At 65.1% G+C, this 55,622-nt stretch carries 54 protein-coding genes (1 of these 54 running past the window's edge); 29 read left to right on the forward strand and 25 right to left on the reverse strand.

Features of this window, described 5'->3' with window-relative positions:
• Positions 1 to 276 precede the first annotated feature (276 nt).
• The 3 genes from DVS29_RS08045 to DVS29_RS08055 all read left to right on the forward strand — a co-directional run bounded on the left by DVS29_RS08045 (position 277) and on the right by DVS29_RS08055 (position 2,279).
• Positions 277 to 843 carry an acyl-CoA thioesterase gene (locus DVS29_RS08045; protein WP_118179924.1) on the forward strand — a complete coding sequence of 189 codons (567 nt, stop codon included), beginning with the start codon at positions 277 to 279 and terminating at the stop codon, positions 841 to 843.
• 85 nt (positions 844 to 928) lie between these two features.
• A complete protein-coding gene (locus DVS29_RS08050; RefSeq protein ID WP_118179925.1) occupies positions 929 to 1,621 on the forward strand; it encodes an HAD family hydrolase in 693 nt (230 codons plus the stop codon).
• Between the two features lie 193 nt (positions 1,622 to 1,814).
• Entirely contained in the window at positions 1,815 to 2,279 is a 465-nt protein-coding gene (locus DVS29_RS08055) for a hypothetical protein (RefSeq protein WP_118179926.1), read from the forward strand.
• Between the two features lie 27 nt (positions 2,280 to 2,306).
• Here the strand turns inward: DVS29_RS08055 and DVS29_RS08060 are convergent, their stop codons facing one another.
• Together DVS29_RS08060 and DVS29_RS08065 are read right to left on the reverse strand one after the other, a co-directional pair.
• Entirely contained in the window at positions 2,307 to 2,807 is a 501-nt protein-coding gene (locus tag DVS29_RS08060) for a hypothetical protein (protein WP_118179927.1), read from the reverse strand.
• Positions 2,804 to 3,988, reverse strand: coding sequence for a glutathionylspermidine synthase family protein (locus DVS29_RS08065; RefSeq protein ID WP_118179928.1), 1,185 nt, complete (start codon positions 3,986 to 3,988; stop codon positions 2,804 to 2,806). The genes DVS29_RS08060 and DVS29_RS08065 overlap by 4 nt, the downstream gene beginning before the upstream one ends.
• 125 nt (positions 3,989 to 4,113) lie before the next feature.
• Between DVS29_RS08065 and DVS29_RS08070 the strand changes: the two genes are divergently transcribed.
• Both DVS29_RS08070 and DVS29_RS08075 read left to right on the forward strand, forming a co-directional pair.
• Complete coding sequence (locus DVS29_RS08070) at positions 4,114 to 4,959, forward strand: MOSC domain-containing protein (RefSeq protein ID WP_118179929.1); 846 nt, start codon at positions 4,114 to 4,116, stop codon at positions 4,957 to 4,959.
• A 125-nt stretch (positions 4,960 to 5,084) separates the two neighbouring features.
• Positions 5,085 to 5,789, forward strand: a complete 705-nt coding sequence (locus tag DVS29_RS08075) for a glutathione S-transferase N-terminal domain-containing protein (protein WP_118179930.1) — start codon at positions 5,085 to 5,087, stop codon at positions 5,787 to 5,789.
• A gap of 61 nt (positions 5,790 to 5,850) precedes the next feature.
• On the opposite strand, the gene DVS29_RS08080 is transcribed toward DVS29_RS08075, so the two are convergent.
• Complete coding sequence (locus DVS29_RS08080; protein ID WP_118179931.1) at positions 5,851 to 7,098, reverse strand: NRAMP family divalent metal transporter; 1,248 nt, start codon at positions 7,096 to 7,098, stop codon at positions 5,851 to 5,853.
• A gap of 93 nt (positions 7,099 to 7,191) precedes the next feature.
• Between DVS29_RS08080 and DVS29_RS38110 the strand changes: the two genes are divergently transcribed.
• The gene (locus DVS29_RS38110) at positions 7,192 to 7,323 is read left to right on the forward strand and encodes a hypothetical protein (protein WP_276314289.1); all 132 of its coding nucleotides are present in this window, start codon (positions 7,192 to 7,194) and stop codon (positions 7,321 to 7,323) included.
• Between the two features lie 105 nt (positions 7,324 to 7,428).
• The gene (locus DVS29_RS08085) at positions 7,429 to 9,342 is read left to right on the forward strand and encodes a potassium transporter Kup (protein ID WP_420816082.1); all 1,914 of its coding nucleotides are present in this window, start codon (positions 7,429 to 7,431) and stop codon (positions 9,340 to 9,342) included.
• A 38-nt stretch (positions 9,343 to 9,380) separates the two neighbouring features.
• On the opposite strand, the gene DVS29_RS37250 is transcribed toward DVS29_RS08085, so the two are convergent.
• Positions 9,381 to 9,548 (reverse strand): hypothetical protein, encoded by a 168-nt coding sequence (locus tag DVS29_RS37250; RefSeq protein ID WP_164707864.1) that lies wholly within the window; start codon positions 9,546 to 9,548, stop codon positions 9,381 to 9,383.
• Between the two features lie 466 nt (positions 9,549 to 10,014).
• Between DVS29_RS37250 and DVS29_RS08095 the strand changes: the two genes are divergently transcribed.
• Positions 10,015 to 12,207 (forward strand): prolyl oligopeptidase family serine peptidase, encoded by a 2,193-nt coding sequence (locus DVS29_RS08095; protein WP_164707865.1) that lies wholly within the window; start codon positions 10,015 to 10,017, stop codon positions 12,205 to 12,207.
• A gap of 26 nt (positions 12,208 to 12,233) precedes the next feature.
• Here DVS29_RS08095 and DVS29_RS08100 read toward each other — a convergent pair whose 3' ends face one another.
• The 5 genes from DVS29_RS08100 to DVS29_RS08120 form a co-directional block, all read right to left on the reverse strand.
• A complete protein-coding gene (locus DVS29_RS08100) occupies positions 12,234 to 14,588 on the reverse strand; it encodes a putative bifunctional diguanylate cyclase/phosphodiesterase (RefSeq protein ID WP_118179935.1) in 2,355 nt (784 codons plus the stop codon).
• Positions 14,589 to 14,810: 222 nt separating this feature from the next.
• Positions 14,811 to 15,377, reverse strand: coding sequence for a helix-turn-helix domain-containing protein (locus DVS29_RS08105; RefSeq protein WP_118179936.1), 567 nt, complete (start codon positions 15,375 to 15,377; stop codon positions 14,811 to 14,813).
• 76 nt (positions 15,378 to 15,453) lie between these two features.
• Complete coding sequence (locus DVS29_RS08110) at positions 15,454 to 15,768, reverse strand: transposase (protein WP_240655513.1); 315 nt, start codon at positions 15,766 to 15,768, stop codon at positions 15,454 to 15,456.
• Between the two features lie 404 nt (positions 15,769 to 16,172).
• The gene (locus DVS29_RS08115; RefSeq protein ID WP_118179937.1) at positions 16,173 to 16,361 is read right to left on the reverse strand and encodes a hypothetical protein; all 189 of its coding nucleotides are present in this window, start codon (positions 16,359 to 16,361) and stop codon (positions 16,173 to 16,175) included.
• 216 nt (positions 16,362 to 16,577) lie between these two features.
• The gene (locus DVS29_RS08120) at positions 16,578 to 17,969 is read right to left on the reverse strand and encodes an aminotransferase-like domain-containing protein (protein ID WP_118180136.1); all 1,392 of its coding nucleotides are present in this window, start codon (positions 17,967 to 17,969) and stop codon (positions 16,578 to 16,580) included.
• A gap of 414 nt (positions 17,970 to 18,383) precedes the next feature.
• Between DVS29_RS08120 and DVS29_RS08125 the strand changes: the two genes are divergently transcribed.
• From DVS29_RS08125 to DVS29_RS08160, 8 genes are read left to right on the forward strand one after another with little or no spacing between them, the layout of a single operon-like run.
• The gene (locus DVS29_RS08125) at positions 18,384 to 18,866 is read left to right on the forward strand and encodes an MSMEG_0572/Sll0783 family nitrogen starvation response protein (protein ID WP_118179938.1); all 483 of its coding nucleotides are present in this window, start codon (positions 18,384 to 18,386) and stop codon (positions 18,864 to 18,866) included.
• Between the two features lie 14 nt (positions 18,867 to 18,880).
• Positions 18,881 to 19,945: a Nit6803 family nitrilase gene (locus DVS29_RS08130; protein ID WP_118180138.1), complete on the forward strand. Its 1,065-nt coding sequence runs from the start codon at positions 18,881 to 18,883 to the stop codon at positions 19,943 to 19,945.
• On the forward strand, positions 19,914 to 21,026 hold the full coding sequence (locus DVS29_RS08135) for an MSMEG_0568 family radical SAM protein (RefSeq protein ID WP_240655514.1): 1,113 nt from the start codon (positions 19,914 to 19,916) through the stop codon (positions 21,024 to 21,026). Before DVS29_RS08130 ends, DVS29_RS08135 begins: the two co-directional genes overlap by 32 nt.
• A 2-nt stretch (positions 21,027 to 21,028) precedes the next feature.
• Positions 21,029 to 21,589 (forward strand): MSMEG_0567/Sll0786 family nitrogen starvation N-acetyltransferase, encoded by a 561-nt coding sequence (locus tag DVS29_RS08140; protein ID WP_118179939.1) that lies wholly within the window; start codon positions 21,029 to 21,031, stop codon positions 21,587 to 21,589.
• Positions 21,586 to 22,584, forward strand: coding sequence for a sll0787 family AIR synthase-like protein (locus DVS29_RS08145; RefSeq protein ID WP_118179940.1), 999 nt, complete (start codon positions 21,586 to 21,588; stop codon positions 22,582 to 22,584). The genes DVS29_RS08140 and DVS29_RS08145 overlap by 4 nt, the downstream gene beginning before the upstream one ends.
• Entirely contained in the window at positions 22,581 to 23,837 is a 1,257-nt protein-coding gene (locus DVS29_RS08150) for an MSMEG_0565 family glycosyltransferase (RefSeq protein WP_118179941.1), read from the forward strand. The genes DVS29_RS08145 and DVS29_RS08150 overlap by 4 nt, the downstream gene beginning before the upstream one ends.
• Positions 23,828 to 24,112: an MSMEG_0570 family nitrogen starvation response protein gene (locus tag DVS29_RS08155; protein ID WP_118179942.1), complete on the forward strand. Its 285-nt coding sequence runs from the start codon at positions 23,828 to 23,830 to the stop codon at positions 24,110 to 24,112. The genes DVS29_RS08150 and DVS29_RS08155 overlap by 10 nt, the downstream gene beginning before the upstream one ends.
• A 45-nt stretch (positions 24,113 to 24,157) precedes the next feature.
• Entirely contained in the window at positions 24,158 to 25,453 is a 1,296-nt protein-coding gene (locus tag DVS29_RS08160; RefSeq protein ID WP_118179943.1) for an MSMEG_0569 family flavin-dependent oxidoreductase, read from the forward strand.
• A gap of 36 nt (positions 25,454 to 25,489) precedes the next feature.
• On the opposite strand, the gene DVS29_RS08165 is transcribed toward DVS29_RS08160, so the two are convergent.
• A complete protein-coding gene (locus DVS29_RS08165; protein ID WP_118179944.1) occupies positions 25,490 to 26,419 on the reverse strand; it encodes a DMT family transporter in 930 nt (309 codons plus the stop codon).
• 319 nt (positions 26,420 to 26,738) lie between these two features.
• Complete coding sequence (locus DVS29_RS08170; protein WP_118179945.1) at positions 26,739 to 27,266, reverse strand: Lrp/AsnC family transcriptional regulator; 528 nt, start codon at positions 27,264 to 27,266, stop codon at positions 26,739 to 26,741.
• A gap of 149 nt (positions 27,267 to 27,415) precedes the next feature.
• Between DVS29_RS08170 and mdeB the strand changes: the two genes are divergently transcribed.
• Positions 27,416 to 30,148 (forward strand): alpha-ketoglutarate dehydrogenase, encoded by a 2,733-nt coding sequence (gene mdeB / locus DVS29_RS08175; RefSeq protein ID WP_118179946.1) that lies wholly within the window; start codon positions 27,416 to 27,418, stop codon positions 30,146 to 30,148.
• A gap of 136 nt (positions 30,149 to 30,284) precedes the next feature.
• Complete coding sequence (locus DVS29_RS08180; RefSeq protein ID WP_118179947.1) at positions 30,285 to 30,641, forward strand: hypothetical protein; 357 nt, start codon at positions 30,285 to 30,287, stop codon at positions 30,639 to 30,641.
• Positions 30,642 to 30,785: 144 nt separating this feature from the next.
• Here the strand turns inward: DVS29_RS08180 and DVS29_RS08185 are convergent, their stop codons facing one another.
• Together DVS29_RS08185 and DVS29_RS08190 are read right to left on the reverse strand one after the other, a co-directional pair.
• Entirely contained in the window at positions 30,786 to 31,895 is a 1,110-nt protein-coding gene (locus tag DVS29_RS08185; RefSeq protein WP_118180139.1) for a porin, read from the reverse strand.
• Positions 31,896 to 32,224: 329 nt separating this feature from the next.
• A complete protein-coding gene (locus DVS29_RS08190) occupies positions 32,225 to 33,685 on the reverse strand; it encodes an amino acid permease (RefSeq protein ID WP_118179948.1) in 1,461 nt (486 codons plus the stop codon).
• Positions 33,686 to 34,056: 371 nt separating this feature from the next.
• Between DVS29_RS08190 and DVS29_RS08195 the strand changes: the two genes are divergently transcribed.
• From DVS29_RS08195 to DVS29_RS08215, 3 genes are all read left to right on the forward strand, one after another.
• Positions 34,057 to 34,719 (forward strand): glutathione S-transferase family protein, encoded by a 663-nt coding sequence (locus tag DVS29_RS08195; RefSeq protein ID WP_118179949.1) that lies wholly within the window; start codon positions 34,057 to 34,059, stop codon positions 34,717 to 34,719.
• 148 nt (positions 34,720 to 34,867) lie between these two features.
• A complete protein-coding gene (locus DVS29_RS08205; protein ID WP_164707866.1) occupies positions 34,868 to 36,163 on the forward strand; it encodes a hypothetical protein in 1,296 nt (431 codons plus the stop codon).
• A gap of 1,278 nt (positions 36,164 to 37,441) precedes the next feature.
• Positions 37,442 to 38,056 carry a biliverdin-producing heme oxygenase gene (locus DVS29_RS08215; protein WP_118179951.1) on the forward strand — a complete coding sequence of 205 codons (615 nt, stop codon included), beginning with the start codon at positions 37,442 to 37,444 and terminating at the stop codon, positions 38,054 to 38,056.
• Positions 38,057 to 38,206: 150 nt separating this feature from the next.
• On the opposite strand, the gene DVS29_RS08220 is transcribed toward DVS29_RS08215, so the two are convergent.
• Positions 38,207 to 38,596 (reverse strand): response regulator transcription factor, encoded by a 390-nt coding sequence (locus tag DVS29_RS08220; RefSeq protein WP_118179952.1) that lies wholly within the window; start codon positions 38,594 to 38,596, stop codon positions 38,207 to 38,209.
• A gap of 234 nt (positions 38,597 to 38,830) precedes the next feature.
• Between DVS29_RS08220 and DVS29_RS08225 the strand changes: the two genes are divergently transcribed.
• A complete protein-coding gene (locus tag DVS29_RS08225) occupies positions 38,831 to 40,480 on the forward strand; it encodes a sensor histidine kinase (RefSeq protein WP_118179953.1) in 1,650 nt (549 codons plus the stop codon).
• 44 nt (positions 40,481 to 40,524) lie between these two features.
• Here the strand turns inward: DVS29_RS08225 and DVS29_RS08230 are convergent, their stop codons facing one another.
• Together DVS29_RS08230 and DVS29_RS08235 are read right to left on the reverse strand one after the other, a co-directional pair.
• Entirely contained in the window at positions 40,525 to 40,962 is a 438-nt protein-coding gene (locus DVS29_RS08230) for a response regulator (protein ID WP_118179954.1), read from the reverse strand.
• An 11-nt stretch (positions 40,963 to 40,973) separates the two neighbouring features.
• Complete coding sequence (locus tag DVS29_RS08235) at positions 40,974 to 43,358, reverse strand: ATP-binding protein (protein WP_118179955.1); 2,385 nt, start codon at positions 43,356 to 43,358, stop codon at positions 40,974 to 40,976.
• A 204-nt stretch (positions 43,359 to 43,562) separates the two neighbouring features.
• On the opposite strand from DVS29_RS08235, the gene DVS29_RS08240 reads away from it, so the two are divergent.
• The 4 genes from DVS29_RS08240 to DVS29_RS08255 all read left to right on the forward strand — a co-directional run bounded on the left by DVS29_RS08240 (position 43,563) and on the right by DVS29_RS08255 (position 46,594).
• Entirely contained in the window at positions 43,563 to 45,032 is a 1,470-nt protein-coding gene (locus tag DVS29_RS08240) for an ATPase domain-containing protein (protein WP_118179956.1), read from the forward strand.
• Positions 45,033 to 45,038: 6 nt separating this feature from the next.
• Positions 45,039 to 45,404: a response regulator gene (locus DVS29_RS08245; RefSeq protein WP_118179957.1), complete on the forward strand. Its 366-nt coding sequence runs from the start codon at positions 45,039 to 45,041 to the stop codon at positions 45,402 to 45,404.
• Between the two features lie 277 nt (positions 45,405 to 45,681).
• Positions 45,682 to 45,864, forward strand: coding sequence for a CsbD family protein (locus tag DVS29_RS08250; RefSeq protein ID WP_118179958.1), 183 nt, complete (start codon positions 45,682 to 45,684; stop codon positions 45,862 to 45,864).
• A 139-nt stretch (positions 45,865 to 46,003) separates the two neighbouring features.
• The gene (locus tag DVS29_RS08255) at positions 46,004 to 46,594 is read left to right on the forward strand and encodes a BPSL1445 family SYLF domain-containing lipoprotein (protein WP_118179959.1); all 591 of its coding nucleotides are present in this window, start codon (positions 46,004 to 46,006) and stop codon (positions 46,592 to 46,594) included.
• 107 nt (positions 46,595 to 46,701) lie between these two features.
• Here DVS29_RS08255 and DVS29_RS08260 read toward each other — a convergent pair whose 3' ends face one another.
• From DVS29_RS08260 to tauA, 3 genes are read right to left on the reverse strand one after another with little or no spacing between them, the layout of a single operon-like run.
• Positions 46,702 to 47,580: an ABC transporter permease subunit gene (locus DVS29_RS08260; protein ID WP_118179960.1), complete on the reverse strand. Its 879-nt coding sequence runs from the start codon at positions 47,578 to 47,580 to the stop codon at positions 46,702 to 46,704.
• The gene (locus tag DVS29_RS08265) at positions 47,577 to 48,359 is read right to left on the reverse strand and encodes a taurine ABC transporter ATP-binding protein (protein WP_118179961.1); all 783 of its coding nucleotides are present in this window, start codon (positions 48,357 to 48,359) and stop codon (positions 47,577 to 47,579) included. The genes DVS29_RS08260 and DVS29_RS08265 overlap by 4 nt, the downstream gene beginning before the upstream one ends.
• A complete protein-coding gene (gene tauA, locus DVS29_RS08270) occupies positions 48,356 to 49,387 on the reverse strand; it encodes a taurine ABC transporter substrate-binding protein (RefSeq protein WP_118179962.1) in 1,032 nt (343 codons plus the stop codon). The genes DVS29_RS08265 and tauA overlap by 4 nt, the downstream gene beginning before the upstream one ends.
• A 638-nt stretch (positions 49,388 to 50,025) precedes the next feature.
• Between tauA and DVS29_RS08275 the strand changes: the two genes are divergently transcribed.
• Together DVS29_RS08275 and DVS29_RS08280 are read left to right on the forward strand one after the other, a co-directional pair.
• Positions 50,026 to 50,499 (forward strand): hypothetical protein, encoded by a 474-nt coding sequence (locus tag DVS29_RS08275; RefSeq protein ID WP_118179963.1) that lies wholly within the window; start codon positions 50,026 to 50,028, stop codon positions 50,497 to 50,499.
• Positions 50,481 to 50,666, forward strand: a complete 186-nt coding sequence (locus DVS29_RS08280) for a hypothetical protein (RefSeq protein ID WP_118179964.1) — start codon at positions 50,481 to 50,483, stop codon at positions 50,664 to 50,666. Before DVS29_RS08275 ends, DVS29_RS08280 begins: the two co-directional genes overlap by 19 nt.
• A 36-nt stretch (positions 50,667 to 50,702) precedes the next feature.
• Here DVS29_RS08280 and DVS29_RS08285 read toward each other — a convergent pair whose 3' ends face one another.
• The 4 genes from DVS29_RS08285 to DVS29_RS08300 form a co-directional block, all read right to left on the reverse strand.
• Positions 50,703 to 51,506, reverse strand: coding sequence for a class I SAM-dependent methyltransferase (locus DVS29_RS08285; RefSeq protein ID WP_164707880.1), 804 nt, complete (start codon positions 51,504 to 51,506; stop codon positions 50,703 to 50,705).
• Between the two features lie 191 nt (positions 51,507 to 51,697).
• Entirely contained in the window at positions 51,698 to 52,420 is a 723-nt protein-coding gene (locus DVS29_RS08290; protein WP_118179966.1) for a sulfite exporter TauE/SafE family protein, read from the reverse strand.
• Between the two features lie 130 nt (positions 52,421 to 52,550).
• Entirely contained in the window at positions 52,551 to 52,826 is a 276-nt protein-coding gene (locus tag DVS29_RS08295; RefSeq protein ID WP_118179967.1) for a DUF6723 family protein, read from the reverse strand.
• A gap of 214 nt (positions 52,827 to 53,040) precedes the next feature.
• Positions 53,041 to 53,196 (reverse strand): DUF3309 family protein, encoded by a 156-nt coding sequence (locus DVS29_RS08300; protein ID WP_118179968.1) that lies wholly within the window; start codon positions 53,194 to 53,196, stop codon positions 53,041 to 53,043.
• Positions 53,197 to 53,423: 227 nt separating this feature from the next.
• On the opposite strand from DVS29_RS08300, the gene DVS29_RS37255 reads away from it, so the two are divergent.
• Positions 53,424 to 53,585 (forward strand): hypothetical protein, encoded by a 162-nt coding sequence (locus DVS29_RS37255; RefSeq protein ID WP_164707867.1) that lies wholly within the window; start codon positions 53,424 to 53,426, stop codon positions 53,583 to 53,585.
• A 70-nt stretch (positions 53,586 to 53,655) separates the two neighbouring features.
• Here DVS29_RS37255 and DVS29_RS08305 read toward each other — a convergent pair whose 3' ends face one another.
• Entirely contained in the window at positions 53,656 to 53,883 is a 228-nt protein-coding gene (locus DVS29_RS08305) for a hypothetical protein (RefSeq protein ID WP_118179969.1), read from the reverse strand.
• A gap of 294 nt (positions 53,884 to 54,177) precedes the next feature.
• Positions 54,178 to 55,622, reverse strand: the 3' portion of a protein-coding gene (locus DVS29_RS08310) for a hypothetical protein (RefSeq protein WP_118179970.1). The gene runs 256 nt beyond the window's last position; 1,445 of the gene's 1,701 nt are visible here — the last part of the coding sequence; the start codon falls outside the window, past its right edge; its stop codon occupies positions 54,178 to 54,180.

Genomic DNA, 55,622 nt, shown 5'->3' on the forward strand with positions numbered 1-55,622 from the left:
GCGGCGTGAAGGAGTCGGGCTACGGGCGTGAAGGCTCGAAGTACGGCCTCGACGACTATCTGTCGATCAAGTACCTGTGCCAGGGAGGGTTGGAATGACGCGTCGTGTGCGACTCCATGTGACACGTTGAACGGCATCTGACAACAAGCAGACGAGAAGAGGTGTTCTACCCCTGGCAGCACGCATTCGCGAGACAGCTTCACGCAAGGCGTCTACCATGCAGACTCGCGCGCGCCCGATGATGCGGCGTGCGGTTTCCATGTTTCTGCTATCGCCATGAGTCTGCTGCTACGTCTGTTTCTCACGATCCTGTTCGCCCGCCGTCGAGGGCCGCTGCATGTGCTCGATACCTGCGTCACGCCGTATCGCGTGTTGCTGAACGACCTCGACGTGCTGCGTCACATGACGAACAGCCGCTATTTCTCGATCATGGATCTCGCGCGCGTCGATCTGATGATCCGCAGCGGACTATGGAAGCGGCTCAATGCGCGCGGCTGGTATCCGGTCGTCACGCTTGAGACGATGCGCTTTCATCGCTCGCTCGAACTGAACGACCGCTACCAGGTGACCACGCGTGTGATCGGCTGGGACGACCGGCAGATCTTCCTCGAACAGGGCTTCGTACGCGATGGCATGCAGGTTGCGCTCGGCGTGGTTCGCACGCGTTTTCTGAAGCGCGCGGGCGGCACCGTATCGGTCGCGGAGCTGATGGAACTCGCGCAGGTGTCACAGCCTTCGCCGATGTTGCCCGAGTGGGTGGTGCGATGGAGCGAGGCCGATGGCGGCATGCAGACGTCGTCGCGTGCTTCACAGCCGGTGGAAGAAACGACCACGTCGAGCTAGGCGCGCCGCAGAGACGACCCGGAGACCACCGTGGCGCACTTCGGCTATCCTTCACGTTTCGCCCTCCGTACCGAGACGTCCGCCCATGTCCGCTTTCCCGTTTGACGCCGTGCTGTTCGATTGCGACGGCGTGCTCGTCGATTCCGAAACCATCACGAACACCGTGCTCGCGACGATGCTGGGCGAGCTCGGCTGGCATCTGAGTGTCGACGAGACGATGCGGCTTTTCGTCGGCAAGACGGTGATGGACGAAGCGCCGACGATCCATGCGCACACCGGCGTCACCATCGACGCCGAGTGGATCGAGCAGTTTCGCGCGCGCCGTAATACTGAACTGGAACGCAGCGTCGCGCCGATTCCCGGCATCGTCGAGGCGGTGCATGAATTGTCCGCGCGGCTGGATGGGCGCGTCGCGGTGGCGTCGGGCGCGGACCGCTTCAAGGTGCGGCTGCAGCTGCAGAAGGCGGGTCTGCTCGACTGCTTCGAGGGCAAGATTTTCAGCGGCCACGAACTGGGTCGCAACAAGCCGCATCCCGATGTCTACCTCGCCGCCGCGGATGGTCTCGGCGTCGAACCCGCCCGTTGCGCGGTGATCGAAGACTCGGCCACGGGCGCTACCGCCGGCGTGGCGGCGGGCGCCACGGTGTTCGGCTACAGCCCGAGCAACCACGGCCACAGTTCGCACGATGCGTTGCGCGCCGTCGGCGTCGCGCAGATCTTCGTTGACATGCAGTCGCTGCCGGCGCTGCTGGGCGCGTGGCGTAACGGCCGGCGCTGAAGCTGGCCTGCGTGGAGCCGAAGCGGGACCGCGCCAATCCCAGGTACTGGCGGCCGTTTACCCCGCTATTGGACCGATTGCCTGGACTTTCGACCCGTTAGATTGTCGTCTGTGCCCGTGCATCCGCGCGGGCGGAAGACTATATCGAAGCGCCGACGGCTCCATCTGCGTCGGCCGGTGCCGGGAGGATGCGATGGTCAGGAAAGTGTCGCTGTCGAGCGGAAATGGCCGCCGGCATCTGAAGCAGCCGCTCAGCCGCCAGGATGCGGACGCGATCATCGTGCGTTTTCGCGTCGCGCTCGAAGCGGTCCGCCAGGGCCGTACCGACGATGCCTGCATCAAGGCGCTCGTGCACGTGTTCCTGCTGGTCGCGTTCCTGAAGGACGCCGGCCATAGCCGCATCTCCGCGGACATCCTGCGCACCACCGGCGATGCGCTATTCGCGCACATCAACGGCGTTCGCGATCTGGCTGGCAAGCCGCTGCCGGTTGCGCAACTCGCGCAGATCGTCAACGAATACGACCAGCAGCTGCGCGAAACGCGCTTCGAGGTGTTGCTGAAGGCCAGCCAGCAGCTGGCGGGCGCTTACCGCAACATGAAGATGCGGCGCGACGCGCAGACGCTCACGGCGGTGGAAGAACTGGAAGTCTGCGCGTAATAGCGTTCTCGTAGCAGGAGCACGGCGTTACCCGCCGTGTCCGCCCTCGCCGCCGCCCGAATGGGCTGATTCGCCAAAGCCGCCGCGCGAAATCCCTTCCGATCCGCCGTGGCCCGATTTGCCCGACAGCGAGCGCGATGAGACGTTGGATTCGGTGACGCCCGTCGAATGACTCGTCGACACGCGCTCGGTCGTTTCGTTGCCATCGCTGTGATAGACGGTGCCGCCGCGGGTGTAGTACGGCCCGTACCAGTGGCCGCCGTAGTAGCCGCCGCCGTGCGCTCCGCCACCGGACGATCCTGACGCGCCCGATGCCCCCGAAGCACCGGAAGCCGGCTGCGCGCCATCAGCAACGAACACGCAATCGCCCGCGCGCGACCAGTCCGCTTCGCAATCCGCCTGCGACGCATAGCGCGCACGCTGGACGTCCACTTTCGAATCGTTGTCGCACGCCGTGACGAGCGATGCACCGGCCAGCACGCCGAGCGTGCCGATCAAGGTCAGCTTCGGACGCTTTTGAACCTTCATGTCGGGTCGTTCTTGATGAAGTAGTGCGGCAGGAAATAGCTGGTGTTGCGCGTGATCGGCTGCAGCTCTTCGCGCACGCAGAGTCCGACCGCTTCGTCGCCCACCACCCACGATCCGAGCGTCACGTAGCGTCCGCCGAAGCGCGGCAACGGGGCGTACGCCTGATAGATGAAGCCTTCTTCGCCGTAGCGACCGGCTTCGTCGATAACGCGCCCATCGGGCAGCGTCAGCGAGATGTTCGCACCTTCGCGCGAGAAGAACGGCTTCTTCGCATGCGGCTTGTCGGCGAAATCGCTCACGGAAAAGGAGGCGGGCAGCAGGTTTGGATGATCGGGGAAGAGTTGCCAGAGGATCGGCAGGATCGCCTTGTTCGACAGGATCATCTTCCACGGCGGTTCGACCCAGCGCGTGGGGCTCGCGATCAGGCTCGCGCCGAAGCGTTCGCGCAGCATCCATTCCCACGGATAGAGCTTGAAGATCAGCTCGATGGGCTCGTCTTCCTCGTCGTAGAACTGGTCGGTGCGATCGACGCCGATCCGGCGCACGTCGAGAATCTTGACCTTCCAGCCGGCCTGCACGGCGGTGTCCATCATGTACTCGACGTTGCCGACGTCTTCCATGCTGTCGTAGATGCAAGCGAAATGCAGCGTATCGACGCCGGCATAGTGCTGCCGCAGCATGCCCCAGCGCTCGATCAGCGCTTCGTGGATGCTGTTGAACTGGTCGTGCGCGGGCTGCACGTCGGTCTTCCAGAACCACTGCGCGATGCTCGATTCGATCAGTGAAGTGGGCGTATCCGCGTTGTACTCGTAGAGCTTCGGCGCGCCGCGTTCGTCGAGCGTCAGATCGAAGCGGCCGTACACGTTCGGGTCACGCCGCTCCCACGATGCGCGGATCAAGCCCTCGAATTCCGTGGGAATCGCCATGCGCGACAGGAGCCGTGCGCGGATCACGTAGTCGACGGCTTCGAGACAGCGGATATGCAGTTCGCGTGTGGCGGCCCACAGCGTTTCGATCTCGTCTTCGGTGAATACGTAGGCCGCGTCTTCGACCCAGTACGGAAAACGTTGCGCGTCCGGCGGCTGCATCGCGCCGTGTTCGTCGATCGAATGGAAACGGAAGCCGGCGTCGTCGAGCCGTTGCGGCCAGTCAGGGCGCGGATGCTGTCTCGTTCTTTGCATGCGTGGAGGAACGCCGATGCGGGTTTTGTCGGGTTTTGTCGATCCGGCGGTATCGTACACCGCGTTTCAGGCGGTGTCGTAAAATTGTCCGGCAACCCCTGCCCACAACTCGCCGTGATCCCATCATGCCCTTCATCAGCGCGCTGTTCGTCTACCCTGTGAAATCCTGCCGCGGCATCGCGCTCGACGAAGCGCAGCTCGAATCGCACGGCCTGCGTTGGGATCGCCACTGGATGGTGGTCGACGCAACGGGCCGTTTCGTGTCGCAACGCGAGTACCCGGCGATGGCGCTGATCGCGACCGAACTCGCAGCCGACGCGCTGCATCTGCGCACGCCCAATGGCGCGGAACTGGTACTGTCATACGCGGCGCCTGCGCATCTGACTCGCGTGCCGGTGAGCGTGTGGCGCGATTGCTTCGATGCGCTCGACGAAGGCGACGCCGCCGCGCGCTGGATCTCGGCTGCGATCGGCGCGCCATTGCGGCTCGTGCGTTTCGCCGACGACGTCACGCGTCTCGCAAGTCGCGACTGGACGCGCGACACCGATGCCCCGACGCGCTTCGCCGATGGATTTCCGCTGCTGGTCGCAAGCGACGCATCGCTCGCGGAACTGAACGGCCGGCTGGGCGACAAGGGTGTCGATGCGCTGCCGATGAACCGCTTCCGCCCGAACGTCGTGATCGGCGACATCGAAGCGTTCGACGAAGATTACGTGGATACGTTGACGGTGGACGGCGTGGTGCTGCGTCTCGTGAAGCCGTGCGCGCGCTGCCCGATCACGACCGTCGATCAGGCTGCAGGTGACTTCGATGCACGCTGGCCGTACGAACCGCTCGACACGCTGGCGACGTACCGCGCGGACCCTCGCGTGGATGGCGGCCTGACCTTCGGTCAGAACGCGATCGTGGTGGAAGGCGCGGGGCAGCGCTTACGCGTCGGCGCACCGGTGGACGTCGAGCTGAGCTTCTGACGCTTCCGACGCGAAAACCGCTACGCAGGTAGAATGCGCCGGATCAGCATGGTCCGCTGCAAGTCGATGCGCGAGGCCGCGCACCATGCGCCATCTTCGCTACCTTGCCTTCACGAGGACCGCGTATGACCGCTCTCTCCGCTTTCCCGATCCACGACAAATGGCCCGCTGAGCATCCGGACCGCATCCAGCTCTATTCGCTGCCCACGCCGAACGGCGTCAAGGTCTCGATCATGCTGGAAGAAACGGGCCTGCGTTACGAGCCGCATCTGGTGCGCTTCGACCTGAACGACCAGATGACGCCCGAGTTTCTGTCGGTGAGCCCGAACAACAAGATTCCCGCGATCATCGACCCGAACGGCCCCGGCGGCAAACCGCTGCCGCTGTTCGAATCCGGCGCGATCCTGATCTACCTCGCCGACAAGAGCGGCAAGTTTATTCCGGCGGATGTCGCGGCGCGCTACGAAACCATCCAGTGGGTGATGTTCCAGATGGGCGGCATCGGCCCGATGTTCGGCCAGGTCGGCTTTTTCCACAAATTCGCCGGCAAGGAGTACGAAGACAAGCGTCCGCGCGATCGCTATATCGCGGAGTCGCGGCGTCTGTTGACCGTGCTCGAAAAGCGGCTCACGGGCCGGCAGTGGATCATGGGCGACGAGTACACGATCGCGGACATTGCGACGTTCCCGTGGGTACGCAATCTGGTCGGCTTCTACGAGGCGGGCGAACTGGTCGGCTTCAAGGATTTCGTGCAGGTGAAACGCGTGCTCGATGCGTTCCTCGCGCGGCCTGCTGTCGTGAGAGGCCTGGACATCCCAAAGCGCGTCTGAGCTGGTTTCGCCGCGGCGCGCGGCGTGCGCTTCGCGTGTTGACGCGCATGGCAACCGCGCTTCAAGCGACGAAATAAAACACCGCGCCCGCCACCGCCGCCAGCGACACCGCCGTACCCATCGCAACCAGCACCCACAGATACACGCCGCGCGGCCGCCGTTCGCGCGGCAGCGTGGTCGCGCCGAGCGCAATCAGCGTGCCGAGCGCGAGCGGCAGCATCAGCGCATTGACCACCTGCGCCGCGACATTCAGCGACACGAGATTCGGCGTGAGCCACACGAGCGCCGCGCTGAACGCCACCGTGACGACATAGACCGCATAGAACCACGGCGCGCGACGCGTATCCGTATCGAGCGAGCGCTGATAGCCAGCCACTTCACCGAGTCCCCACGCAAGCGACATTGAGCAGACGATCGCGGCGACCATCGATGCACCCAGCACGCCGACGCCGAACAGCACGCGTCCCACGCGCGGCCCGAGCACCGCGGAGAGCGCGGCGCTGATTTCGCCGACGCTTTCCAGTGCATGACGCGCGCCGCTCGACGACAGCGTGGCGGCCGCGGCGACCAGCACGGCCGCGGTCAGCAGTTGCGTGAGCACCGCGCCGGCCGCGGTTTCCACTCGCGCCGCCGTGTAATCGTGCGGACCGAGCCGGCGGTCCACCACCGCGGCCTGCTGGTAGAAAATCATCCACGGATTGAAGGTCGCGCCGATCAGCGCCGCGATCAGGTACGCGAAGCCGGGGTCGTGGAATGGCTGATCCGCAACGGCACGGCTGAGCTGCGCGAGCTCCGGATGCGCGCGCCATGCGACGACGAAGAACGTGAGTTCGAACGCGCCGATCACCATCGCGATGCGATCGATGCGTCGATGCGAGCCCGTGAACACCACACCGACCAGCACGGCGAGCGCGAGCGGCAGCGACACCGAACGCGAGACGCCGATCATTTCGCCGACACCCGCGATGCCGGTGAATTCGGTGACGAGCGAGCCGAGCACCGCGATCGACAGACCGAACGCCGAGATCCATGCCCAGCCGGGGCCGAGTTTTGCGCGTACCAGTTCACCGTGCCCGCAGCCGGTGAAGATGCCGAGCCGCACGGTCAGTTCCTGCACCATGTACAGCAGCGGAATCAGCGCAAGCAGCATCGGCAGCAGACGGTAGCCCCACTGCACGCCGCTTTGCGCAGCGGTTACGACGTTGCCCGCGTCGCAGTCCGCGAGCATCACGAGAAGCCCGGGCCCGCAGGCGGCCAGCCATCGCAGATGCGAGGCAGCGCTCGAGTACGACGGCGGCGAACCTGCCATGAATTCTGAAAGGAAGGGTAGGTAGTATCCGGACTCGGATTGTAGCGCGCGCCTTCGAGCCCTTCGCGCCGCAATGAATCAGTAAGGATCGAAATGAGTACGTATCTGTTGGTTGCCGCTGGTATCGGTCTTGGCCTGTTGATCGCGCTGCGCGGTATCTGGAATCTCGCACAGCCAGGTTCGTCAGACGATCAGGACGACGGCCGTAACGGCAAGCAGGAGTAAGGAATCCGCAAGGCTGGGTCCGCACCCAGCGCGGCTTCGATTGCGATGCAGATCGACCGATACATCGGCGGACACATCGCCGGTGTATCCATGTTGTTTCCCCCAATCCACGACCGGTCCATGTCTTCATCCGCTACCCAGACCCTGCAGAAAAACTCCAGCGCCGCGACGGGCCTCGTGCTCGGCGCGATCGGCGTCGTGTTCGGCGACATCGGCACGAGTCCGCTCTACACGCTGCGTGAATGCCTGAAAGCCGCGGGCGGCGTGAGCCAGATCAACGTGTTCGGCATCGTGTCGTTGATCCTGTGGTCGATCGTCGTCGTCGTCACGCTGAAGTACGTGAGCTTCGTGATGCGCGCGGACAACGAGGGCGAAGGCGGCATTCTCGCGCTGACCGCGCTCGCGTCCGGCGTCGCGCCCGCCAGATTGCGCAACGTGCTGCTCACGCTCGGCGTGTTCGGCGCGGCGATGTTCTACGGCGACTCGATGATCACGCCGGCGATCTCGGTGATCTCCGCGGTGGAAGGCGTGACGCTCGTCGACGCGAAACTCACTGCGTGGATCGTGCCGATTTCGCTCGTGATCCTGACGGGTCTCTTCAAGCTGCAGAAGCGCGGTACCGCGGCAGTCGGCAAGCTGTTCGGTCCGATCATGGTGCTGTGGTTCGCGACGCTCGCGGTGCTCGGCCTGCTGCATATCGCGTCGCATCCGGCCATCGTCGCCGCGGTGTCGCCGCTCTATGCGATCGGCTTCGTCGCGCACGCGCCGGGCACGGCGTTCGTCGTGCTGGGTTCGGTGTTTCTCGCGCTGACGGGCGGCGAGGCGCTGTACGCGGACATGGGTCACTTCGGCAAGCGGCCGATCCGCGCCGCGTGGCTGATCCTCGTGCTGCCGAGCCTGCTGCTCAATTACTTCGGCCAGGGCGCGCTGGTGCTCGAGCGGCCCAAGGCCATCGCGCAGCCGTTCTTCGAATCGGCGCCGGACTGGGCGCTCGTGCCGCTCGTCGTGCTCGCGACGGCGGCCACGATCATCGCGTCGCAGGCGGTGATTTCGGGCGCGTTCTCGATGACGAAGCAGGCGGTGCAGCTGGGCTTTCTGCCGCGCATTCCGGTGGTCCACACGTCGACCGAAGAGATGGGGCAGATCTACGTGCCGTTCATCAACATCTCGCTGTATGCGGCGGTGGTGTTCCTCGTCGTGTTCTTCAAGTCGTCCGATAATCTCGCGGCCGCGTACGGCATCGCGGTCGCGTCGACGATGCTGCTGACCACGCTGCTGATGTACTTCATCACGCATTGTCTGTGGCACTGGAAGCCGATCGCGACGTTCGTCGTGATCGGGCCGCTCGCGCTCGTCGACGCGGTGTTCGTGTCGAGCAACGTCGGCAAGGTGATGGACGGCGGCTGGTTCCCGCTGCTCGCGGGCGGCGCGCTCTTCACGATCATGACCACGTGGCACCGCGGCCGCGAACTGATGGTGGACATGATGAAGTCGGGGAACATTCCGCTCGCCGATCTGATCCGTTCGCTCTGCGGCGGCTCGCATCCGCCGCCGCGCATCGACGGCACCGCGGTGTTTCCGGGCGGCGTGGAAGGCATGACGCCTTCCGCGTTCATGCACAACCTGAAGCACAACCGCGTGATGCACCGGACCAACATTTTCCTCGCGGGTTCGACGGAGAACGTGCCGCATGTGCCTGACGATCACAAGACGGTCGTCGAGGATCTCGGCCACGGCTGCTATTCGGTGTCGGTGAAGCACGGCTTCATGGAGATTCCGAACATCCCGACGATCCTGCAGCTCGTCGCGAAGCAGATCCCGGAGTGGGAGTACGAACCCGCGGACACGTCGTTCTTCCTCGCGCGCGACACGGTGATCGCCACCGGACAGAGCGGCGCGATGTCGCTATGGCGCGAGAAGCTGTTCGCTTTCCTCGGACGCAACGCGGCGCAGGCTGCGGAGTATTACAGCCTGCCGGCAAACCGCGTGGTGGAGATGGGTGGGCAGATCAACCTGTAGCGGTCGATCTGCTTGGGACGGTTGAGCTGCGGGTGGGGTCAGTGGATACGGAAATTGCCGACCACGCCGACCCCGACAGCGGGCGCCGCGTAGTATGCCGGCGCGGGGTAGTAGCCATAGCCGTACGCGGGATAGCCGTACGGCGCGACGACGCAACCGGCAAGGCCCGCCACGGCCAGTGCAACGACGACAAGCAGTCTGATCACAACGTTCTCCAGCGTCGTGGTGCTTCGGTCGAAGCCACGCACAAAAGCGACGGACAAAAAGCGGCCCATCTCGAAGGATGGGCCAGATACAGGGGATCTAACAAGCGCCTCGGGGGAGAGGCGATTCGAGTGTAGAAGGTATTCCCCGGCAATCGGTTTCAGCCGCATTTACACGTGTTACCTGGTGTGACCAGGGCGCGGCATGCTGACCGTCGCGGCGCCCTTCGCCGCGCCTTGAAATCCCGCGCAACGCACCGCCCGGCGCGGCTCTTCGCGCGGGCCCGCGCTTCATGTGCCGGCCGGACGCGCTTTGCGCCTCTGTAATCCGTTACACCGGTGAAATCTTTGGAACGATTCGCAGCGCATGACTACGTGTATTCGTGGTCCGGCCGCGGTTTTTGATCGCTATTGTTGCGTGCGATCACTCGCGGTAATCTTGCCGCGCCTCGTTACCCGAAGAGCTCAGATGAAAGCAATCACAACCGTTCTTGCCGTGACGCTCGCCACCAGCCTCGCCGCCGCGGCCATCACCACATTCGCGGCCGATGGGCCGCCGGTCGCGCCGGTGCGGCCGGTCACGACGACCTATTTCGGCACCGCAGTCGTCGACAACTACCGGTACATGGAGAACCTGAAGGACCCCGAGGTGCAGGCGTGGATGAAGGCGCAGGCGGGCTACACGCGCAAGGTGCTCGACCGCATTCCCGGCCGTAACGCGCTCGCGAAGCAGATCCAGAACCTGATGGCGGGCGACCTGACGCGCGACGAATTCACGCGCCGCGGCAATCGTCTGTTCTACCGGCTGATGGACCCGGGCAGCAATCTGCCGAAGCTCGCGTGGCGCGACGGCATGAACGGCGAAGAGCACGTCGTGGTCGATCCGGCGAAGCTCGCGACGGACAGCGCGCACCACTACGCGCTCGACTGGTACTCGCCGTCGTGGGATGGACGCTACGTCGCGTACGGCGTGTCCGAGGGCGGCTCGGAAAAGAGCGTGCTGCATGTGATGGACCTGCAGACCGGCACGCAGCTCGCCGAATCGATTGACCGCACGAGCGACTGCATCGTGTCGTGGCGCAGCGACAACCGTTCGTTCTTCTACCTGCGCTATCCGAAGGCGGGCCCCGACACGCCGCCCGCGTTGAGCGAGTACAACGCGGTGACGTTCGTGCACACGCTCGGCGAGCATACCGATGGCGAAGGCGACGAAGCGGTGTTCGGCCGCGGCGTCTCCGCGAAGGTCGACGTGCCGGAAGGCCAGGGCGCGTACGTGCTGCTGTCGCCGGACTCGCAGTACGCGGTCGCGGTGCTCAACCACAACATGGACAACAACCCGAACACGTTCTACGTGGCGCCGCTCGATCGCATTCATGGCGCCGATACGCCGTGGCAGAAGATCGCGGACCCGCAGGACGGCGTGACCGACGTGCAGCTGCGCGGCGACCGTCTGTACTTGCTCACGGAGAAGGGCGCGTCGCGCTTCCAGATCCTGTCTACTTCGGCCGCGCATCCGGACATCGCGCATGCGGATGCGATCGTGCCGGAAGGGCCGAACGTGATCGACGCGTTCACGCTCGCGAAAGATTCGATCTACGTGGGCGAACGCGCGGGCGCGAGCTTCCAGCTGCTACGCGTGTCGTTCGACGGCAAGACGAGCACCAACGTCGCGCTGCCGTTCTCGGGCACCGTGCGCGATCTGAGCGCCGATCCGCGCGATACCGGCGTGATGTTCAATCTGCAGGGCTGGGTGAAGGCGCCGCGTGAAGTCGCGTTCGATCCGGCGGTGAACGAGAACGCGGCGATCGATACCGGCCTCGTGCCGCCGTCGAAGCTGGAATCCGATGCCTACGAAGCGCACGACGAATACGCGGTGAGTTACGACGGCACGCGCATCCCGGTGTCGGTGATTTCGAAGAAGGGCATTGCGCATGATGGCTCGCATGCGACCATCGTGTTCGGCTACGGCAGCTACGGGCTTTCGATGGATCCGGTGTACCGGCCGCAGTGGCAGGCATGGCTCGACCAGGGCGGCATCGTCGCGGTGTCGCACATGCGCGGCGGCGGCGAGTACGGCGACGCATGGCATCGCGCCGGACAGAAGCGGTGGAAGATCAACACGATGCTCGATTTCGTCGCGTCGGCGCAGTACATGATCGATCAGCACTACACGCAATCGAAGTATCTCGCGGCGAACAGCGCGAGCGCGGGCGGCATCGTGATGGGCGGCGCGATGAGCATCGACCCGGGCCTCTTCCGCGTGGTGCTCGACGACGTCGGGCTATCCGATGCGCTGCGTTTCGAGACTGAACCGAACGGTCCGCCGAACGTGCCGGAGATGGGCTCGAGTTCCGACGAAGCGGGTTTTCACGGGCTCTATGCGATGAGCGCGTACGCGCATATCCATGACGGCACGCCGTATCCGGCGATCATGTTCACGACCGGCGCGAACGATCCGCGCGTGTCGCCGTGGCACATGCTGAAGATGGCGGCGCGCGTGCAGGCCGCGACCAGCAGCAAGCGTCCGGTGCTGTTGCGGATCGATTACGACGCCGGTCACGGCATCGGTTCGAGCGTGTCGCAGCGCGCCAATCTGCTGGCGGACGAGTGGGCGTTCGCGCTGTGGCAGATGGGCAAGCCGGGCTTCCAGCCGAAGCACTGAGCGTTGCAGGGACCTTAACAGGGACCTCAGCGGGACGTCGGCGTGATCGCCGCGTCCTGTTCGTCCTCAAAAAGCCACAGGCGCTCGCGATCCGGCAGCGCGTGCAGCCGCGCCGCGAATTCCGCCGCGCCGACGGGCCGCCCGAACAGATAACCCTGCATGCGGTCGCAGCCGATGCCGCGCAGAAACACGGCTTGTTCGGCCGTTTCCACGCCTTCCGCGGTGACGCTCATCCCCAGCGAATGCGCCATCGCGACGACGGCCTGAGTGATCCCGACCGAATCGCGATGCGTCGGCAGACCGGCGACGAACGAGCGGTCCACCTTCAGGTTGCGCAGCGGAAAGCGGTGCAGATACGACAGCGACGAATAGCCGGTGCCGAAGTCGTCGAGCGACACGCGCACGCCCATTGCGGTGAGCGCGGTGAGGGTGGGCAGCACGGCGCGCGGCTCGCCCATCAGCAGGCCTTCGGTGATCTCGAGTTCGAGCCCGGTGGGTTCCAGGCTGTAACGTGCAAGACAGTTGGCGATGTGGTCGACGAGCCCGCCATCGAACTGGCGCGGCGACAGGTTCACTGAAATGGCCAGGTTGGGCGCGAGCGAACGGCGCCATTCGGCGATCTGCTCGCACGCGCGCTCCAGCACCCATGAGCCGATCTCGACGATCATGCCGGTGTCTTCCGCGACCGGAATGAATTCGGCGGGCGACACGGTGCCGTGCTCTTCGCTGCGCCAGCGCAGCAGCGCTTCGGCGCCGATGATGCGGCCGCTCGCGCCTTCGACGATCGGCTGCCATGCGAGCGACAGCTCGCGGTTCGGCAGCGCGCGGCGCAGCGACTGCTCGATCGCGAAACGCCGCTGCAGATGCCGGTTCAGCTCGGCGCTGAAGAACTGGTAGTCGTTGCGGCCGCACTGCTTCGCGTAGTACATCGCGGAGTCGGCGTGGCGCATCAGCGTGAGCGCGTCGGTGCCGTCGTCGGGATAGAGGCTGATGCCGATCGACGCGCTCAGATAGTATTCATTGCCCGCCACCGCGAGCGGTTTCGCGATCGTGTCGAGCACCTGCTGCGCGAGCTTGATGAGGCTCGCCGCATCCGGGTAATCGCTCACCGCGATCACGAACTCGTCGCCGCCCACGCGCGCGAGCGTGTCGTGTGTGCCGACGCATGACGTGAGGCGCTGCGCGATATTGCGCAGCAACGCATCGCCGGCTTCGTGGCCCGCGGTGTCGTTGACCTTCTTGAAGCCGTCGAGATCGATGAAGAGCACCGCCATCCGTTCGGTCGGACGGCTCGCGTTGCCGTTCGCCGCCGGCTCCAGCAACGCGCGCATGCGGTCCGCAAGATAGGCGCGATTGAAGAGCCCAGTCAGCGAATCGTGCGTCGCGAGCCAGGTGAGCTGGCGCTGCGCTTCGCGCACGGGGCCGATATCGGTGAACGAGATCAGCAGCGCGGTGGCGCCGGCGTCGCCCGGCTTCACGATCGGCACGGCGTTTTCGACGATCCACAGCATGTCGCCGCTGACGAGCTCGATGCCGAGCGTCACGCCGAGCTGCGGCTGGCCGCTCGCGAGCGCGCGCTTCGACGGGCGTTCCTCGGGGCGCATCGGCGTGCCGTCTTCGTACACCGCACGGCGCAGCACCGTTTCGATCGGCTGGCCGACGATGTTGGCCGGCGCGCGCAGGATGCGCTGCGCACTGGGATTGCACGCGAGCACGATGCCGTCGTGCGACTGCACGACGATGCCTTCATTCAGGTTGTCGACGACGAGCCGGTGATGTTCCTCGCTCTGCGCGAGCCGCTGCACCATCGCGTTGCGCTGGACCGCGAGGCCGACGCTGCGGCCGATGTCGCGCAGGATCGCTTCTTCGGCAGGGCTGGGACGGCGCGGCCGGCCGTGATAGACGGCGAACGCGCCCGCGACGATGCCGGCGTCGCTCTCGAACGGCACCGACCAGCACGCGCGCAGGCCGAACGGCAGCGCGATCGCGCAGTAATCGGCCCACAGCGGATCGGTCTCGATGTCTTCGACGACGACGAGGCGCCGCTCGTAGATTGCGGTGCCGCACGAGCCGGCGCGCGGCCCGATCGCGAGGCCATCGAGCGCGCGGCTGTATTCCTTCGGCAACGAAGGCGCGCTGCCGACGTGCACGTGCACCCCGTCTGCGTCGAGCAGCAGGATCGAACAGTGCACGCCATCGCCGAGCAGCGTCTCGGCGCGGCTGCATACCTCCGTGAGCAGGTCGTGAAGCGGCGCATTTGCGGCCAGCAGCCGCCACATGCTGCGCTCCGAGGCGAGCACCTGCTCCGCCAGCCCGGACGGATACGGCATTCCCTCGGATGCGGCGATCACGGCCTTATCGGCTCTGTGTTCATCCGTCATGTGCGTTCTCCCAACGGCACAAACGGCAGATTTCTCTCGGAACCTTACTGGTGTTTACCCCGAGCACCCGTCCGTCAACGCGCGTGACGCATTCGCCAGACGCAGCAAACGGCGAACCCGCTCGGGGGGAGACCATTGTGCACCCGCGATGGGACGAAAAAAAGAAACCTGTGAGGTGCGGCGTACGGTGCCGTGGAACGACGCGCGGCGCCGTGCTGCCGGTCAGAAGAGCCGCGGCGTGCCGACCCAGACGACGAGCGCTTCCGTGTCCGCGACGTTGGCCCAGCTGTGCGGCAGCATCGAGCTGAAATGCGCGCTGTCGCCGGATTTCAGCGTGAAGGTCTCGCCTTCGATCGTCAGCGAGACCTCGCCGGTCAGGACGTAGATGAATTCCTCGTCGGCGTCGGTCGCGACGTCGGTGTGCGGTTGGCCTGGGGCCATCCGCACGAGCAGTGTTTCGAGCTGGCGGCCGGCGGTTTCGCTGGTGAGGCGCGCAAAGCGCGTCGGGGAATCGGTAAAGCCGAAAAAGCTCAGCTGCTCACCGCGCCGCACGGACTGCGCCTCGCTCGGCGTGCCGACGAAGTACGGCAGACTCGCGCCGAGCGCCGACGCGATACCGCGCAGCGAATTCAGCGATGGCGTGGCGTGACCGCGCTCCACCTGCGACAGAAAGCCTTTCGAAATACCGGCCGCGCTCGCGGTGGCGTCGAGCGTGAGCTTCAGGCGCTGACGCAGCGCGCGGATCTTGCTGCCGATCGTGAGGTTGGACGCTTCGCTGTGGGCTTGCATGGACTCCAGTGTGGCAGCAGCGTGCATCGCGGCCGCTTGCGGCGCGCGTAGGTTGCCAGGCGATGCGGATGCGGACTTACGGGCGAGGGCTGTCACTGTCGGGCACGACGCCGAGCAGCGCGAAGGCTTCGCCAAGCTGACCGCTCTTTCGCCATTTCAGCGAACGGATATAGCAGGTCTGAATCGGCGGAAATGTGGCCGGTAAATGATTCCAGCTCTCGTGGCGCGAGGTAATCCAGAGAATCGCATTCAGAATGGCGCGAGGATTGGCTTTCGGACGACCGCCTCGCGATCTGGAATCTTCGCGAAAAAGATGTTCGACTTTCGCCCAGTCCTCATCCGGCAATGGAATGGGAATGGCGTCAGGCGCCCCGTCCTCTCGATGACTCATGGCGTACCTCGACCCGTCCGAAAGCAGGCAGATAGCGCGGCTGGTGCAGCCGGCTAGCCGGTCAATCAATACAGGAAGCTCTCTGCGACATCGCCTGCGGATCGGCACAACCGGTCGCAATGGAAGACCATTGAACGCAATTCGCGATCGGGCGGAATGTCATTAATTGGGTGCTTTTGCTATTTGCGAAGATTTACGCTGCGCATTTACTTGATCCAATGCGATGCGCGACGAAGAAAATCGCAAGCCATCTATTTACGCGATTCCGCAAATGGCAGCCATGCAGGAAATCCCTCTGTTTTTACGGCGAGGGAAGGTGAGGCGGGGAGTGGAGTGACGGAGGCGGGTTCAGGCGCGCAGGCGCCGCACCAGCATCATTGCGCGCGCAATCAGGAACGCCATGGTCAGAGCTCGCCCGCGCCGCCCGATTCGTCGCTGGTCGCGAGTTCGAGCTTCATCGTTTCGCGCACGGCGTCGGCGAATTTCTGCAGCGAGTTCAGCGAGCCGCAGACGCTGTGATAGCTCTGCCTGCCGATCTGTGCGTCGAGCAAAACCTGCATGCCAGCGTCCCGGGCCATTGCGATGAGATCCATGAACGAATTCCCTGCGTTGCGTTGTCGGTTACACCGGGTCGGTGGCGATCCGGGGAAGTGGCCGTTGCCGGTCATGTCCGGTGTAACGGCAATGCTGTGTATGAACCTTAGATTAAGGGGGAGTCGTTTAGAGCGATTCGTCGAACAGTGACCATTCATGGCGGGACTTCCTGCGTTGGCCGCGATGCGGCTGGATCAGGGTTTGCCCGGGCGTCGTCACAGCATCGGCATGTGAAGGTGATGCGGATCGTCGAGCTTGTCGGCGATGCGACGCAGCGCGTCGCGACAGTCGTTCCGGTCCTGCGGACCGCCTAGGCATACGCGAATCGCGTTCGGCGCGTTGCCGTCGGTCGAAAACGCGGCGCCCGCGACTGCGCCGATGCCCTGGTTGCGCAGTTGCAGCGCGAGTTCCGGCGCGCTCCAGTCGCAATGCGGCGGAATCGGCAGCCACAGATGGAAGGCGGCCGGATGCGCGTCGTGAGGCCACGCGGACAATTCCTGCGCGGCGATCGCCTGGCGTGCGGCAGACTCCGCGCGAATCGCTCCGAGCATGTCGTGCGCGGTGCCGTCGTTGATCCATTGCGTGGCGAGCAGCACGGTAAACGGGCTCGGCATCACGGTCGTCGCGCGCAGCGCGCCGGCAATCCGCTGCGCGTGCCGCGCGCCGGGCGCGCTCAGATACGCGACGCGCAGGCCGGCACCGAGGGTCTTCGCGAGACCGGTCACGTAGCACGTGAGTTCGGGCGCGAGCGTCGCCATCGCGACGGGCGCATCCGGTTGTAGCAGGCCGTATGCATCGTCTTCGATGATCGGCACGCTGTAGCGGAGCGCGACATCGGCGAGCGCCTCGCGCCGTTGCGTCGACAACGTCAGCGTGCTCGGATTCTGCAGCGTCGGGTTGCAGTAGAACGCGCCGGGCAGCGCTGTCCTGCATAGCGCTTCGAATGCATGCGGCAACGGTCCCTCGTCGTCGCGCGGCAACGCCTGCAGACGCACGCCGAGTTGCGACGCGATCGCCTTGATGCCGGGGTACGCGAGCGCATCGAGACAGATCGTGTCGCCGGGCCGCGCATACTGCGACACGAGCGCAACGAGCGCGCTGTGAATGCCGGGACACACCAGCATCGTGTCGTCGTCGCGATCGGGCAGACGAGTCTTGAGCCAGTTGCGTCCCGCCGCGCGATCGGCGGCCGTCCCGCCAAAATCCTGATAGCGCAGCAGGCGATACGGATCGGTCGCGGCAAGCACGCGCGCGGCCGATTCGGCGAGTCGTGCCGCGAACTCTGGCGGCTCGGGCGGCATGTTCATCGACATCTCGACACTGCTGCCGCCCGCGAGCGGCAAGGTCTGCGTCTTGCCGCGCACGAATGTGCCGCTGCCAGCGCGCGAATCGAGCAGGCCGCGCTTGCGCGCTTCGGCGTAGGCACGCGCGACGGTGGTGTAGTTCAGCTGCAGCGCGTCCGCCAGATCGCGCAGCCCGGGCAGACGGTCTCTGGGGCGCAGGCGGCCGCTCGCGAGGTCCTCTTCGATCAGATCGGGGATCGTCATGTAGGCTGGCTTGCGGCTTTCCGACAGACGCTTGAGCCAGTGATGCGTGAGGCTGTCCATGATGTCGCGCGCGGCACGTGAAGGCGGATTGGGTGAGAAAACCTTAGCACGCGATAAAGCCGAAAAATAAAGCTGATCGGATTGCGCGCAACACTTGATCGCATTGATTGCATCGATGCACGGTTCCGGTGTGCACCGCACCTGCGCTGCACATGTGGCGGCCGGTTCCTGCGCAATCGCGGTGCAGTGCGATGCGTCGCAACGCATCCCGGATACGCTATGCGGAGCACATCCAGTGTGCGCGCGAAAATTTTTTCGGATTCCTTCGACTTCCGCGTTTTGAATGATTGCAACTTGATCGCATCGCCGGTGCGATCGATTGGCATAGCCGTTGCGTTGAAGGGAGCGCCTCGCGGCAATGCGCCACCGGGCGCGAGCCGTTCCTTCAACCGATCCGATTCATGGAGCACTGCCATGCCTGCCGTTACGCAACCGCATCACAAGAGCGGAGATTTTCTGGTCGACTTCGAAGAGAAGGTGTTCGAGGACGTGAAGGCGGAGCCCGGCGAGAAAGCGCTTGTCACGTTCCACACGGTCGCGTTCGAAGGGTCGATCGGCTTCGTCAATCTGCTGCAGGCCACGCGCCTGCAACGCAAGGGCTTCGCGACGTCGGTGCTGCTCTATGGACCGGGCGTCACGCTGGGTTTGCAGCGCGGCTTTCCGACGCTCGGCGACGAAGCGTTTCCCGGCCATCTGAACTTCAACAAGCAGCTGATGAAGTTCATGGAAGAGGGCGGCAACGTGTACGCGTGCCGCTTCGCGCTGCAGGCGCTGTATGGTCACGGCGAGGCGTCGCTGATCGAAGGGATCAAGCCGATCAATCCGCTCGACGTGCTGGATCTGCAACTCCTGCATCGCAAGGAAAACGCACTGATCATCCACACGTGGACCGTCTGAGCGCGAGTCGCATCATGTCCGATCCACACATCGTTCGAGCGGCCGCCGCGCAGATCGCGCCCGATCTCGAGCGCGCCGCCGGCACGCTCGACAAGGTGTGCGCGGCGATCGACGAAGCCGCCGGCAAGGGCGTGCAGCTGATCGTCTTTCCCGAGACGTTCGTGCCGTACTACCCATATTTCTCGTTCGTGCGTCCGCCCGTCGTGTCCGGCGCGGACCACATGCGGCTCTACGAGGAGGCGGTCGTCGTGCCGGGGCCGGTTACGCAGGCGGTGGCCGAGCGCGCGCGAACCCATGGCATGGTAGTCGTGCTCGGCGTGAACGAGCGCGATCACGGCAGCCTCTACAACGCGCAGCTGATTTTCGACGTCGACGGCCGGCTCGCGCTGAAGCGCCGCAAGCTCACCCCGACCTTCCACGAACGCATGATCTGGGGGCAGGGCGACGCGGCGGGTCTGAAGGTCGTGCAGACAGGGGTGGGCCGCGTCGGCGCGCTCGCGTGCTGGGAGCACTACAACCCGCTCGCGCGCTATGCGCTGATGACGCAGCACGAAGCGATCCACTGCAGTCAGTTTCCCGGCTCGCTCGTCGGGCCGGTTTTCGCCGAGCAGATCGATGTGACGATCCGTCATCACGCGCTGGAATCGGGCTGCTTCGTCGTCAACGCGACCGGCTGGCTCACCGACGCGCAGATCGAGTCCGTCACGAGCGACCCGAAGCTGCAGAACGCGCTGCGCGGCGGCTGCCATACGGCGATCGTGTCGCCCGAAGGACAGCATCTTGCCGAGCCGCTGCGAGAGGGCGAGGGCATGGTGATCGCCGATCTCGACATGACGCTGATCACGAAACGCAAACGGATGATGGATTCGGTCGGGCACTACGCGCGCCCCGAACTGCTGAGCCTCGCGATCAACGACCGCCCGGCGGTGCCGGTCACGGCAATGCACGAGATGCGCCGCGATATGCCGCCCGCGGATGCGCTGTCACTGCGCGACGCGCTTCCGGACCACGGCGAAGCGGAATGGGGCGCCAATGGAGAACGCTTTCATGAACGCACGCGAGAATCTGTCGGCCGCTAGCCGGCAACTGATGACCGAACTGCAGTCCGCGGGTTTGCGTCTCGAGAGTCCGCATGCGGGCGTCGCGAGCCGGCGCGGCGGCGCGGGGCCGTCCGATCACAAGGCCGTGACGGTGGACGGCGTGACGATCATGGTGCCGGTGCATACGAACACCGCGTGGCACTCGCCGTTCGTCGCCGGGGAACCGGATGCGAGCGGCACGAGCGCGCTGATGCGCGGTGCGATTCCGATCGCGAGCATCGGCTTTCCGCGGGCGCCGCGGTTCTACGGCATGCAGACGCTCGATGGCGTGCCGTATTCGCAGATCGCGACGCTGCACGGTTCGGACGTGCTCGCGACGACCGTGCTGCAGACCTGCGTCCGTTACGAGAGCCGGCGCAAGGCGTGCCGGTTCTGCGCGATCGGCCAGTCGCTCGCGGCGGGGCGCACGATTGCGCGCAAGACGCCGCAGCAGCTTGCGGAAGTGGCGCGTGCCGCGGTGTTGCTGGACGGCGTGAAACATATGGTGCTGACCACCGGCACGCCGCCGACGAGCGACCGCGGCGCGCAGATCCTCTGCGAAAGCGCATTCGCGATCAAGGCTGCTGTCAACCTGCCGATCCAGGCGCAATGCGAGCCGCCGGACCACGACCTGTGGTTCGAGCGGATGAAGGCGAGCGGTATCGACACGCTCGGCATGCATCTGGAAGCTGTCACGCCCGAGGTGCGCGAGCGGATCATGCCGGGCAAGGCAAGCGTGCCGCTCGCGCGCTACATGGAGGCGTTCGAGGCGGCGGTCGCGGTGTTCGGCCGCGGCCAGGTCGGCACCTACATCCTCGCGGGGCTCGGCGACACCGCGGAGGCGATTCTGGAGACGTCGCGCGAACTGATCGGGCGCGGCGTGTATCCGTTCGTCGTGCCGTTCGTGCCGATCAGCGGCACGCCGCTCGAAGACCACCCCGCGCCCACGCCCGCTTTCATGCGCTCGGTGCTCGAACCGCTCGGCGCGATGCTGCGCGCAGCGAACCTGCGGTCCGCCGACATCAAGGCAGGCTGCGGCAAGTGCGGCGCGTGTTCGTCGCTGTCTTCGTACGAGGTGTGACGATGTTCATCGATACCTTCGAGTTCGAGGCACTCGCGCATACGTTCGCGCCCACCGAGTTCCGCATCAAGTGGACCACGCTGCCGTGGGAAGCCGACGAGGCGTTCCGGCTGCGCCGCGCGGTGTTCTGCGCCGAACAGGGCATCTTCGCGCGCGACGATCGCGACGACGTCGACGAGCGCGCGCAGCAGATCGTCGCGGTGAGCTGCATCGCGGGCATGACGGAGCAGGTGGTGGGCACGGTGCGCATTCACCGCATTGCGCCGGGCGAATGGCTCGGCTCGCGGCTGGCGGTGCATCCGGCGTTTCGCCGGCATGGGCGCATCGGCACCACGCTGATCGAACTCGCCGTGCGAAGCGCGCATGCATGCGGCTGCGACACGTTCTTCGCGCACGTGCAGCAACAGAACGTCGCGCTGTTCCAGCGCCTGCACTGGGACGCGCTCGGCGAAGAGCTGCTGTTCGGCCGGCCGCATCAGCGCATGCGCGCGCAGCTCGAACACTACCCGCCGTGCGCGACGCCGCATGCGGGGCTCGTGGTGCGCGCGGAGCCGCCGCGATGAGCGTCGCCGCTCTCGTCGAGCGGCTGCGCGCGAGTCGCGGCTTTCGTCACAAGCACGACATCGCGGGTGTCGTCGACGCGCTTGCGCGCGGCCTGCCGCGGCGCGGCGCGGGCGATGCCGGCGAACTCGCGCAGGCGGTCGGCCTCGGCGACGACTGCGCCGCGATACGCGACGGCGACGGCTATCTGCTGTTCGCGATCGAAGGGCTGGTCGGCGATTTCGTCGACGCGATGCCGTGGTTCGCGGGCTATAGCAGCGTGATGGTCAACGTTAGCGACATCTACGCGATGGGCGGCCGGCCGCTCGCTGTCGTCGATGCGTTGTGGAGCGATGGCCTCGCCCGCGCGGAGCCGGTGCTGGCCGGTATGGCGGCAGCGTCGGCCGCGTACGGCGTGCCGGTCGTAGGTGGCCACAGCAATACGCGCAGCGCGCAGTCGCAGCTTGCCGTGTCGATCGTCGGCCGGGCGAACGCGTTGCTGTCGAGCTTCAACGCGCGTCCCGGCGACCGGCTGGTGATGGCGGTCGATCTGCGAGGGCGCTTCGAAGAGCCGTATCCGTTCTGGAATGCGTCGGTCGGCGCGCCGCCCGCGCGGCTGCGCGACGACCTGGAACTGCTGCCCGTGCTGGCGGAACACGGTCTGTGCGATGCGGCCAAGGACATCAGCATGGCGGGCGCGCTGGGCACGGCACTGATGTTGTTCGACTGCTCGGCGGTGGGGGCGCGGATCGATCTGGACGCGATACCTCGTCCCGAGGCCGTCGATTTCGAGCGCTGGCTGACCGCGTTTCCGAGCTTCGGCTTCGTGATGGCGGTGCGGCCTCGTCACGTCGACGAAGTGATCGCGCGTTTCGGCGCGCGCTCGATTGCCTGCGCGGACATTGGCGTGCTCGATGCGGGCCGCGAGGTCGTCGTGCATCGAGGCGACGAGCGCGCGCGTCTATGGGATTTCCGCGAGTCGACGTTCATCGGCGCGCCGCAGGGAGCGGTGCGATGAGCGGACCCAAGCTGCGGATCGCGCTGTTCACGCACTCGGTGAATCCGCGCGGCGGCGTCGTGCATACCGTCGAACTGGCGGCGGCGCTGCACCGGCGCGGCTGCGACGTGACGATCTTCGCACCCGCCTCGGATCGCGAAGCGATGTTTCGCGGGTCGCCGTGTCCGGTCGTACTGGCTCGCATCGCAGACGCACCGCGCGACATGGTGGCGATGGTGCGGGCGCGCATCGACGCGTTGAAGCACGCGCTGTCCGCCTGCGCGGCCGACGCATTCGACGTGCTGCATGCGCAGGACAGCATCAGCGGCAACGCGCTTGCCGAGCTGAAGGCGGCAGGTGCGATACGCGGCTTCGTGCGGACCGTGCACCACCTCGATCGTTTCGCCGAGCCGCAGCTCGCGCGCTGGCAACAGCGCGCGTGGCAGGACGCGGACACGCTGCTCTGTGTGAGCGACGGCTGGACCCGCGCGATGCGTGACGAGCACGGTGTCGATGCATGGACGGTGCCCAATGGCGTCGATACGGAGCGCTATCGTAGCGCTCCCCACGGCGATGACGTTCATGCGGCAGATTGCGCATTGCGCGAGCGCCTCGGTATCGGCGCCGGCGGCCCGGTCATTCTCGCGGTGGGCGGCATCGAGGCGCGCAAGAACACGCTGCGGTTGCTCGAAGCATTCGCGCTGTTGCGCGCGCGGCCGACCGCGGCACAACTCGTGATCGCAGGAGGTGCGAGCCTGCTGGATCACGACCGCCATACGCGGCGCTTCATCGAACGCATGGGCGAACTCGGTGTCGCGAGCGGGCCGTTCGAACCTGTCGTGCTGACGGGGCCGCTTGACGATGCGGCGATGCCGGGGCTGTTCCGTATCGCGGATGTCGTCGCAATGGTGTCGCTGCGCGAAGGCTTCGGACTCGTCGTGCTCGAAGCGCTCGCGAGCGGTAAGCCGGTCGTCGTGTCGCAACGGGCCCCGTTCGACGAGTACCTCGATGAGCGGACCTGCTGCTGGGCGCAGCCGGACGATCCGGAGTCGATTGCGGCCGCGTTGCGACGCGCGCTTGCCGATCGCGGTGGCATCGATTTCGAGCAGGCTGTGCCCGCGTTGCTGCGGCGCTTCAGCTGGGACTCGAGCGCCAGCCGGCATCTCGAACTGTATCGGCAGCATGTGGCGCGTGTGCCGCATGCGCCGCGTGCACCGCGTGCGACAGGCACGACCGCCGAAACGCTATTGACGGAGTCCACACCATGCCCGTGATGCACTTTTGCGTGCGATGGCCGGACGGCAGCGAAACCGACTGCTATTCGCCTTCGACCGTGGTCCAGGAATTCTTCACGCCCGGCGAGCGTTACCGGCTCGGCGATTTCGTCGAGCGTTCGCGCAAGGCGCTGCATATCGGCTCGGAGCGGGTGCGCGAGAAGTACGGCTTCGCCTGCTCGGCAGCGATGGACCAGCTCGCGCGCATCGAACTCGAAGCCGAACGATTCACGGACGCGCCCGACGCGGCCGTGACCGTGCTCGCGTTGCGATGAGCGTTGGGGCTCATCGCCGGAACTGATTAAGGAGAAGGATTCGCCATGTCGAACGAAGCCATTTCATCGGCCAGCGCGGCCGGTCGCCATGTCGGCGTGATCGTGGTCGGCGCGGGCCAGGCGGGGCTGTCGGTCAGCTACTACCTGAAGCAGGCGGGCATCGATCATCTCGTGTTCGAGAAGCATACGATGACGCACACGTGGCGTACGCAGCGCTGGGACGCGTTCTGCCTGGTCACACCGAACTGGCAGTGCGCGTTGCCCGGCTATCCGTATCGCGGCAACGATCCACACGGCTTCATGGTGAAAGGCGAAATCGTCGCATATCTGGACGGCTTCATCGCAACGCTCGAGGCGCCGGTGCTGGAGCATACCGAGGTGCGGCGCGTGAAGCGCGGCGCGGACGGCATCTATGCGGTCGACACGTCGCGCGGCGAGTTCACGGCGGACCATGTGGTGGTCGCGTCCGGCGGATATCACACGCCGATCGTGCCGCGCATGGCGGAACGGCTGCCGGCTTCGATCGCGCAGGTGCAGTCGTCGGAATACCGCAATCCTCAGGCGTTGCCGGAAGGGCGGGTACTGGTGGTTGGATCGGGGCAGTCGGGCGCGCAGATTGCCGAAGACCTGCACCTGGCGGGCCGTGAAGTGGTGCTCGCGGTGGGCGACGCACCGCGTTGCGCGCGCTTCTATCGCGGCCGCGACGTGGTGGACTGGCTCGCGGACATGCGCTATTACGACATGCCGGTCGAGCAGCATCCGCTGCGCGAAGGCGTGCGCGACAACACCAATCACTACGTGACGGGCCGCGACGGCGGCCGCGACATCGATCTGCGCCGCTTTGCAGCAGAAGGGATGGAACTGTACGGCCGGCTCGAGGATCTGCGGGCCGGGCAACTGTCCTTCAGGCCGAACCTCGCGGAAGTGCTGGATGCCGCGGACGCCACCTACAACAGCATCAACGCGAGCATCGATCGCCATATCGCGAAGCTCGGTCTCGATGCGCCGCCGGGTGTTCCGTACGAGCCGCTCTGGCGGCCGGTGCGGGAACGCGACACGCTCGATCTCGCGGCGAGCGGCATCACGTCGATCGTGTGGTGTATTGGCTTCACACCGAATTTTGGCTGGCTCGACGCGCCGGTCTTCAATGGCCGCGGTTACCCGGCACATGCGCGCGGCGTGACGCCGCAGCCGGGTCTCTATTTCGTCGGACTGCCGTGGTTGCACACATGGGGCTCGGGCCGCTTCTCGGGCATCGCGCGCGACGCGTCGTACATCGTCGATGCGATCGTCGCGGCGCGCGCGTCTGCCGACTCGATGACGGCCGGCATGGCAGCTTGATGCGGTTCAATCCTCCGCGGTTCGAACCTCTGCCGTTCAAGCTTCGCGTTGCCGCCGCGAGCCGGTGAACGGCAGCCGCTTCACGACACCCGTTGCGAGCGCAGTGCCGACGAGGATTGTCGCGCAGGCCTTCACCATCCACAGCGTGACGGGTTCGCCGAGGAACAGCGCGCCCCACAGGATGCCGAAGATCGGGATCACGAAGGTGACGGTGATCGCGCGAGCCGGGCCGGCCACCGCGAGCAGGTGGAAGAACAGCATGTACGCGATGCCGGTGCACGCGATACCGAGCGCGATCACCGAGCCCCACGACTGCCACGAGATCGCGACCGTCGGCCACGATGCAATCGCGAACGGCACCAGCGCGATGGTCGCGCCGGTCATCGTGCCGGCGGCGACCATCAGCGAGTCCACGCCCATCAGATGACGCTTCGTGTAACTTGCCGCGATGCCGTACAGCAGCGTGGCCGCGAGCGCGGCGCCGGCGGCGAGCGCGGTGGTCGTGGCCGATGTGCTCGCGCCCTGCGATGCGGCGACCTGATCCCATACGAGCGCCAGCACGCCGGCAAAACCGATCGCGAGGCCCACCACGCGCAGCGTGCTCAGCCGGTCTTTCAGCCACAGGAATGCGACCACGGCGCCCCACAGCGGCGTCGTCGCGTTGATCACCGACGTGACGCCCGCGGACAGCGTCAGCTCCGCATACGCGAACAGGCAGAACGGCGCCGCCGAATTCAGGATGCCGACGACGAACAACGGCCACGCGCGTGCGCGCAGCGTGGCGAGCGTTTCGCGCGGCGGACGCCGCAGCGCGAGCACGCTCAGCAGGAACAGCGCGCCGATGCCGACGCGCAGCGCCATCAGCGGCGCAACGCCGAAGTCGGCGACGCCGATGCGGATGAACAGGAATGAACCGCCCCACAGGGCGGCGAGAATCAGCAACTGGATGACGTTGATCGGGTTCATGGCAACTATCGCGCGGGTTAAGAGTCGAGGTACGGACCCATCGTAACGGCGCTTCGTGGGCGGACGGTTCAGGCCGTCGTGAAACGATGCCGTGCGTCGCCGGAACGGATCCGACCGTGCTCGACGGCCCACATCGTAATCGCGTGCGGCAGGCCCATCAAACGATCGTTTCTCACGGGTATGTGAGAAATATTGCGGTTGCGATGGAGGCTGCTGCACGCTCTATGACATGAGCGCGATTCATCTTCCCACGGCGCCGCATCCGCGCCTTGCCGTTTCTTGCGGTTCCATTCGCGGTGGCGTGCGCAGTGTTCAGCGTTCAGCCCCAGTCGTTCGAGGTCTCGTCTGGATCGACGAGCGCGAGTCCCGACGCCGGCAGCGGCAGCGCGGTCTTGTAGCGCACCTGCTTCAGCGCGAAGCTCGAACGGATGTTCGACACGCCGGGAATGGTGGTCAGCCGTTCGATGATGAAGCGCTCGAGCGTGCGCATGTCGGGCATCACTACGCGCAGCAGATAGTCGGCATCGCCCGACATCAGGTAGCACTCCATCACCTCGGGCCGCTGCGAGATCGCTTCCTCGAAGCGTCGCAGCGCGTCTTCGACCTGCTTTTCCAGACTGACCTGGATGAACACGTTGATGCGCAGCCCGAGCGGTTCGGGGTCGAGCAGCGTGACCTGCTGGCGGAACAGACCAAGCTTTTCGAGCGCGCGAACGCGGTTGAAGCACGGCGTGGTGGACAGGTTGACCGCGGCCGCGAGTTCCGCGTTCGTGATCCGCGCGTTCTGCTGCAGCTGGTTCAGGATGCCGATGTCGATGCGGTCGAGTCGCCGGGCGGTCGTGCTCATGGTCGAAATATTCCGTGGATGGGCGGATATCCGGAATATTTACACTATCCAGCAGAAATTGACCAATGAAATCAGACGCATATTTTGCGGATCGCCGCGTAGCATGACTCCCTGAGATGCACGCACTGTGCAGCGTGCGGGAGACTGCAATGACGGACCTGTCGAACGGAATGGAACCGGCGAAGCGCGCCGATGCCACCGCTGATGCCACGCGCGCGGACCAAGATCCGCAGGAAACGGCCGAGTGGCTCGACGCGCTCGACGGCATCGTCGCGCATGTGGGCAAGGCGCGCGCGCAGTACCTGTTCGACCGGCTCGCCGAGCATGCGCACGCGCGCGGTCTGTCGCTCGCCCGCGCGCTCGTGACGCCCTACGTCAACACGATTCCGGCCAGCGAGCAGCCCGTGTATCCGGGCGACCTCGAACTCGAAGAGCGGCTCTCCGCGGCGCTGCGCTGGAACGCGCTCGCGATGGTGGTGCGCGCGAATCGCGCGTATGGCGAGCTGGGCGGTCACATCGCGAGCTATGCGTCGGCGTCCGACCTGTTCGAGACCGGCTTCAATCACTTCTTTCGCGCGGCGGCATCGGATGGCGGCGCGACAGCTGGCGGCGATCTCGTCTACTTCCAGCCGCATTCGTCGCCGGGTGTCTATGCGCGCGCGTTTCTCGAAGGCTTTCTCGACGAGGAACACCTGAAGCATTACCGCCGTGAGATCGCGGGGCCGGGGCTCTGCTCGTATCCGCATCCGTGGCTGATGCCGGATTTCTGGCAGTTTCCGACCGGATCGATGGGCATCGGTCCGATCAACTCGATCTACCAGGCGCGCTTCATGCGCTACCTGCAGCACCGCGGGCTCGCACAGACTGAAGGCCGTACCGTGTGGGGTTTCTTCGGCGACGGCGAGATGGACGAACCCGAATCGCTCGGCGCGCTTTCGCTCGCCGCGCGCGAGGGGCTCGACAACCTGGTGTTCGTGATCAACTGCAATCTGCAGCGCCTCGACGGTCCGGTGCGTGGCAACGGCCGCGTGATCGACGAGCTCGAAGCGTTGTTCGCGGGCGCGGGCTGGAACGTGATCAAGGTGCTGTGGGGCTCCGACTGGGACCCGCTGTTCGCGCGCGATCATGCCGGCGCACTGGCGCGCGCGTTCGCCGAAACCGTCGACGGCCAGTTCCAGACCTTCTCGGCCAACGACGGCGCGTACAACCGCGCGCGCTTCTTCAGCCAGAACCCGATGCTCGAAGCGCTTGCCGCGCAGCTCACCGATGCGGAGATCGACCGTCTGCGCCGCGGCGGCCACGACGCGCGCAAGCTGCACGCCGCGTATGCGCGCGCGCTCGCGCATCGCGGCCAGCCGACCGTGATCCTCGCGAAGACGATGAAAGGCTTCGGCATGGGCGCGGCGGGGCAGGGGCGGATGACGACGCACCAGCAGAAGAAGCTCGAAATCGACGACCTGAAAGCGTTCCGTGACCGTTTCAGGTTGCCGCTTTCGGATAGCGATGTCGAGCGTCTCGAGTTTTACAAGCCAGCGGAAGACAGCCCGGAGATGCGCTACCTGCATGCTCGCCGGGCTGCCCTGGGAGGCTGTCTGCCCAGAAGGCGGAGAGCGGCGTCGAAGGGGCTGACCGTCCCTTCGACGCGCACCTGGGGCGCGTTCGCGCTGGAAACGAACGGCCGCGAGATGTCGACGACGATGGCGCTCGTGCGCATGCTCGGCGCGCTGCTGAAGGACGCCGACGTCGGTGCGCGCGTCGTGCCGATCGTCGCGGACGAAGCGCGCACGTTCGGCATGGCGAACCTGTTCCGGCAGGTCGGCATCTACTCGCCGCATGGCCAGCGTTACGAGCCGGAAGATCTCGGCTCGATGCTGTATTACCGCGAGGACACGCGCGGGCAGATTCTCGAAGAAGGCATCTCGGAAGCGGGCGCGATTTCGTCGTGGATCGCGGCGGCGACGTCGTATAGCGTGCACGATTTCCCGATGCTGCCGTTTTATCTGTACTACTCGATGTTCGGCTTCCAGCGCATCGGCGACCTGATCTGGGCCGCGGCCGATCAACGGGCGCGCGGTTTTCTCGTCGGCGCGACGTCGGGGCGCACGACGCTCGGTGGCGAAGGGTTGCAGCATCAGGACGGCACCAGCCATCTCGCCGCGTCGACGATCCCGAACTGCCGCGCGTACGATCCCGCGTTCGCGTACGAAGTGGCGGCCATCGTCGATGCGGGCATGCGCGAGATGGTCGAAGCGCAGCGCGACGTTTTCTACTACGTGACGGTGACGAACGAGAACTACGCGCAGCCGTCGATGTCTGAAGACCAGGACCACGCATTGCGCGATGCGATCCTGAAGGGCCTCTATCGTTTGCCGTTCGCGTCGGACGAGTCGGCGCGCGTGCAACTGCTTGGCGCCGGCGCGATTCTCGGCGAAGTACTGGCCGCGCAACGGATGCTGAAGGACGACTGGAACGTTAGTGCAGCGGTGTGGAGCGCCACGAGCTTTACGGAGCTGCACCGAGATGGTATGGATGCCGAACGAAAAACGCGGCTTGGCGAAACGGACGTTACGCCTTTCGTGACGGCGGCGCTCGCATCATCGAATGGTCCGGTGATCGCCGCGACCGATTACGTGCGCGCGGTGCCCGAGTTGATTCGCGCGTACGTACCGCGCCGTTACGTCACGCTCGGCACCGATGGTTTTGGCCGCAGCGACACGCGGCAGGCGTTGCGCGAGTTCTTCGAAGTGGATCGCGCGAGCATCGTGATTGCCGCATTGAAGGCGCTTGCGGACGATCGCGAGATCGACGCGGCAATCGTTGCTGCCGCGCGCGAGCGTTATGGAAAAACCGCGCATACCGATGATGCGCCGTGGCTGCGTTGAACTGCATGACGAGTCGGTGAGAGTCACGCAACGTGCATCGATTTCCCGAGGCGGCACACCGCTTGCAAATCTCCTCCCATGCAGACGCGGCAATCGTCGCGATGCAACGGACATCACTGGAAACGGGAGAACGTTCATGCGCAAGCAAACGAAGCAATGGCTGGCACTCGCGTTCGCGGCTGCGATTTCAGGCAGCGCGTTCGCACAGGCCGCAGGTGGTAACGGCGGCGGCAATTCGAGCGGTAACGGCGTAGGTGCCGGCGGCGGCAACGCCGGTGGTGCAGCAGGCGTCACCGTCCCGGGTGCGGGCGGCGCCAATCAGGGTTGGAACCGGTCGAGCGCGGACACGGGCTATGGCTCGCCGGGCGTAACCGGCGTGGGCGGCGGCCAGGGTACCGGCACTGGTGCGACGCCGAGTCCGGCGAACCGCTCGATGAGCGGCAACATGCAGATGTCCCCGCAGAACGGCACGATGCAGAACAACGGGCAGTGATTGCGGACGCACATATGTGTGGCGCGTCACGTCACATCGTGACGCGTCATGTGTCGATCCGGAATGCGACTTGAGCGCGCGACGGCCCGGCTCTAGACGGCCGGCCCACCTTCGTGCGCGCGTGTCGTCGATCGTCGCTAAACCTTAAAACAGATGCTGGATGCCGGCATAGACGCCGGTCTGACTGTGACCGGGAAACGGATTGCCGGTCGCGGTCGTATCGCCTTCGTCATTCGCATTGAGGCCGAAATTCGCGGCCTTGCTGTTCTGCACGGTGGCGATCTGCAGATCGAACAGCGTGCGCTTCGTCAGGTTGTACGAGCCGCCCACCGTGTAAATCGTCGCATTGCCGGCACCGTTGTTGCCGTTCACGTGGTACACGGCGGCGATCAGCGATGCGGCGGTGGTGGGTTGCCACGTAATGCCGCCCCACTCATGGTCGAGCGTGGTCGGGCTGCCCAGCGCCGCGGCGGTTTCTCCCGACGTGCGGATTGCCTGGTACACGCCCTGCAGCTTGAACTGGCCGATGAACACGTTGACCGCTGCGGTGTATTCGCGCGAAGCCGTAAAGGCGTCGTCGAGCGTGCCGTTCTGCGCGTTGCGCATCTCGTCGTAGATGCCGCGCACCTGGAAGAGCTGCGACGTGTAGGTAACCTGAATGCCGTCCCAGCGCCCTTGCGGCGTCGTGCCGTTGCCGTTCCAGCTGGTCGCGTTCGAGAGTGCGTACTGGCCTTGCACGTCGAAGCCGTGGATGGTCGGCGACTGGTACGAGATGTTGTTGCTCGAATGCAGCCAGTTGCGGCCGCGCACGAGCGATGCCGACGACCAGTTCGATTGCCCGAACGGATCGAAGTCCCACACGCCGTTCGAAATGAACAGCTCCTTGCCGAGCAGCAACGTGCCGTACTGATCGTTCGAAATGCCGACCGTCGCATAGCGGTCGAAGAGCGTATTGCTCGCGCCTAGCGAGCCGTTCATCGTGTTGAAGGCGCCTTCGAGGTGGAACACCGCGTGGTTGCCTCCGCCCAGATCTTCGGAGCCCTTCAAACCCCACAGGCTCGTGCCCCAGTCGCCGCTTTCCGCGCGGAAGCTGTGGGTGCTGCCGGTGGCCTGGCCGTTCGCGCCGACGCCCGTCGGCACGCCCGACATGTATTCGAGCCCTGCATCGATACGTCCATACAGCGTGACGCTGCTTTGCGCATACGCGCCTGCGCTGGCTGCGAATAGTGATACTGCGAGCAACGAGTTACGCATCATCATCCATCTCCTCCGGTTCAACAATCGACTGCTGCGCCCGGCATCGCTTGCCTGATTTTCTGGGCGCGAGTCGCACCAGGGCCGGTCTTGCGACCGTCCATATCGTTCTCCAGACCGTTGGATCAAGTGTTGTTGTCGGCGGCGGCATGACGCGCATGCCGCCGCGCGCGTTTCAAACGCGAGGCAGGCCGCCGGGACCGTGACGCATGGCGGCCAGAGCGCAATCTAGCAAGAATTTCCGCGGCTTGCTGACCAGCCCGCAAACCGCGTCAGGCGACGATCAACATGTGGTTTTTCGCGCGTCGTTCAACGCGGTGGCGGCTACGTCAATGACGGTCCGGATGCCTCAGGCGCGAGTGATTCCGGCCATACGACAGATAGATGATCATGCCGATGATGAGCCACACGACGAGCCGCAGCCACGTGACGAGCGGCAGTCCGACCATCAGCAGCAGGCAGAACAGGATGCCGAGCACGGGGATGACGGGCACGCCCGGCGCGCGGAACGGACGGTGCGCGTCGGAGTCGCTGCGGCGCAGATAGACGACTGCTCCGCAGACGAGAATGAACGCGAACAGCGTGCCGATGCTCACCATTTCGCCGAGCACCTCGATGGGCGTGAGCGCGCTCACGATCGCGACGATCGTGCCGATCATGATCTGGCTCAGATACGGTGTTTGCAGGCGCGGATGCACGCTCGCGAAGACGCGCGGAAGCAGTCCGTCCTGCGACATCGTGAAGAAGATCCGGCTTTGTCCGTAGAGCAGCACGAGAATCACGGTGGTGAGGCCGGTCAGCGCGCCAAGCTTGATCACGACGGAGAACCAGGTCACGCCGATCACGTCGACGCCCTTCGCGATCGGGTCTGGCACGTTCAGTTCGGTGTACGGCACGAGGCCGGTCAGCACGCTCGCCACCGCGATATACAGCACCGTGCAGATGATCAGCGAACCGAGAATGCCGATCGGCATGTCGCGCTGCGGCTGTCGTGCTTCCTGGGCGGCCGTGGACACCGCATCGAAACCGATGAACGCGAAGAACACCACCGCCGAGCCGCGCAGAATGCCGCTCCAGCCGAAGTTACCGAAGCTGCCCGTGTTTGCGGGAATGAACGGATGCCAGTTGGCGGGATGCACGAAGAACGCGCCGATGACGATGAACGCAACGACGACGGTCAGCTTGATCGCGACCATCACGTTGTTCAGACGCGCGGATTCTTTCGTGCCGAGCGCGAGCATCGTCGTGAGGATCGCGATGATCACGATCGCGGGAATGTTGACGATGCCCATCGCGGCGGTGCCGTCCGCGAGTTTGACGGCCGTGCCGGGCGCGGCCGCGAGCTGCGCGGGAATGTCGATGCCGACGTTGCGCAGGAGGCTCACGATGTAGCCGGACCAGCCGACGGCGACGGTTGCGGCGCCCATCGCGTACTCGAGAATCAGGTCCCAGCCGATGACCCACGCGAAGATCTCGCCGAGCGTCGCATACGTGTACGTGTAGCTGCTGCCGCATACCGGCAGCATCGCGGCGAGCTCCGAATAGCAGAGCCCGACGAATGCGCACGCAATGCCGCCGAGCACGAACGACAGCACGATGCTCGGCCCCGCGTAATGCGCGGCGGCCGTGCCGGTGAGCACGAAGATCCCGGCGCCGATGATCGCGCCGATGCCCATCGCGGTGATGCTGATCGCGTTCAGCGATTTCGAAAGATGATGTCCGCCTTCGGTGTCCGCGCTTGCGACGATGTCTGCGACAGACTTCCGTGCCATGACGCTCGTATCGGCCATGATGGTTGTCCTTGTTCGGAAGTGAAGGGACGCGAATCGACCCGGTGCGCTTCGATTCGCGCGACGCGTCGACCGATGGCTGGAGCCGGCTGTCCGGTTGACGCAAGCGAAGCAAAGGGGTGATTTCAGTCTAGACCCAATTCTTCACACAGGGAAACCGGGTTGCGGCAGCGGCGCGCATCGATGCAAAGCGGATGCGCGCCAGCCGGCGCTGGTCGGGGTGTTCGCGATGCGGTGCAGCAACGGATGGACCATCGGATTGCCGCGGGTCATGTCATGTCGTGTCGATTGCGGCGGGCGTCGATCGTCGTCGGTAAAAGTGCTCCTGCTATGCTCGCCCACGCGGCAATAACCCGGTAAAGGTGATCCCGATGACCACACTGAAGCTTTACGCGCACCCGTTCTCGTCGTATTGCCAGAAGGCGCTGATCGCGCTGTACGAAAACGCGATTCCGTTCGAATGGCGCCTGTTGTCGCATGACGATCCACAGGTGCTGGAGGAATTCGCGAGCCTGTGGCCGCTGAAGAAGTTTCCGCTGCTGGTGGACGGAGATCGCGTTGTGACCGAAGCGACGTCGATCATCGAGTATCTGGCAGTGCGTCATCCGGGACCCGTCGCGCTCTTGCCGGCCGATCCGATGGCAGCGTTCGAGGTGCGCAACCTGGACCGGTTCTTCGACAACTATGTATCGACGCCGCAGCAGCGGATCGTGTACGACAGCCTGCGTGCCGAAGGAGAAAAGGATCCGCGCGGCGTCGCCGATGCGCGCGCGATGCTCGAGCGGGCCTATGCGTGGCTCGATGTGCGCATGGCCGATCGCGAATGGGCGGCTGGTGAGCGCTTCAGTCTGGCCGATTGCGCGGCGGCGCCGTCGCTCTTCTATGCCGACTGGACCCATCGGATCGACGCGTCGTTCAAGAACGTGATCGCTTACCGGAAGCGGTTGCTCGCGCGACCGTCGTTTGCACGCGCTGTCGATGAAGCGCGACAGTATCGGCCGCTGTTTCCGTTGGGGGCGCCGGATCGGGATTGAACGTTTGGCGGTTTGGGCTGGATGAGCGGGGGTGGTTGCGCGCTCATGCGGTTCGCTGCTTCACGCTGAAAAATAAAAAACGCGCGGACGGCATGGCGTGCCGTCGCGCGCGTTCGAGGCGGGTGGTGCATCTTCCCGCCTGCGATGCGTGTCCTCGAATCCGGACACGCATCGCGAGGGCTGGCTGGTGTCAGTGCGATCCGCCGCCGCCGTGGCCGCCACCGCCGCAGCCGCCGCCATAACCGCCGCCGTGGCCGCCGAAGCCTCCATGGCCGAAGCCACCAAAGCCGCCGTGGCCGAAGCCGCCCTTGCCACCTTCGCCATGGCCGTCGCCGCTATGGCCGCTTTCGCCGTGACCGTCGCCGCTGTGGCCTTCACCGCCATCGCCGCTGTGGCCCTTGCCATCACCGCTATGGCCCTTGCCACTGTCGCCGCTGTGGCCATTGCCGTCGCCGCTGTGGCCATTGCCGTCGCCGCTGTGGCCATTGCCGTCGCCGCTGTGGCCCTTGCCACTGTCACCGCTGTGGCCATTGCCGTCACCGCTGTGGCCGTTGCCGTCACCGCTGTGGCCATTGCCATCGCCGCTGTGGCCGTTGCCATCACCGCTGTGGCCGTTGCCGTCGCCGCTGTGGCCCTTGCCACTGTCACCGCTATGGCCATTGCCATCACCGCTGTGGCCGTTGCCATCACCGCTGTGGCCATTGCCATCACCGCTGTGGCCATTGCCATCACCGCTGTGGCCATTGCCATCACCGCTGTGGCCATTGCCATCACCGCTGTGGCCATTGCCATCACCACTGTGGCCGTTGCCATCACCACTGTGGCCGTTGCCGTCGCCGCTGTGGCCCTTGCCACTGTCACCGCTGTGGCCATTGCCGTCGCCGCTGTGGCCGTTGCCATCACCGCTGTGGCCGTTGCCATCACCGCTGTGGCCATTGCCATCACCGCTGTGGCCGTTGCCGTCACCGCTGTGGCCATTGCCATCACCGCTGTGGCCATTGCCATCACCGCTATGGCCGTTGCCATCGCCGCTATGGCCGTTGCCATCACCGCTGTGGCCGTTGCCATCACCGCTATGGCCGTTGCCATCGCCGCTATGGCCGTTGCCATCACCGCTGTGGCCGTTGCCATCACCGCTGTGGCCGTTGCCATCACCGCTGTGGCCGTTGCCGTCGCCACTGTGACCCTTGCCGTCGCCGCTGTGACCGTCGCCACCGTCACCGCTATGACCGTTGCCGTCACCACTGTGATGACCGCCATCATCGCCATGATGACCGCCATCATCGCCGTGGTGACCACCGTCATCGCCATGATGACCGCCGTCGCCATGATGACTGCCGTCACCATTGCCGCCTTCTCCGTGACCGCCGTCGCCGCCGTCACCGTAGCCACCGCTACCGTGATGACCGCCATCACCGTGACCGTCACCGCATCCTGGGCCTGATCCGGTGCCAGTGCCGGTGCCGGTACCCGTGCCGGTGCCAGTACCCGTGCCGGTGCCAGTACCCGTGCCGGTGCCAGTACCCGTGCCGGTGCCAGTACCCGTGCCGGTGCCAGTACCCGTGCCGGTGCCGGTGCCAGTACCCGTGCCGGTGCCAGTACCTGTGCCGGTGCCAGTACCCGTGCCGGTGCCAGTACCCGTGCCGGTGCCAGTACCCGTGCCGGTGCCAGTACCCGTGCCGGTGCCAGTACCCGTGCCGGTGCCAGTACCCGTGCCCGAGCCGCTACCCGAACCGGTACTGCCCGACGAACCCGTCCCGCTGCCACTACCACCGCCGCTACCCTTCCCACCCGCGGCACCCGAACCCGAACCCGTGCCATCGCTCGAGCCGCCGTAGCCGAGTCCGTTCGAACTACTCGAACCGAGCTGCGACGAGCCGTCCGACACGCCGCCGTTGTCAAGGCCCGTAGCGTCCGTTTCGACCTTGCAGCCAGGCGCTGCCTTGTCCGGACAGCCACCGCCGACAGTGTTCTGGGCCAGGTCGATGTGAGCCTGGGTCGCGAGTCGCACGTGTGACGAAGGGGCGCCGGTCACGCCCCCGCTGCTGCCGGTGTCGGTTTGCGCGCAGGCTGCTGCCGCGTACAGTCCAACTGCCAAAGCCAGAATCGCCTTGACCGGCATGCGCTGTTCGTCCCTCCGATTTCGTCTAATCATTTCGTTTTCCTAATGGTTATATCTGGAAGTGCGCTTCACAAAACGTGAACGCCCCGACGTTCAAATGGCGGTCTCGGACAATCGCGCCGCCTCGATCGACATGGCGCACACGTTATTCGGCCAGAGTCGTCGTAACCGTTCGCTAACCCACGCACAACAAAGGCTGTTGTTTAACGATCGAAAAATGTGGTGTACCCAACGAAGCGCAAAATCGGTATCGAATAATAGAAATTCCGTAGTGCGAATAAATTCGCACAGCCGAAAATTACCGGCGTCGCGGGCCAGCTGGCTCCCCGGAAAGGCACGCCAGACATAGCGCAAACGTTTGCGCAATCGCTCGGGCGAAAGAAGCGGATCCAGATGAAATCCTCTCGGTGGCATTGCCCGCTTTGGTCTGTTTAAATGCCGGGCCTCTCTGAATGGCTTTGCGATGTGACGTGGGAAAACAACGAAACAGGGTTGCTGCTTAAAATCGGCGGAATGTGATCTCGCCCACACTGCGCGCACCGCGCGGATTATCATGGGCGCCGCGTTCACATCCTGCCATGCGTTCAATCCAGGAACTTCATGACCCTCATCCCGACGGGAACCGACTCACCCGAGGCCGCTGCCGACGTGCTCGCCGCGCTGCGCGTCGCCACCGGCAGCCGGCATGCGGTGCTCGATCAATCGATGCCACTGTCCACTGAGACACCGTCGCTCGTCGACTATCGCAACCATCTGCTGTTGCTGCGCGCGTGGCTCGCGCCGCTCGAAGCGTGGCTAGCACTCTTCGACGATGGTCCTCAGGATGCGTCGGTGCTCGATCGCATCGAGCGCACTTCGCTGATCGACGCGGATCTCGGCGATTCCGCGATGCCGGCCGTCACGCAGGATGTCGAAACGATCGAATGGCCGCGCGACGAGCGCAGCCGTGCATATCGCTGGGGTGTCGGTTATGTGATCGAGGGTTCGCAGCTGGGCGGCGCGGTGTTGTACCGGCGTCTTCACGAGCGGCTGGCGCCGCATCCGCTACGCTATCTCGGGCAGGACGGTATGCCGGTTGGTCCACACTGGCAGCGTTTCATTCGTGCGATGCGCAATGACGTGACGACGGACGCGCAGATCGCGGACGCATGCGCGGGCGCCGTCGATGCATTCGATACCCTGCTCGCGCTGGTCTCTCGCGAGCCGGCACTCTGATAACGGTCGCCCCGTTGTCTACTTGCGCGATCCGAAGTAAAGCAAAGCGAACCGCAACACACACGCATCGTAATCACCACGCCGCGCACGACACCGCGCATCCCCACGGCGCATCCCCACGGCGCCAAATCGAATTCCATCGGGCATGAATCATGCGCCATGTACCCGCAGCAATGCGCGGATGTGACGCAACATCGCGTCGCGTGCAACGGGTTTGTGCAACACGCGGTCGCATGACGTACCCGCGGGAATGTCGATGGACGCGGTCCACAGAATCACGGGCACTGCGTTCAGCTGTGGGTCGGCGCGCACGGCGCGGCACACCTGAACGCCGTCCATGCCTGGCATCATCAGGTCCGTGACGATCAGCGCGGGCCGTATCTGCTGCGCGGTGTCGAGACCTTCCCTGCCGTTCGTTGCCGTCACGACGTGAAATCCCTCGAGTTCGAGCAGCAACGCCCACGCGATCAACAGATCGGGTTCGTCGTCGATGAGCAGGATGGTCGGCAGACGGCTGCCGGAGACGGACTGGGCATTCATTGCAGTGTCGGCGGGAGACGCGCGCTCGACGGGGCGACGTTGTAAAAGGGGGCAATCCAGGCAGATGCGGTCGACATATTCGAACACCGCGCAGCACGATTCGTGCCTCCACGTACCGCCGACAGCACGCAGCACGAGACGCAGCGACCGCCAGCGACCGCCAGCGGGCGCGCTGGCCGTGACGTTGCACGTGCATCCAATGTAGGTCGGACCTTTTTGGTGAAATGCCTCGCTATGGACGAACTTGCGCGCGATTCAGCCATCGCATCCGGGATCGAGTCGGCCTCGATCTTCGATCTGCTGCCCGATGCCTGGCTCATCCTGAACGAGCGGGCCGAGGTCGTGATGGCGAACGCTGCGTACCTGCAATCCTTGCAAGCGGTACTCCCCAATATTCAGGGGCGCTCCGTGTACGAGATCAACCAGGCCGGTTCCGCGGAGCAGCGCGATGCGCGCCGCGTCTGGATCGACGATGCGTTGACGGGGCTCGTCAGCGGCGAAATGCGCATATCGCCGATTCTTCGCTATGACATGCGTTCGCGAAACCCTGCCGCGAACGGGACATCGGAAATGCGTTTCTGGCAGATCAACACCACGCGCATCGAGCCGGGCGACGGGCGCGAGCCGCTGATCGCGTTGCGCGTGAACGACGTCACGGATACCGTCGAAGCAGCCGAGCGCAGTCAGCGCGAACGCGCGAAGCTGCGTTCGCAGGCGCGTTTGCGTCAGGTGCTGATGGAAGAGGCGAATGCGCTGCTGCGCGACAACCAGGAGCAGCTGCGCCTGGCATTAGCGTTCGCGCAGATCGGCGCGTGGGAATTCGACGCGTCGACGGGGCGCGTCGACTGCACCGAGCAATGTCGCGCGTGTCTTGGCCTGCCGGTCGCATCGGAACTGTCCCTTGCGCGTTTTTTCAATGAACTGATCGACGATGCCGACCGCGCGCGCGTTCGCTCGGTCGTCGTGCGCGCGCTCAAACGACGCGAGCACTTCGAGATCGACTTTCGCGTCGTGTGGCCCGACGGCACGACGCATTGGGCGCTCGTGCGCGGCGTGGGCCGTTATCAGCCGGACGGCGGCGTCAAGTCGGTGCTCGGCTTCACGCTCGACATCACGCCGCGCAAGGAGGCCGAACTCGAGCAGCGCGCGATCGCGCAATCGGAAAAGCGCGCGCGGGTGGAGAGCGAGCAGATCGCGCGCGCGATGGACCACTTCGTCACGGCCGTCAGCCACGAACTGCGCTCGCCGCTCGGTGCGATCCTGTCGTGGTGCACGCTGTTGCAGCGCGCCGGCGACATGTCGCATGTCGAACGCGCGAGCGGCGTGATCGAACGCAACGCGCGCCAGCTCGCGCATATGGTCGACGATCTGCTCGACAGCGGCGCGATCGCGACCGGCAAGCTGTCCGTCGATCGCCGTCCGGTGGATCTCGCCGCGCTCGCCGGCATCGTGGCCGAAGACACGCGGATCGGCGCGCAGGCCAAGGGCGTGCAGCTGATCACGGACGATCTTTCGCCATGCGCGGTGCTCGCCGACGAGAGCCGCATGAAGCAGATCGTGTGGAATCTTCTGTCGAATGCGGTGAAGTTCTGCGTGGAAGGCACGGTCGAACTGACCGTCGCGCAGCGTGGCGACATGCATGCGGAACTGACGGTGCGTGACACCGGCTGCGGCATCGAGCCGGATGCGCTCGGCAGGATTTTCGACCGGTTCGAACAGCAGGTGAAAGCGGTCAGCAGTGGCCGCGTTGCGGGGCTAGGCCTCGGCCTGTGGCTCGTCAAGCATCTGGTCGAACTGCACGATGGGACGATCGTCGCGGAAAGCGCGGGGCGCGGGCAGGGCGCGACGTTCCGCGTGACGTTGCCGCTCTATCGCCGCGCGTGATGTCGAGTCGCACATGCGGCGCATGGCGATATCGCGTCGCGAGGTTACGTTGTATAAGGCGGCGGCTCGTTCAACACCGCCCAGAACATGCCGAGATCGTTGATCGCGGCCATGAAGTCGTCGAACTCCACCGGTTTCACCACGTACGCGTTCACGCCGAGATCGTAGCTGCGCAGCAAGTCTTTCTCTTCGCGCGACGACGTCAGCATCACAACCGGTATTCTTTTCAGCTTGTCGTCGGTGCGTACGGCCTTCAGCACTTCGTGGCCATCGATCTTCGGCAGCTTCTTGTCGAGCAGGATCACCGCCGGATTGTCGTTCGAGCGTGTCGCGTACTGGCCTTCGCGGCGCAGGAATTCGAGCGCTTCCGCCCCGTCGCGCACCGACACCACCGGGTTGGCGATACGGCTCTTTTCGAGCGCGATCAACGTGAGTTCGACGTCGTTGGGGTTGTCTTCGACAAGCAGAATCGGTCTTAGCACGCGTGGTTCCTTTATCTTGAGTCTTTTGGCACTGGCTTGAACGGCTGGCCCTGAGACAGCGCGGCAAGGCGCGCCACCGCGTCCGCGGCGGTTTCCTTGTCCTCGACGATCTGCGGATTGAAAACGCGCGGCAATGAAAAGTAGATCGTCGCGCCGCGATCTGGTTCACCGAACGCCCACGCCTTGCCGCCATGACGCTCGACGACGCGCCGCACCGTGGCGAGCCCGATGCCCGTGCCTTCGAAGTCCTCGAAACGATGCAGCCGCTGGAAGACGCCGAACAGCTTGTCCACGTAGCGCATGTCGAAACCGGTGCCGTTGTCGCGCACGAACAGCACGTCCTGGTCGACGAGTTCGCCCCGGCCGTTCTCGCAGCCGATTTCGATCACCGGATGCTCGCCCACGCCGTTGCGATGGCGCGTGAATTTTACGGCGTTGCCGATCAGGTTCTGGAACACGACGTTCATCAGCACCGGGTCGGCGACTACCTTGCACAGCGCACCCACCTTCCATTCGATCGTCTGCGAATTCTCGTCCTTGCGCTCTTCGTCGACGATCGCGTCGACGATGGGACGCAGCTCCAGGGTCTGCGGACGCAATGCGGAGCGCCCCATCTGCGAGAACGCGAGCAGGTCGTCGACGAGCCGGCCGCCGAAGCGGGCCGAACTCATGATGCGCTCGACGAAATGCTTGCCGCGCTCGGACAGCCGTTTGTCTTCCATCTGGTTCAGCAGATCGGCAAAGCCGACGATATGCCGCAGCGGCGCGCGCAGATCGTGCGACACGGTGTACGAAAAACCTTCGAGTTCCTGATTCGCGCGGCCGAGCTGCATCGCGAGTTGCGCGAGTTCTTCCGCGCGACGCAACACGATGCCGAGCATCGCGGTGCGGAATTCGGCCGCGATCTCGAGTTCCGCGGGGCGCCAGGGCCGCGAGCGCCCACGTGCGACTTCCGTCCACGTGTCGAAGCTTTCGCGCGGCGACAGCGAAGCCGACAGCGATGCGAGCTTCGCGCGCGGGTCGCCCGCCCACTTGACGGTGCGCACGACTTCCGCGCGGAACCAGATCACGTAGTTGCGAAACAGCTTCGAGATCGACAGCACGAGAATGCCCGCATTGTCGGGATCGACCGGCCGGTTCCAGGCGGATGCGAGATCGTCGGTGGAAAACACGTCGTCGTTTTTCGCATCGAGCCACGCGACGAGATCGTCCACGGTCGCTTCGGGCGGCGTGCTGCCGATCAGCACCGTGCGGCCGTCGAACACGATCGCGGCGCCGGTGGCGTCCGTAAGACCGAGCAGTCCCGATGGTTCGTCGGCGAGCGCGCCGATGAAGTTGTCGGTGTTCGCCATCGAAGCGAGCAGTCTCGACAGACGTTGCCGCAGCGCGAGCCGCAGTTGCGCTTCGGCGTGATCTTCCTTCGCTTCGATCTGCAGCGACAGCACCTGCGCGACGTGCTCGCACGCGGTCCGCACTTCGAACGGCGGCACGCGCGGCGTTTCATGGTGGCACGAGATCAAGCCCCACAGCTTGCCCCGCACGACGATCGACATCGACATGGACGACCACGTCCCCATGTTTTTCATGTACTGGATGTGGACCGGCGACACGCTGCGCAGCGACGCGTGCGTGAGATCGGTGGGCTTGCCGGAGTGCGGATGCAGTGGCGGCACGAGGCGCGCCGGCGTGTAGTTCGCGTCGGCGATCAGGCGGATGCGGTTGCGCAGATACAGCGCGCGCGCCTGCTCGGGAATGTCGGATGCGGGGAAGCGCTGGTCGAGATACGAAGGATAGCCGGGTTCGATCGCCTCCGCGAGCACGTGGCCGTTGCCGTCCGCATCGAAGTTGTAGACGAGCGTGCGGCCATAGCCCGTGATGCGCTGGATTTCCTGCGCGGCGAGGCGCGCGAGATCGTCGACGCTCTGCACGTTCTGCAGGCTGTTGATGAAGGTGCGCACGAGCGGGTACATCGACGAGAACACGTCCGTCGTGCCGCGCGCGGGTTCGAGCTCGACGATCGCGATACCGCCGAGCCGGTGCGCGACGATCGCGAGCGGGGAACGTGGAGCGCTGAATTCACCGCTGTCGTTTTTCAGGGCGCGCGGATCGTCGATCGAACCGACGTAGAGCGGCACGCCTTCGGTATCGAGCGTATCGAGCGCGCGCGCGATCATCGTCGCGGCGCTGCCGAGCACTGCGGAGAGCGGCGTGCCGAGCAGTTGCTGAGCGGTGGTGCCCGTCAGGGCTTCGACGTTTTCGCTGGCTTGCAGGATCGCGCCGTCGTGGTCGACGCTGAACAGGAATCCGTGTGGCTGGATGCCGCCGGGAATGTGGATCGGCTCGCTTGCGCAATCAGGGGCGGGGTCATGAACGCTTGCGCGTGTCGCGATGGTCATGCGTGCTCCGTGCGGGTCTGGTCGCATTGTCGCATAGCAACACGCGCGCCGTCGCGCGGGAAATCGCGGCTTTTCAAGGGTTTTTCGCAGTGGACGCTCGCGCATCGGCACTGCGAAGTAGAATGTCGCAGAGCGCGCGTGCCCTTTCGGTCGCGTTTCCCGATGCACGCGCGACGCCCTTGAACACCGAACTTCATTTCTACGATGACAAGCGACTCAACTTCGGCAGCGGTGCGCTCCACAGTGGAAACGGGCGTGCCGGGTCTCGATGTGATCCTGGGCGGCGGTCTCGTCAGCGGCGGGTTGTACCTGATCGAAGGCATGGCGGGCGCCGGCAAGACGATCCTGTCGAGCCAGATCGGCTTTCACCGCGTCAAACAGGGTGACCGGGTGCTGTACATGACCTTGATCGCCGAATCGCACGACAAGCTGCTCGGGCATCTGAGCGGCCTGCGCTTTTTCGACGAGACCGCGGTCGCGCAACACATGCTGTTCGTGTCCGGCTATCACGAGTTGATGCAGGACGGGCTCGACGGCTTTCTGCGGCTCATCGCGGCGAGCCTGCATCAGCATCGCCCGAAACTGCTGATCATCGACGGCTTTCGCAGCGCGCGCGAGTTCAGCGAAACGGACCTCGCGCTATCGCGTTTCATCCACGAGCTGAACGCGCTCGTTGCCGCGATGAACTGCACGACGCTGCTGCTCGCTCCGTTGTCCGGTAACGAACCGCACCCCGAGCACACGCTCGTCGACGGTCTGATCGAACTGAACCGCCACAGCGACGGCATGCGCCGTGCGCGAGAAATCGAAGTGCACAAGATGCGCGCCCGCGACCATCTGCTCGGCAGGCATTTCTTCCGTATCACCGACAACGGCCACGTGATGTTCCCGCGGCTCGAAGCGAATTCCGCGGTGCGTCCGGGTGTGGCGGACCTGTCGACGCGGCTCGCGTTCGGCATCCCGAATCTCGACGCGCTGCTCGACGGCGGCGTCGTGAAGGGCTCGACGACCACGCTGATGGGGCCATCCGGTGTCGGCAAGACGCTGCTGGGCCTGCAGTTCCTCGCGACCGGTCTGGCGCGTGGCGAAACCTGCATTTACATGGGCTTCCACGAGTCGCCGCAGCGTCTGCTCGCGAAGGCGGACGCGGTATCGATCCATCTCAGCCAGGCGGCCGAGGAAGGCCGCCTGATCGTGCAATGGCAGCCCGCCATCGAACTCGCGATCGACGAGCTCGCAGCCATCGCGATCGACACGGTGAAACGCTCTGGCGCGACACGGCTGGTGCTGGACGGCATCGAAGGCTTCCACGATTCGGCGATGCGTCCCGAACGCTCGCGCCTCTTCCTCAACGCGTTCACGAACCAGCTGCGCGATGCCGACGTCACGGCGGTGCTGACCGAAGAGCTGCCGCTCAACGCGGACCCCGCGCCATCGCACGGCGTGCGGATGTCGGCGCTGACCGAGAACCTGATCCTGCTGCGCTACGCGGAAACCGATACGCGGCTGCGGCGCATGATCTCGGTGTTGAAGCAGCGCGAGAGTGCGCACGACCCGTCCCTGCGCGAACTGCTGATCTCGTCGCAGGGCCTCGACATCTCGGCAAGCTTCGAAGGCGCGGCGGGCCTGCTGTTGGGCCGCATGGCACTGTCTTCAACCGGACGACCGGGCTAGCCTTCGATGAAAACCATCCTGGTCGTCGACGACGAGTTCGACCTGCTGACGGTGTGGCAACTGCTGCTGGAAGCGGTGGGCTATCGCGTCGTCACGGCGCCGAACGGCGCGAGAGCGCTCGAACTCGTGCGCGCGACCCGCCCGGATCTCATACTCACCGACTGCATGATGCCGGTGATGTCCGGTCCCGAACTCTGCGAAGCGCTCTACGCAGATCCGGACCTGCGCGAGATCCCGATTATTCTGTGCAGCGCGGCCTCGGACATTCCAAAGCAGAAGAATCCGCAGATCGCGTATTGCCGCAAGCCGCTGTCGCTCGATTCGCTGACGCCGCTGCTTCGCGAGATGGCGCCGCTCGACAGCGATGCCTGACCCGCTTTCGGTCAATCCTGCTGGTTGAGCCCGCATCTTTTGCGGCGCGACGAAAAAACTTTCCGATTGCCACGTAAAAGATGCCCGGCTTGTGTCATCTTTTCCAACGATGCGCGAGATTACCGGTCGCGATCGTCATCCACGCGTCACGTCGCCCGCTGGGAAATCGCTGATCCGCCGAGCGTTTAGCACGCGCGCCAGCCGCTGCGACGGAGATGGCCCGTAATTTGCAGTACCACGTCATCATCGTTCGAGATGTTCAGCGGAGGTGTATGTCATGAACAGAGACCAGGTCAAAGGCATGACCGACAAGGTCAAGGGCAAGGTGAACGAAACCGTGGGCCGCGCGACTGGCGATCGCGTGCAGGAGCTCAAGGGCGGTCTGCAGCAGGCGCGTGGCGAGATCCGCCAGTCCTGGGGCAACGCGAAGGCGCGCATCCGGCGCCAGTTGGGACGCTGACGCGTCATTGCCAGCAAGGAGCCGGTGGCCGCTGCATCGTTGAACCAGATTCGCAGACTAACGACAACAGCAACGCTCAGGGAAATCGCCGCGCCACGGCTCATTCGATCTACTTATCCAACGAAAAGGACAACAAATCATGCGTCGACGTCAGTTCATCATCACAACCGGGGCAGCGCTCGCATCCAGCGGGCTTGCATTGACCGGTTGCACCACCACGCCTCCGTCGTCCGGTTCGACCGCCGCGGACAACGCCAGCGAGCGCCAGTCGATCAACTCCGATGTCGAATCGACGCTCACGCGTCTCTATTCGACCGTGCACGGCTCGCACGAACTCGTCGCGAAAGCGCAGGGCGTGCTCGTGTTCCCGAGCGTGATTTCGGCGGGTTTCTGGGTAGGCGGACAGTACGGCCGCGGCGCGTTGCGCGTGGGCGGCGAGACATCCGGCTACTACAGCATCGCGGCGGGATCGTTCGGACTGCAGATCGGTGCGCAGTCGAAAGCGATCATCTTCCTTTTCATGACGCAGGATGCGCTCGCCAAATTCCGCAACAGCCAGGGCTGGGCCGCGGGTGCCGATGCGACGGTCGCGGTGCTGAAGATCGGCGCGAACGGCAACGTCGACACGTCCACCGCGACGGGTCCGGTCGAAGCGTTCGTGCTGACCAACGCGGGCCTGATGGCCGGTGTGTCGCTGGAGGGCTCGAAGATTTCGCGGCTCATGATCTGATTCGGACCACGACGTTCCGTTTCATTGGGAACACACAGCGGGCGCGGCGAAAGTCGCGCCCGTTTTGCATGCTGCCGGCCCGTAATCTTAAGCTGTCGGGACTCGCATCAGGTGTTGCCCTTCCATGGCACGAGCCGCCGTTCGAGCACCCGCATGCCCAGATCGAAGCACCACGCTATCAGTCCGATCAGTCCGATGCCCATCACGACGACGTCGGTGCGAAGAAAGCTTGATGCGTTGAGCACCATCTGCCCGAGGCCGGAAGTGGCGGCGACCATCTCGGCGGCGACGAGCGTGGTCCAGCCGAAGCCGATCGCGATGCGCAGGCCGGTGAGGATTTCCGGCAACGCGGCGGGCAGCACGACATGCACGACCACCTGGCGAAAGCGCGCGCCGAGCGAATACGCGGCATTGATCTGCTCGACGGTTGCGCTTTTCACGCCCGCTCGCGCCGCCATCGCGATCGGCGCAAAGCACGCAAGCCAGATCACCACCAGCTTCGCGGTTTCGTCGATGCCGAACCAGATCACGACGAGCGGCAGGTACGCGAGCGGCGGCAGCGGCCGGTAGAACTCGAGCGGCGGATCGAGCAGCCCGCGCGCAATGCGGCTCACGCCCATCAGAATACCGAGGGGTATCGCGGTGACGGCGGCGAGTGCGAATGCGCCGAACACGCGTATCGCGCTCCACAGCAGATGCTGCGACAGCGGCAGCCCGCCCTGGATGCGGCCTTGCCATGCGTCGATGAATGCCTGCCATACGGCGCTGGGCGAAGGCAGGAACAGCGGCGGCAACCAGTGAAAGGCCGACGTTGCCCACCATAGCGCGGCGAGCGTCGCGACGGACAGCAGGCTGAGCGCCGCGGTCGGTCCTTCGCCTGGCAGGCCACGCAGCGGTTTGCGTCGTGACGTGCGGTGCGCGGCGGCGGTCTTTCGACGTGTGGATGCGGCCGAGGCACCGCGCCGCGACGATTCGAACGCGCTCATTGCACGGCCTCCCACGATCCTTCGTGCAGCCGCACCGTCAAGCGCTCGCGCCATGCGATGAACGCCGGCGACGATTTCACCGCGCGCGCATCGCCCGATGCGAGATACTCGCGTGCGAACGGCAACTCATGCGTTTCGGCGATGCGTCCGGGGCCTGGCGTCATCAGCACGACGCGCGTCGCAAGGAACAACGCTTCCTCCACGCTGTGCGTGATGAAGAAGACGGTCTTGCGCGTGCGCGACCACACGTCGAGCACGAGTTCCTGCACGGACTCTCGCGTCAGCGCATCGAGCGCGCCCATCGGCTCGTCCATCAGCAGCACCTGCGGATCGCTCGCCAGCGCGCGCGCAATGCCGACGCGCTGCTGCATGCCGCCCGACAACGCATACACCTTCGCATGCGCGTGACGTTCGAGGCCGACCATCGCGAGCGCATCGCGCGCGATCTCGTGGCGCTCGGCCTTCGCGATGCCGCGAAAGCGCAGCCCGAGCGCGACGTTGTCCAGCACGTCGAGCCACGGCATCAGTGCGTACTTCTGGAACACGACGCCGCGCTCGGCGCCGGGGCCCGCGATCGGTTCGCCGTTCAGCCGCGCTTCGCCTTCGGTCGGATCGACAAAGCCGGCGAGACAGTTGAGCAAGGTGGTCTTGCCGCAGCCGGACGCGCCGAGCGCGACGACGAACTCGCCGCTTTCGATGCGCAGATCGACGCCCGCCAGTGCCGGCACCGAGGCGCCGTCATAGGTGACGCCGAGTCCGCGAATCTCCAGCACGCTCATCGCGCGGCCTGCTGCACAAAGCGCGGGTCGACGCCCGCCGAGTAGTCGGGCAGCACGTTCTGGATCGTGCCCTGCGTCTTCAGGAACGCGGCCGTCGCGGCGAGCGAACGGGCCGCGCCCGATTGCGCTCCGCCGCCGAGCCACGTCGGCGAGGCCTGCTCGGCTGGCGTCGGGAATGCGTAGAGCGCGAGGCTCGCCGGCACGTCGGCGGGCGTTGCACCGGACTCCTGAGCGACCGCCGCGACTTCCTTAGAACCTGCGGTCCACGTCGAGCGGTGATCGCGATAGAGCGTGTCGGTATCGGCAAGCACCTTGACCAGCCCGTTCATGAACGGCTGGTTGCCCTGCACGAACGGGCGCGACGCGACGAAGCCATCGAAGGTCGCCTTGCCCGTTTCCTTCGCCACTTCGCCGGACGTGATCAGCACCTTGCCGTTCTGCTTCACTTTCGCGAGCACTGGGTCCCAGATGTAGGTCGCGTCGATGTCGCCGCGTTGCCACGCCGCGGCCACTTCCGGCGGACGCAGGTTCAGGATCTTCACGGTCGACGGATCGACGCCCGCGTGCTGCAGTGCGACGAGCGTATGGAAGTGCGACGTCGACACATACGGCACGCCGAGCGTCTTGCCCTTCAGGTCCGCGAGCGTCGCGACGCCCGAGCCGTTGCGCGCGACGAGCGCTTCCGCGTCGTTGATGTTGTCGAGAATCCAGAACAGCGAGATGTCGACGCCTTGCGACAGGCCCGCCGCGATCGGGCTGGAACCGGCCTCGCCGAGCTGGATCGAGCCCGACGCGAGGGCGCGGATCACGTCCGCGCCGCTGCCGAGCTTGCGGTAGGTGACCTTGTAGCCGGTCGCCTTCTCGACGGCGCCGGTTGCCTGCGCATAGCGCCACGGTACGACCATGTCCTGATAGCCGATCACCACTTCATGCGACTGTGCGTGAGCGAGCGGGGCGAAGGAGGTCGACGTCGCGACGAGGGCGACGGCGGCGAGCGCGCGTCGCAAGAGCTGGAGCGTGTGGTTCATCGGGAGCGGTCTGCTGGTCGGAATAGGGAAAAGGCTTCCGACTATAGGCAGTTTCCGTTCGCGCGGTTCCAAGCATTTATGCGTAGCAAATGATGTCGTTGCAGCTTTGCTTTTCATGCGATGACGGCGGCCGCGGGCAATGTTCCGGGATTTTATGGGTGATGCTGGATTTGATTATCTGTTGACGCTAATTTAAATGCAGGTTCGAAATGGAGGTTGATTTTAATTTACTATTTTGAGATGGCTGCCTTTTGTCTTGCTGTCCGCTGATGCGTTTGCTAGCATCCCCTTTATATTCTTCGTCTTCGATCTCATTGATTTCCGCAAACGCCAGGCGGCCATGCCTTTAGCGTCGCCGATCCACGTCCAGTCGCGGCAGCGATATTGATGGGCATGTCTTCAACAGTGCCGGTTGAGTGATTTTTGAAAATAATTGCGAGATTGTGGTTAATGCCAGCGTCGTGATGTTTTGATTTGCCGGGATACTCGAGAAAATCGATTTCTCTGCGCTTCGCGCAACGCTTTCCATGTTGCACGCCAGATCAGCACTGCGGGCCGAACTGGTTTCAGCCGCAATACGTCGGCGCGGCGGCGCAGTACGTCGTGGTGGTGGCGCCGCACTAGATGGCGGAGGTCGAATGAACGAATACATGAAACGCCTGTCGCGAGTGTGCGTCGCTGCTATCGTCGCCGTGTTGCCGCTGGCTGCGATTGTCCGCGTTGCGCTTGCGCAAGCCGGCTCGCCTTCGGCGCAAGCACAAACGCCGGCGCCGGCAGCGGTGCAAACTCCGGCGGGCGGCATGTCCGTCGGCGGCCTCACGCTGAATCAGATGCAGGCGCGGGTGCTCGGCATCGAGCCGGCCAGCAACTCCATCACGGTGCAGGCCCAGGACAACCGGGTCGTCAATATCACCGTCGATCCGAATCTTGTGAAGGTATCCGAACTAAGCGTCGGCGACGTGCTCAACATCGGCTATCGCAATGCGTTGCTGGTGCAAGTGCAGAAGATGTCGTCGGACGGTATCCGCGAGCGGCGCGAATCGACGCTCGCGTATCCACCGCAGAACGGCATGGTCGCGTCAGCGCGGTCGAGATGCTCGCCACCGTACTGAAGATCGATCCGGTCAAGCGGCAGGTGACGCTGCGTGGTCCGCAGCAGACCGAAACGCTCGATGTATCGCCCGACATCGCGCTCGATCAGCTGAAAGTGGGCGATACGGTGCGCGCGGATTTCGTGTCAGCCGTGGCGGTTCAGGTGCAATCGCATGTCGCGCAGTAGAGATGCGATCTGGATGCGCGTGCAAAGACAACGCCGCTAGGGCTTCACGAACCTCAACGTCATCCGGTCCGACTCGCCGATCGCCGCGAAGCGCGCGCGATCGGTATCGCCGCCCTGGTACGTGGGCGGCAGCGACCACACGCCGTGCGGATAATCCTTGGTGTCGCGCGGATTCGCGTTGATCTCGCTCGATGCCGCCAGCACAAATCCCGCCGCGCGCGCATGCTCGACCACGTAGGCTTCCGTGACGTAGCCGGTGTCGATCATCTGCTGCACGCTCGTGCCCGGATTCGCGCGATGCTCTTCGACGCCCAGCACGCCGCCGTGCTTGAGCGCCGTATAGAACGCGCGCAGGTTGTCGTCGAGCTCGCCGTCCTTCATCCAGTTGTGGATATTGCGGAACGTCAGCACGCGGTCGAACTGTCCACGCGCGTCGAAGCCGCTGAAGCGGCCCGCCCGCAACGTGCCGACGATCACGTTGCCGTACACCTTCGGCGTGGCCGCGAGCCGCTTTGAAAGCGCGGCGTCCATCGACTGTTCTTCGGCGCGCGCGCTGTCGTCGGTGCTCGCGTATTCCGCTTCGACGAGCTCGCCCTGATCGTGCAGATACGGCGCGAGGATCGCCGTGTACCAGCCGCCGCCCGGCGCGATTTCGAGCACATGCTGGCCCGGTTCGAGGTCGAAGAACGCGAGCGTCTGCGCAGGGTGCCGGTACACGTCGCGAGCGCGCTCCTTGCCGGTTCGCTGCGGACCGGCAAGCGCTTCGTCCATCGATGCCGACGGCGGCGGCGACGCGCAACCGGCGAGTGCCAGCGCACCAGCGGCGCATGCGATCAGCATCGAACGGATGAGCACATGTGGCCAGTGCGGGCGCTGCACGGCGGTTCGTCGCGGGAACGTCAGGTTCATGGTGGATGCGCGCTGGATGCGGCGAGGACTGGAGACACCCGAGACGATACGCGCTTCCGGCATTGTCTGCCGGAGCGACGGTTTCGGCGGCGTTTGGCGACCCGCGGGGAGTCCGCGCTGCATCAACGTCCTGCAGCCCACAAGAGCGAAAGTCCCGACGACAGCATCAAAGCATCGACCACATGGCGGAACGTCTGCGGCGACATCCGCACGACGATGCTGCGCGCCGCGAACGAGCCGGCCATCAGCGCGGAACCCGTGATGAGCCCTTTCGCGACGATGTCGAGCGGCAGCGCGCCGGCCTGATGGAACACGGCGATCTTGGTCGCGTACACGGCGAGCGAGCCCGCTGCCTCGGTCGCGAGGAACGCGCCTTTCACGAGCCCGTACGACATGAATACCGGCACGGTGATCGGCCCGGTCGACACCACGATGCCGGTCAGAAAACCCACCACGGCGCCGATCAGCGAGAGCTGCCACAGCGACACGCGCCGGTCGCGGCGTGCAAGCCAGCAGCGCGTCGGGATCATGGCGACGAAGAACAGGCCGAGCGCGACGTCGACCAGATGCGGCGGCAGCGCGAGCAGCGTGTGCACGCCGAGCGCGGCGCCGGGCATAGCGGTCACGCAGTAGGCGCCGCACGCCCGCCAGTCGATTTCGCGCCACCACGCGAGCACCTTGCCGAGATTGCCCATCACGGCCGCGATCGCCATGATCGGCACCGCGTGCTGCGGACCGAACAGCATCACGAGCACGGGCATCAGCATCATCGACGAGCCGGTGCCGATCACGCCGCTCAGCATGCCCGCAGCCACGCCAACCACCAGCACCAGCAGATACCCCATGACGCCCCCGTGTCCGATGAGGTCAGCATTCTATCTGCTGCGGTTAGGCGCTGTCTCTGGCGTTAGCGCCTGCGCCCGCACTGCGAACTGTGGGCAATCTGCTGGCGCGACGATTTAAACGTTCAAGCGTTCAAGGCTCCGGATTCGCAAGATCGGCGGCCACGATCTTCGCGCCGTACTCGTCCGCGGCCTTGCGTGCTTCCTTCGCGGTGGAAAACGGCCCGATCTCGGGCGCGCCGTCGAACGGAAACAGCATGCGTCCGTCGGTTTTGCGCACGACCTTCAGAACACCGAAGTATCGGCCTGCGCCTTCGTACCGGTAGGTCGAGTAGACGCCAAAGTCGTCCGGCGACGTAGCGCTTGCGCCAGGGAGGGTCTTGCGTTGCGTGAGCTTCGGGCGGGCCATGGGAGTCCGTTGCAAAGGTCGGGCGAAGCTCAGGGAGCATGAGGCTCGCGCCACAGGGTATGTCCTGGTTCTTTGCAAAAAACGGGCCGCCTGTTTTGCGCAGCTATCGAAAGACACCAATCGAAGGACACAAAAAGAACGGATAGCGGACTGCGTCTCTCGCAGTCCGCTATCCGCGGCTGGATGTCAGGCTGGAATCGAAACGGTCGGGCGGCTAGATCTGTCCCATCACGAGCAGCACGATCACGACGATCACCACGACTCCGACGGTGCCCGTCGGCGCGTAACCCCACGAGCGGCTGTGCGGCCACGCCGGGAAGGCGCCAATGAGCAGGAGGATGAGTACGATCAGCAGAATGGTTCCCAACATATGACCCTCATCTCGACGATGCGATACTTTTTTGGCGCAAGCGTCGTGCCTGCGCCCGGCATCGCGCGCTGTGCAAACGCGGAAATGGGAGGTGCGAAAAGATGCCTTCGCTGAACCGCGAGGCACGCAAGGATCCGCCGGAAATATCGGCAAGACAGTGCCGCTTTTTTAAACGCAGCGCCTAAAATGAATGTTCTGGTGAAGGCTCACCTGACGAGGAGGCGGCCATGGATGAACTGACGATGGCCTATCTGCTGGGGCCGGCGGTCATGCTGGTGCTTGCGGCCGCGCTATGGCTGGTCGCGCATCGCCGGATCGACGACGACGTGAAGCCGCGGGCAAGCCGCTGGCTCGATACGCATCCGGTCAACTGGCTGCATCGCCACTGAGGCGGGCGGCAACGTGACCGGCGCCGGCGGAACCGGAAGGAAGGTCAGGAAAACGGGTGCGGCGTGCAGGTCAGGCGCCGCCTTTGAACGAGCCACGCGTCGGCTCGCCGAGCGCCCATAGCAGGTCCCGGGCAAATTCCTCATTTGCATTCATCCACGCGGGCGAACCGACCTCGCAGTCGGAGGGGTTCTTTTTGCCTTGCGCCTTGCGGATGGCCGCCACGCTCAGGCCGAGGGCCTCGGCTTCCATGTACAGCGGATCGGCCGGCCCGAAATGTTCGCGTTTTTCGTTGTCCATGGGGGGATTGTCGGCGGCAAAGCGGCAAACTTTAACGCAAACAAAACGCGAAATACGGGTGATTTTTTGCGCAAACGGTCGGAGATCGTGCGCAAACGATTGCCGTTCTGGGGTAACTGGGGACAGTTGTGCGTTTCTTCGCCGCTCGTGCCGCTTTCCCGCGCGGCGCGCTGCGAAGTCGAGGATTGCTTCCAGAGGCTTACCTGTGACGAACCCCGCTCAGGGCGGGGTTCGCGGCGGCCGGCAGACCCCGCGAGGGATCTGGCCGGCCGGAAAGAACAGCGGTGACGCGCGTCAGAACAGGTGGCCGTTCGACGCCGTGCCCGGCGCGAACGACACGCCGCGCAGCACTTCGCCGAAGTTCGCGCTGCGCAGCGTGACGAACTTCTCGTGCGAGGCGGACGTCGCGCTCGTGTTCTTCACGACGTCGCGGATCGCGACCAGCCGGTTCGGGTCGGCACCAAGGTCGCCGTTGCCGCTGACCGTCGACGTGATGCCCCAGATCGTGACCGTGCCGTCGTCGTCGACGCGGCCCGTGATGTTGCGCAGGCCGTCGGTGGCGGGCGCCCACGGCAGGTTCGTCACGCTGTTCGAGCCGGTCGGGTAGCCGCGCACCGTGTACGCCGTGCCGAGCTCGAGGCCGGCTTGCAGCGTGTAGGCGAGCGTCCATTTCTGGGTCGTCGTGTTGAACACCCACTTCTGCAGGCCGGCGGTGGTCTGCGCGGCAGCGTGCGTGTACAGGTCCGTGCCGCCCGCGTAGCCGTCGCCTTCGTCGGCCACGTAGAGCGTGTTCGCGTCCGCGAACCACATGCCGAACGGATACGCGACCGTGGTCGCGGTCTTGACCGGCGTGGACGGGAAGCCGGCGAGGATACACATGTTGCTCGGCAGGCCGGTCGTCGCCACCGTCGCTGCGTTGTACGCGAGCGGCGTGGTCGGCAACGTCGCGTTCTTCGCGGGTACGCCTACGCCGGTCGGGCAGGCCTTGCCCGTCGTGTCGAGGAAGTAGACCGTGTTCACGCCGTTGCTGCCGCTACCCTTCGTGTAGTACAGCACGTTGTTGTAGAGCGCGATGCCGCGAAAGTTGTCGTCCTTGCCGATCTTGTCGGCCTTGTCGCCGAGCTGCGTGATCGAGAAGCTGCCCACCGGCTCCAGCGTGCCCGGCGTCTGTTGCGCTTCATGCTGCGACGAAGCGGTAATCAGCTGCGCGCCGGTGCCGACCACCACGCCTTCCGGTTGCGGGTTCGCGCCGTTGCCGCCGTTGCCCGTGCCGTAGATCAGGTTGTTGCCGTTGCTGTCGTTCAGGATCGCGGCGCGGCCGTTGTTGCCGCTGTACGCGTTGGTTTCGGTGAACGTGAAGTTGCCGGCGCGGTCCACGCGCGCGACGGCGCGATAGATCGCCTGGTTGTCCGGGTTGGTCGGATCGACCACACCCGGCGTGTTCGCGTTCGATGCATCGATGGTGTTGACCGGCGCGACGTAGCCGAAGAAGGTCAGGTATTTGCCATCGGTCGACAGATGCAGACCGAGCTCGGACTTCGAGCTGAAGCTCGTCACGAGTTGATCGGCCGGCGCGTGACCATGCGAGTTCTGCAGGCTGTTGGGCACTTCCAGCGTGCTGACCGGCAGGCCCGACGGCGTCATCTGGTCGAGGAAAATACGCGACGTGATGCCGAAGCTCGAATCGTACGTGTCGTTGTTGAACACGTACGGATACGTACCGTCGGCGATCGCACCGT

Source organism: Paraburkholderia phosphatilytica, from assembly GCF_003443895.1.
Classification (GTDB): domain Bacteria; phylum Pseudomonadota; class Gammaproteobacteria; order Burkholderiales; family Burkholderiaceae; genus Paraburkholderia; species Paraburkholderia phosphatilytica.

What these genes read in the sequence shown, in the direction of transcription:
- DVS29_RS08065 (WP_118179928.1), bottom strand. Translation starts at nt 3,988, where the DNA reads ATGCAAAGAACGAGACAGCATCCGCGCCCTGACTGGCCGCAACGGCTC.
- DVS29_RS08250 (WP_118179958.1), top strand. Translation starts at nt 45,682, where the DNA reads ATGAACAGAGACCAGGTCAAAGGCATGACCGACAAGGTCAAGGGCAAG.
- DVS29_RS08160 (WP_118179943.1), top strand. Translation starts at nt 24,158, where the DNA reads ATGTCGAACGAAGCCATTTCATCGGCCAGCGCGGCCGGTCGCCATGTC.
- DVS29_RS08165 (WP_118179944.1), bottom strand. Translation starts at nt 26,419, where the DNA reads ATGAACCCGATCAACGTCATCCAGTTGCTGATTCTCGCCGCCCTGTGG.
- DVS29_RS08045 (WP_118179924.1), top strand. Translation starts at nt 277, where the DNA reads ATGAGTCTGCTGCTACGTCTGTTTCTCACGATCCTGTTCGCCCGCCGT.
- DVS29_RS08145 (WP_118179940.1), top strand. Translation starts at nt 21,586, where the DNA reads ATGAGCGTCGCCGCTCTCGTCGAGCGGCTGCGCGCGAGTCGCGGCTTT.
- DVS29_RS08130 (WP_118180138.1), top strand. Translation starts at nt 18,881, where the DNA reads ATGTCCGATCCACACATCGTTCGAGCGGCCGCCGCGCAGATCGCGCCC.
- mdeB (WP_118179946.1), top strand. Translation starts at nt 27,416, where the DNA reads ATGACGGACCTGTCGAACGGAATGGAACCGGCGAAGCGCGCCGATGCC.
- DVS29_RS08105 (WP_118179936.1), bottom strand. Translation starts at nt 15,377, where the DNA reads ATGCAAGCCCACAGCGAAGCGTCCAACCTCACGATCGGCAGCAAGATC.
- DVS29_RS08275 (WP_118179963.1), top strand. Translation starts at nt 50,026, where the DNA reads ATGAACGAATACATGAAACGCCTGTCGCGAGTGTGCGTCGCTGCTATC.
- DVS29_RS08155 (WP_118179942.1), top strand. Translation starts at nt 23,828, where the DNA reads ATGCCCGTGATGCACTTTTGCGTGCGATGGCCGGACGGCAGCGAAACC.
- DVS29_RS37255 (WP_164707867.1), top strand. Translation starts at nt 53,424, where the DNA reads ATGGATGAACTGACGATGGCCTATCTGCTGGGGCCGGCGGTCATGCTG.
- DVS29_RS08215 (WP_118179951.1), top strand. Translation starts at nt 37,442, where the DNA reads ATGACCCTCATCCCGACGGGAACCGACTCACCCGAGGCCGCTGCCGAC.
- DVS29_RS08300 (WP_118179968.1), bottom strand. Translation starts at nt 53,196, where the DNA reads ATGTTGGGAACCATTCTGCTGATCGTACTCATCCTCCTGCTCATTGGC.
- DVS29_RS08195 (WP_118179949.1), top strand. Translation starts at nt 34,057, where the DNA reads ATGACCACACTGAAGCTTTACGCGCACCCGTTCTCGTCGTATTGCCAG.
- DVS29_RS08265 (WP_118179961.1), bottom strand. Translation starts at nt 48,359, where the DNA reads ATGAGCGTGCTGGAGATTCGCGGACTCGGCGTCACCTATGACGGCGCC.
- DVS29_RS38110 (WP_276314289.1), top strand. Translation starts at nt 7,192, where the DNA reads ATGAGTACGTATCTGTTGGTTGCCGCTGGTATCGGTCTTGGCCTGTTG.
- DVS29_RS08185 (WP_118180139.1), bottom strand. Translation starts at nt 31,895, where the DNA reads ATGCGTAACTCGTTGCTCGCAGTATCACTATTCGCAGCCAGCGCAGGC.
- DVS29_RS08055 (WP_118179926.1), top strand. Translation starts at nt 1,815, where the DNA reads ATGGTCAGGAAAGTGTCGCTGTCGAGCGGAAATGGCCGCCGGCATCTG.
- tauA (WP_118179962.1), bottom strand. Translation starts at nt 49,387, where the DNA reads ATGAACCACACGCTCCAGCTCTTGCGACGCGCGCTCGCCGCCGTCGCC.
- DVS29_RS08140 (WP_118179939.1), top strand. Translation starts at nt 21,029, where the DNA reads ATGTTCATCGATACCTTCGAGTTCGAGGCACTCGCGCATACGTTCGCG.
- DVS29_RS08290 (WP_118179966.1), bottom strand. Translation starts at nt 52,420, where the DNA reads ATGGGGTATCTGCTGGTGCTGGTGGTTGGCGTGGCTGCGGGCATGCTG.
- DVS29_RS08060 (WP_118179927.1), bottom strand. Translation starts at nt 2,807, where the DNA reads ATGAAGGTTCAAAAGCGTCCGAAGCTGACCTTGATCGGCACGCTCGGC.
- DVS29_RS08100 (WP_118179935.1), bottom strand. Translation starts at nt 14,588, where the DNA reads ATGACGGATGAACACAGAGCCGATAAGGCCGTGATCGCCGCATCCGAG.
- DVS29_RS08080 (WP_118179931.1), bottom strand. Translation starts at nt 7,098, where the DNA reads ATGGCAGGTTCGCCGCCGTCGTACTCGAGCGCTGCCTCGCATCTGCGA.
- DVS29_RS08220 (WP_118179952.1), bottom strand. Translation starts at nt 38,596, where the DNA reads ATGAATGCCCAGTCCGTCTCCGGCAGCCGTCTGCCGACCATCCTGCTC.
- DVS29_RS08135 (WP_240655514.1), top strand. Translation starts at nt 19,914, where the DNA reads ATGAACGCACGCGAGAATCTGTCGGCCGCTAGCCGGCAACTGATGACC.
- DVS29_RS08050 (WP_118179925.1), top strand. Translation starts at nt 929, where the DNA reads ATGTCCGCTTTCCCGTTTGACGCCGTGCTGTTCGATTGCGACGGCGTG.
- DVS29_RS08095 (WP_164707865.1), top strand. Translation starts at nt 10,015, where the DNA reads ATGAAAGCAATCACAACCGTTCTTGCCGTGACGCTCGCCACCAGCCTC.
- DVS29_RS08255 (WP_118179959.1), top strand. Translation starts at nt 46,004, where the DNA reads ATGCGTCGACGTCAGTTCATCATCACAACCGGGGCAGCGCTCGCATCC.
- DVS29_RS08280 (WP_118179964.1), top strand. Translation starts at nt 50,481, where the DNA reads ATGCTCGCCACCGTACTGAAGATCGATCCGGTCAAGCGGCAGGTGACG.
- DVS29_RS08125 (WP_118179938.1), top strand. Translation starts at nt 18,384, where the DNA reads ATGCCTGCCGTTACGCAACCGCATCACAAGAGCGGAGATTTTCTGGTC.
- DVS29_RS08225 (WP_118179953.1), top strand. Translation starts at nt 38,831, where the DNA reads ATGGACGAACTTGCGCGCGATTCAGCCATCGCATCCGGGATCGAGTCG.
- DVS29_RS08260 (WP_118179960.1), bottom strand. Translation starts at nt 47,580, where the DNA reads ATGAGCGCGTTCGAATCGTCGCGGCGCGGTGCCTCGGCCGCATCCACA.
- DVS29_RS08245 (WP_118179957.1), top strand. Translation starts at nt 45,039, where the DNA reads ATGAAAACCATCCTGGTCGTCGACGACGAGTTCGACCTGCTGACGGTG.
- DVS29_RS08295 (WP_118179967.1), bottom strand. Translation starts at nt 52,826, where the DNA reads ATGGCCCGCCCGAAGCTCACGCAACGCAAGACCCTCCCTGGCGCAAGC.
- DVS29_RS08170 (WP_118179945.1), bottom strand. Translation starts at nt 27,266, where the DNA reads ATGAGCACGACCGCCCGGCGACTCGACCGCATCGACATCGGCATCCTG.
- DVS29_RS08110 (WP_240655513.1), bottom strand. Translation starts at nt 15,768, where the DNA reads ATGAGTCATCGAGAGGACGGGGCGCCTGACGCCATTCCCATTCCATTG.
- DVS29_RS08150 (WP_118179941.1), top strand. Translation starts at nt 22,581, where the DNA reads ATGAGCGGACCCAAGCTGCGGATCGCGCTGTTCACGCACTCGGTGAAT.
- DVS29_RS08070 (WP_118179929.1), top strand. Translation starts at nt 4,114, where the DNA reads ATGCCCTTCATCAGCGCGCTGTTCGTCTACCCTGTGAAATCCTGCCGC.
- DVS29_RS08240 (WP_118179956.1), top strand. Translation starts at nt 43,563, where the DNA reads ATGACAAGCGACTCAACTTCGGCAGCGGTGCGCTCCACAGTGGAAACG.
- DVS29_RS08120 (WP_118180136.1), bottom strand. Translation starts at nt 17,969, where the DNA reads ATGGACAGCCTCACGCATCACTGGCTCAAGCGTCTGTCGGAAAGCCGC.
- DVS29_RS08190 (WP_118179948.1), bottom strand. Translation starts at nt 33,685, where the DNA reads ATGGCCGATACGAGCGTCATGGCACGGAAGTCTGTCGCAGACATCGTC.
- DVS29_RS08285 (WP_164707880.1), bottom strand. Translation starts at nt 51,506, where the DNA reads ATGCTGATCGCATGCGCCGCTGGTGCGCTGGCACTCGCCGGTTGCGCG.
- DVS29_RS08075 (WP_118179930.1), top strand. Translation starts at nt 5,085, where the DNA reads ATGACCGCTCTCTCCGCTTTCCCGATCCACGACAAATGGCCCGCTGAG.
- DVS29_RS08305 (WP_118179969.1), bottom strand. Translation starts at nt 53,883, where the DNA reads ATGGACAACGAAAAACGCGAACATTTCGGGCCGGCCGATCCGCTGTAC.
- DVS29_RS08180 (WP_118179947.1), top strand. Translation starts at nt 30,285, where the DNA reads ATGCGCAAGCAAACGAAGCAATGGCTGGCACTCGCGTTCGCGGCTGCG.
- DVS29_RS08115 (WP_118179937.1), bottom strand. Translation starts at nt 16,361, where the DNA reads ATGGATCTCATCGCAATGGCCCGGGACGCTGGCATGCAGGTTTTGCTC.
- DVS29_RS08235 (WP_118179955.1), bottom strand. Translation starts at nt 43,358, where the DNA reads ATGACCATCGCGACACGCGCAAGCGTTCATGACCCCGCCCCTGATTGC.